Origin of the sequence: Alkalihalobacillus bogoriensis ATCC BAA-922, assembly GCF_000621445.1 — a bacterium.
Taxonomy (GTDB): domain Bacteria; phylum Bacillota; class Bacilli; order Bacillales; family Bacillaceae_F; genus Bacillus_AO; species Bacillus_AO bogoriense.
Genome location: NZ_KK211277.1, coordinates 466,044 through 523,714 on the forward strand (window position 1 = coordinate 466,044; position 57,671 = coordinate 523,714).

The 57,671-nt window shown below is 35.9% G+C and carries 60 protein-coding genes, 1 tRNA gene, 1 pseudogene and 1 riboswitch (2 of these 63 cut by a window edge); of the genes and pseudogenes, 16 read left to right on the forward strand and 46 right to left on the reverse strand.

Annotated elements, in window-relative coordinates; translation table 11 throughout:
* Position 1, reverse strand: a 1-nt sliver of a protein-coding gene (locus T323_RS0118060; protein WP_026674539.1) for a CoA transferase subunit A. The gene continues 692 nt to the left of window position 1, outside the view; only 1 of the gene's 693 nt is visible here; the start codon is cut by the window's left edge — 1 of its three bases falls inside, at position 1; its stop codon lies off the left edge, out of view.
* A gap of 17 nt (positions 2-18) precedes the next feature.
* Entirely contained in the window at positions 19-1,209 is a 1,191-nt protein-coding gene (locus tag T323_RS0118065) for an acetyl-CoA C-acetyltransferase (protein WP_026674540.1), read from the reverse strand.
* Positions 1,210-1,348: 139 nt separating this feature from the next.
* Here T323_RS0118065 and T323_RS29810 point away from each other — a divergent pair.
* Positions 1,349-2,226, forward strand: a pseudogene (locus T323_RS29810) (LysR family transcriptional regulator).
* A gap of 71 nt (positions 2,227-2,297) precedes the next feature.
* A complete protein-coding gene (locus T323_RS28110) occupies positions 2,298-2,744 on the forward strand; it encodes a YhfM domain-containing protein (RefSeq protein ID WP_051556596.1) in 447 nt (148 codons plus the stop codon).
* A gap of 4 nt (positions 2,745-2,748) precedes the next feature.
* Here T323_RS28110 and T323_RS0118080 read toward each other — a convergent pair whose 3' ends face one another.
* The 8 genes from T323_RS0118080 to T323_RS0118115 form a co-directional block, all read right to left on the reverse strand.
* On the reverse strand, positions 2,749-3,147 hold the full coding sequence (locus T323_RS0118080) for a hypothetical protein (protein WP_026674541.1): 399 nt from the start codon (positions 3,145-3,147) through the stop codon (positions 2,749-2,751).
* Positions 3,148-3,251: 104 nt separating this feature from the next.
* Positions 3,252-3,701: a DUF5392 family protein gene (locus T323_RS0118085; RefSeq protein WP_026674542.1), complete on the reverse strand. Its 450-nt coding sequence runs from the start codon at positions 3,699-3,701 to the stop codon at positions 3,252-3,254.
* 18 nt (positions 3,702-3,719) lie between these two features.
* The gene (locus T323_RS0118090; RefSeq protein ID WP_035179248.1) at positions 3,720-4,427 is read right to left on the reverse strand and encodes a GTP pyrophosphokinase; all 708 of its coding nucleotides are present in this window, start codon (positions 4,425-4,427) and stop codon (positions 3,720-3,722) included.
* Between the two features lie 410 nt (positions 4,428-4,837).
* Positions 4,838-5,668, reverse strand: a complete 831-nt coding sequence (locus T323_RS0118095) for an SPL family radical SAM protein (protein WP_035179151.1) — start codon at positions 5,666-5,668, stop codon at positions 4,838-4,840.
* Between the two features lie 26 nt (positions 5,669-5,694).
* A complete protein-coding gene (locus tag T323_RS0118100) occupies positions 5,695-7,050 on the reverse strand; it encodes a sensor histidine kinase (protein ID WP_035179154.1) in 1,356 nt (451 codons plus the stop codon).
* Positions 7,050-7,718: a response regulator transcription factor gene (locus T323_RS0118105; RefSeq protein WP_026674546.1), complete on the reverse strand. Its 669-nt coding sequence runs from the start codon at positions 7,716-7,718 to the stop codon at positions 7,050-7,052. Before T323_RS0118105 ends, T323_RS0118100 begins: the two co-directional genes overlap by 1 nt.
* Positions 7,719-7,759: 41 nt before the next feature.
* On the reverse strand, positions 7,760-8,920 hold the full coding sequence (locus tag T323_RS0118110) for a cation:proton antiporter (protein WP_026674547.1): 1,161 nt from the start codon (positions 8,918-8,920) through the stop codon (positions 7,760-7,762).
* Positions 8,920-9,420 carry a cation:proton antiporter regulatory subunit gene (locus T323_RS0118115; protein WP_026674548.1) on the reverse strand — a complete coding sequence of 167 codons (501 nt, stop codon included), beginning with the start codon at positions 9,418-9,420 and terminating at the stop codon, positions 8,920-8,922. The genes T323_RS0118110 and T323_RS0118115 overlap by 1 nt, the downstream gene beginning before the upstream one ends.
* A 223-nt stretch (positions 9,421-9,643) precedes the next feature.
* Between T323_RS0118115 and T323_RS0118120 the strand changes: the two genes are divergently transcribed.
* Positions 9,644-9,916: a DUF4190 domain-containing protein gene (locus tag T323_RS0118120; protein WP_026674549.1), complete on the forward strand. Its 273-nt coding sequence runs from the start codon at positions 9,644-9,646 to the stop codon at positions 9,914-9,916.
* 56 nt (positions 9,917-9,972) lie between these two features.
* On the opposite strand, the gene kynA is transcribed toward T323_RS0118120, so the two are convergent.
* From kynA to kynU, 3 genes are read right to left on the reverse strand one after another with little or no spacing between them, the layout of a single operon-like run.
* Positions 9,973-10,806, reverse strand: a complete 834-nt coding sequence (gene kynA, locus T323_RS0118125) for a tryptophan 2,3-dioxygenase (protein ID WP_026674550.1) — start codon at positions 10,804-10,806, stop codon at positions 9,973-9,975.
* Positions 10,807-10,810: 4 nt separating this feature from the next.
* Positions 10,811-11,461, reverse strand: a complete 651-nt coding sequence (gene kynB / locus T323_RS0118130) for an arylformamidase (protein ID WP_026674551.1) — start codon at positions 11,459-11,461, stop codon at positions 10,811-10,813.
* A gap of 11 nt (positions 11,462-11,472) precedes the next feature.
* Entirely contained in the window at positions 11,473-12,747 is a 1,275-nt protein-coding gene (gene kynU, locus T323_RS0118135; protein ID WP_026674552.1) for a kynureninase, read from the reverse strand.
* A 202-nt stretch (positions 12,748-12,949) separates the two neighbouring features.
* Here kynU and T323_RS0118140 point away from each other — a divergent pair, with 202 nt between their 5' ends.
* Positions 12,950-13,522: a TetR/AcrR family transcriptional regulator gene (locus tag T323_RS0118140; RefSeq protein WP_051556597.1), complete on the forward strand. Its 573-nt coding sequence runs from the start codon at positions 12,950-12,952 to the stop codon at positions 13,520-13,522.
* A 131-nt stretch (positions 13,523-13,653) separates the two neighbouring features.
* A complete protein-coding gene (locus tag T323_RS0118145; RefSeq protein WP_026674554.1) occupies positions 13,654-13,848 on the forward strand; it encodes a hypothetical protein in 195 nt (64 codons plus the stop codon).
* 260 nt (positions 13,849-14,108) lie between these two features.
* Here the strand turns inward: T323_RS0118145 and T323_RS0118150 are convergent, their stop codons facing one another.
* Positions 14,109-15,050 (reverse strand): glycoside hydrolase family protein, encoded by a 942-nt coding sequence (locus T323_RS0118150; protein ID WP_051556598.1) that lies wholly within the window; start codon positions 15,048-15,050, stop codon positions 14,109-14,111.
* Positions 15,051-15,360: 310 nt separating this feature from the next.
* Between T323_RS0118150 and T323_RS0118155 the strand changes: the two genes are divergently transcribed.
* Entirely contained in the window at positions 15,361-16,590 is a 1,230-nt protein-coding gene (locus T323_RS0118155) for a helix-turn-helix domain-containing protein (protein WP_026674556.1), read from the forward strand.
* A gap of 95 nt (positions 16,591-16,685) precedes the next feature.
* Positions 16,686-16,853: riboswitch (M-box (ykoK) riboswitch) on the forward strand.
* Positions 16,854-17,082: 229 nt separating this feature from the next.
* A complete protein-coding gene (locus T323_RS27075) occupies positions 17,083-17,706 on the forward strand; it encodes a magnesium transporter (RefSeq protein ID WP_051556599.1) in 624 nt (207 codons plus the stop codon).
* 149 nt (positions 17,707-17,855) lie between these two features.
* Here T323_RS27075 and T323_RS27080 read toward each other — a convergent pair whose 3' ends face one another.
* The 13 genes from T323_RS27080 to T323_RS0118225 form a co-directional block, all read right to left on the reverse strand.
* Complete coding sequence (locus T323_RS27080) at positions 17,856-18,476, reverse strand: YitT family protein (protein WP_084309320.1); 621 nt, start codon at positions 18,474-18,476, stop codon at positions 17,856-17,858.
* A gap of 210 nt (positions 18,477-18,686) precedes the next feature.
* Positions 18,687-19,091 carry a DUF5412 family protein gene (locus T323_RS27085; RefSeq protein WP_035179159.1) on the reverse strand — a complete coding sequence of 135 codons (405 nt, stop codon included), beginning with the start codon at positions 19,089-19,091 and terminating at the stop codon, positions 18,687-18,689.
* 404 nt (positions 19,092-19,495) lie between these two features.
* Positions 19,496-20,965, reverse strand: a complete 1,470-nt coding sequence (gene gtfA, locus T323_RS0118175; protein ID WP_026674558.1) for a sucrose phosphorylase — start codon at positions 20,963-20,965, stop codon at positions 19,496-19,498.
* Positions 20,962-21,915, reverse strand: coding sequence for a carbohydrate kinase family protein (locus T323_RS0118180; RefSeq protein WP_026674559.1), 954 nt, complete (start codon positions 21,913-21,915; stop codon positions 20,962-20,964). The genes gtfA and T323_RS0118180 overlap by 4 nt, the downstream gene beginning before the upstream one ends.
* A 109-nt stretch (positions 21,916-22,024) precedes the next feature.
* Entirely contained in the window at positions 22,025-24,211 is a 2,187-nt protein-coding gene (locus tag T323_RS0118185; protein ID WP_026674560.1) for an alpha-galactosidase, read from the reverse strand.
* Between the two features lie 22 nt (positions 24,212-24,233).
* Positions 24,234-25,052, reverse strand: coding sequence for a carbohydrate ABC transporter permease (locus tag T323_RS0118190; protein WP_026674561.1), 819 nt, complete (start codon positions 25,050-25,052; stop codon positions 24,234-24,236).
* The gene (locus tag T323_RS0118195) at positions 25,052-25,918 is read right to left on the reverse strand and encodes a carbohydrate ABC transporter permease (RefSeq protein ID WP_026674562.1); all 867 of its coding nucleotides are present in this window, start codon (positions 25,916-25,918) and stop codon (positions 25,052-25,054) included. Before T323_RS0118195 ends, T323_RS0118190 begins: the two co-directional genes overlap by 1 nt.
* Positions 25,919-25,964: 46 nt before the next feature.
* Complete coding sequence (locus T323_RS0118200; protein WP_026674563.1) at positions 25,965-27,005, reverse strand: LacI family DNA-binding transcriptional regulator; 1,041 nt, start codon at positions 27,003-27,005, stop codon at positions 25,965-25,967.
* A 184-nt stretch (positions 27,006-27,189) separates the two neighbouring features.
* Positions 27,190-28,422: an ABC transporter substrate-binding protein gene (locus tag T323_RS0118205; RefSeq protein WP_026674564.1), complete on the reverse strand. Its 1,233-nt coding sequence runs from the start codon at positions 28,420-28,422 to the stop codon at positions 27,190-27,192.
* 293 nt (positions 28,423-28,715) lie between these two features.
* A complete protein-coding gene (locus tag T323_RS0118210) occupies positions 28,716-29,735 on the reverse strand; it encodes a LacI family DNA-binding transcriptional regulator (RefSeq protein WP_026674565.1) in 1,020 nt (339 codons plus the stop codon).
* Between the two features lie 493 nt (positions 29,736-30,228).
* Positions 30,229-31,185, reverse strand: coding sequence for a tRNA dihydrouridine synthase (locus T323_RS0118215; RefSeq protein ID WP_026674566.1), 957 nt, complete (start codon positions 31,183-31,185; stop codon positions 30,229-30,231).
* Positions 31,186-31,815: 630 nt separating this feature from the next.
* Positions 31,816-32,343 carry an Ltp family lipoprotein gene (locus tag T323_RS0118220; RefSeq protein WP_026674567.1) on the reverse strand — a complete coding sequence of 176 codons (528 nt, stop codon included), beginning with the start codon at positions 32,341-32,343 and terminating at the stop codon, positions 31,816-31,818.
* A gap of 384 nt (positions 32,344-32,727) precedes the next feature.
* A tRNA-Val gene (locus T323_RS0118225) sits at positions 32,728-32,803 on the reverse strand.
* Positions 32,804-32,951: 148 nt separating this feature from the next.
* Between T323_RS0118225 and T323_RS28930 the strand changes: the two genes are divergently transcribed.
* Positions 32,952-33,128, forward strand: a complete 177-nt coding sequence (locus T323_RS28930) for a hypothetical protein (RefSeq protein ID WP_156942475.1) — start codon at positions 32,952-32,954, stop codon at positions 33,126-33,128.
* A gap of 152 nt (positions 33,129-33,280) precedes the next feature.
* On the forward strand, positions 33,281-33,376 hold the full coding sequence (locus T323_RS28505; protein ID WP_084309322.1) for a YjcZ family sporulation protein: 96 nt from the start codon (positions 33,281-33,283) through the stop codon (positions 33,374-33,376).
* Positions 33,377-33,413: 37 nt separating this feature from the next.
* Here T323_RS28505 and T323_RS0118240 read toward each other — a convergent pair whose 3' ends face one another.
* Entirely contained in the window at positions 33,414-33,671 is a 258-nt protein-coding gene (locus T323_RS0118240; RefSeq protein WP_026674568.1) for a DUF2535 family protein, read from the reverse strand.
* A gap of 385 nt (positions 33,672-34,056) precedes the next feature.
* Between T323_RS0118240 and T323_RS0118245 the strand changes: the two genes are divergently transcribed.
* Entirely contained in the window at positions 34,057-34,710 is a 654-nt protein-coding gene (locus T323_RS0118245) for a glycoside hydrolase domain-containing protein (protein WP_026674569.1), read from the forward strand.
* 49 nt (positions 34,711-34,759) lie between these two features.
* Here T323_RS0118245 and T323_RS0118250 read toward each other — a convergent pair whose 3' ends face one another.
* From T323_RS0118250 to T323_RS0118275, 6 genes are all read right to left on the reverse strand, one after another.
* A complete protein-coding gene (locus tag T323_RS0118250; protein WP_051556601.1) occupies positions 34,760-37,609 on the reverse strand; it encodes an ATP-binding protein in 2,850 nt (949 codons plus the stop codon).
* On the reverse strand, positions 37,602-37,967 hold the full coding sequence (locus T323_RS0118255; RefSeq protein WP_026674571.1) for a response regulator: 366 nt from the start codon (positions 37,965-37,967) through the stop codon (positions 37,602-37,604). Before T323_RS0118255 ends, T323_RS0118250 begins: the two co-directional genes overlap by 8 nt.
* Positions 37,968-37,980: 13 nt before the next feature.
* Positions 37,981-39,390 (reverse strand): glycosyltransferase family 2 protein, encoded by a 1,410-nt coding sequence (locus T323_RS0118260; protein ID WP_026674572.1) that lies wholly within the window; start codon positions 39,388-39,390, stop codon positions 37,981-37,983.
* A 1-nt stretch (position 39,391) separates the two neighbouring features.
* Complete coding sequence (locus tag T323_RS0118265; protein ID WP_026674573.1) at positions 39,392-40,432, reverse strand: HEAT repeat domain-containing protein; 1,041 nt, start codon at positions 40,430-40,432, stop codon at positions 39,392-39,394.
* Complete coding sequence (locus tag T323_RS0118270) at positions 40,429-42,051, reverse strand: GGDEF domain-containing response regulator (protein WP_026674574.1); 1,623 nt, start codon at positions 42,049-42,051, stop codon at positions 40,429-40,431. The genes T323_RS0118265 and T323_RS0118270 overlap by 4 nt, the downstream gene beginning before the upstream one ends.
* Positions 42,052-42,195: 144 nt before the next feature.
* On the reverse strand, positions 42,196-43,854 hold the full coding sequence (locus T323_RS0118275) for a BCCT family transporter (protein ID WP_026674575.1): 1,659 nt from the start codon (positions 43,852-43,854) through the stop codon (positions 42,196-42,198).
* 228 nt (positions 43,855-44,082) lie between these two features.
* Between T323_RS0118275 and msrA the strand changes: the two genes are divergently transcribed.
* Positions 44,083-45,048 carry a peptide-methionine (S)-S-oxide reductase MsrA gene (gene msrA / locus T323_RS0118280; RefSeq protein ID WP_026674576.1) on the forward strand — a complete coding sequence of 322 codons (966 nt, stop codon included), beginning with the start codon at positions 44,083-44,085 and terminating at the stop codon, positions 45,046-45,048.
* Between the two features lie 60 nt (positions 45,049-45,108).
* Here the strand turns inward: msrA and T323_RS0118285 are convergent, their stop codons facing one another.
* Positions 45,109-45,627, reverse strand: coding sequence for a hypothetical protein (locus tag T323_RS0118285; RefSeq protein ID WP_026674577.1), 519 nt, complete (start codon positions 45,625-45,627; stop codon positions 45,109-45,111).
* 16 nt (positions 45,628-45,643) lie between these two features.
* On the reverse strand, positions 45,644-46,033 hold the full coding sequence (locus T323_RS0118290; RefSeq protein ID WP_026674578.1) for a GntR family transcriptional regulator: 390 nt from the start codon (positions 46,031-46,033) through the stop codon (positions 45,644-45,646).
* 184 nt (positions 46,034-46,217) lie between these two features.
* Here T323_RS0118290 and fumC point away from each other — a divergent pair, with 184 nt between their 5' ends.
* Positions 46,218-47,594, forward strand: coding sequence for a class II fumarate hydratase (gene fumC / locus T323_RS0118295; protein ID WP_026674579.1), 1,377 nt, complete (start codon positions 46,218-46,220; stop codon positions 47,592-47,594).
* A 618-nt stretch (positions 47,595-48,212) separates the two neighbouring features.
* Here the strand turns inward: fumC and T323_RS28510 are convergent.
* From T323_RS28510 to T323_RS0118310, 3 genes are all read right to left on the reverse strand, one after another.
* Positions 48,213-48,350 carry a hypothetical protein gene (locus tag T323_RS28510; protein ID WP_218971041.1) on the reverse strand — a complete coding sequence of 46 codons (138 nt, stop codon included), beginning with the start codon at positions 48,348-48,350 and terminating at the stop codon, positions 48,213-48,215.
* Positions 48,351-48,656: 306 nt separating this feature from the next.
* On the reverse strand, positions 48,657-48,851 hold the full coding sequence (locus tag T323_RS0118305) for a hypothetical protein (protein WP_026674580.1): 195 nt from the start codon (positions 48,849-48,851) through the stop codon (positions 48,657-48,659).
* Between the two features lie 43 nt (positions 48,852-48,894).
* Positions 48,895-49,446 carry a phosphatidylglycerophosphatase A family protein gene (locus T323_RS0118310; protein ID WP_026674581.1) on the reverse strand — a complete coding sequence of 184 codons (552 nt, stop codon included), beginning with the start codon at positions 49,444-49,446 and terminating at the stop codon, positions 48,895-48,897.
* 118 nt (positions 49,447-49,564) lie between these two features.
* Here T323_RS0118310 and T323_RS0118315 point away from each other — a divergent pair, with 118 nt between their 5' ends.
* From T323_RS0118315 to mscL, 3 genes are all read left to right on the forward strand, one after another.
* Positions 49,565-50,305, forward strand: coding sequence for an esterase family protein (locus T323_RS0118315; protein ID WP_026674582.1), 741 nt, complete (start codon positions 49,565-49,567; stop codon positions 50,303-50,305).
* Positions 50,306-50,344: 39 nt separating this feature from the next.
* Positions 50,345-50,770, forward strand: a complete 426-nt coding sequence (locus T323_RS0118320) for a GNAT family N-acetyltransferase (RefSeq protein WP_026674583.1) — start codon at positions 50,345-50,347, stop codon at positions 50,768-50,770.
* Positions 50,771-50,878: 108 nt separating this feature from the next.
* Positions 50,879-51,382, forward strand: coding sequence for a large conductance mechanosensitive channel protein MscL (gene mscL / locus T323_RS27095; protein WP_051556610.1), 504 nt, complete (start codon positions 50,879-50,881; stop codon positions 51,380-51,382).
* Here the strand turns inward: mscL and hlpB are convergent, their stop codons facing one another.
* From hlpB to T323_RS0118350, 5 genes are all read right to left on the reverse strand, one after another.
* Complete coding sequence (gene hlpB, locus T323_RS0118330) at positions 51,383-51,673, reverse strand: HNH nuclease-like protein HlpB (protein WP_026674584.1); 291 nt, start codon at positions 51,671-51,673, stop codon at positions 51,383-51,385.
* Between the two features lie 17 nt (positions 51,674-51,690).
* Positions 51,691-52,587, reverse strand: coding sequence for an MBL fold metallo-hydrolase (locus T323_RS0118335; protein ID WP_026674585.1), 897 nt, complete (start codon positions 52,585-52,587; stop codon positions 51,691-51,693).
* 79 nt (positions 52,588-52,666) lie between these two features.
* Entirely contained in the window at positions 52,667-54,802 is a 2,136-nt protein-coding gene (locus T323_RS0118340) for a methyl-accepting chemotaxis protein (RefSeq protein ID WP_026674586.1), read from the reverse strand.
* A 173-nt stretch (positions 54,803-54,975) separates the two neighbouring features.
* The gene (locus T323_RS0118345; protein WP_026674587.1) at positions 54,976-55,197 is read right to left on the reverse strand and encodes a hypothetical protein; all 222 of its coding nucleotides are present in this window, start codon (positions 55,195-55,197) and stop codon (positions 54,976-54,978) included.
* A 260-nt stretch (positions 55,198-55,457) separates the two neighbouring features.
* Positions 55,458-55,898: a coiled-coil domain-containing protein gene (locus tag T323_RS0118350; RefSeq protein WP_026674588.1), complete on the reverse strand. Its 441-nt coding sequence runs from the start codon at positions 55,896-55,898 to the stop codon at positions 55,458-55,460.
* A 251-nt stretch (positions 55,899-56,149) separates the two neighbouring features.
* Here T323_RS0118350 and T323_RS0118355 point away from each other — a divergent pair, with 251 nt between their 5' ends.
* Positions 56,150-56,593, forward strand: coding sequence for a hypothetical protein (locus tag T323_RS0118355; protein WP_026674589.1), 444 nt, complete (start codon positions 56,150-56,152; stop codon positions 56,591-56,593).
* Positions 56,594-56,662: 69 nt separating this feature from the next.
* On the opposite strand, the gene T323_RS0118360 is transcribed toward T323_RS0118355, so the two are convergent.
* Positions 56,663-57,448 carry an amino acid ABC transporter ATP-binding protein gene (locus T323_RS0118360; RefSeq protein WP_026674590.1) on the reverse strand — a complete coding sequence of 262 codons (786 nt, stop codon included), beginning with the start codon at positions 57,446-57,448 and terminating at the stop codon, positions 56,663-56,665.
* Between the two features lie 17 nt (positions 57,449-57,465).
* On the reverse strand, positions 57,466-57,671 hold the 3' portion of the coding sequence (locus tag T323_RS0118365; RefSeq protein ID WP_035179170.1) for an amino acid ABC transporter permease. 997 nt of this gene lie beyond the right edge of the window; only the last 206 of its 1,203 coding nucleotides appear in the window; its start codon lies beyond the right edge, outside the window; it ends in the stop codon at positions 57,466-57,468.

Below are 57,671 nucleotides of genomic sequence, written 5' to 3' on the forward strand. Positions count from 1 at the left end.
TCGCTGCTCCCTCCCCTTCTATTCTTCTCTTTCAATAATTGTTGCTACACCTTGGCCACCACCGATACATAGCGTCGCTAATCCTAATCGTTGTTGTCGTCGTTTTAATTCATGGATTAATGTGACGAGAACTCTTGCCCCACTTGCCCCAATCGGATGGCCTAATGCGATGGCTCCACCATTTACATTTAAAATCTCTTTGGAAATTTGAAGCTCTTTTCCAACGGCTATAGCTTGAGCAGCAAAAGCTTCATTTGCTTCAATTAAATCCAATTCATCGAGTTTGACCCCTGCTTTCTCCAAAGCTTTATTTGTAGCCGGAACAGGACCTAATCCCATCACACTAGGGTTAACCCCTGCACTTGCATTTGCTTTTATTGTTGCAAGAGGCGTGACCCCAAGTTGTTCTGCTTTTTTTCGACTCATCACTAACACAGCAGCTGCCCCGTCATTAATGCCTGATGCATTTCCAGCTGTTACAGCACCCTCTTTTTTAAATGCGGATCGAAGCTTTGCTAATTTCTCTTTTGTTGTTCCTGCTTTAATATATTCATCACTCTCAAAACGGATAGGGTCTCCTTTTTTCTGAGGGATGTCTACCGAAACCATTTCTTCTTCAAACCTTCCTTCAGCCACTGCATTTGCTGCTTTTTTTTGACTCCAAGCGGCAAATTCATCTTGTTCTTCTCTTGTAAGACGATATTGCTCGCAAATGTTTTCCGCTGTGATTCCCATATGATAGTCGTTTGTTGCACACCACAACCCATCATGAACCATGCTGTCTATTATCGTTTGATGCCCCATCCGAAAACCGTCTCTAGCTCCCATTGATACATAAGGTGCTTGACTCATATTTTCCATTCCACCCGCTACAACAACATCAGCATCTCCTGTAACGATCGCTTGTGCTGCTAAATGAACCGCTTTTAACCCCGACCCACACACTTTATTAATCGTCAGTGCCGGTACAGTTTCTGGGAGGTTTGCTAATAAGGCGGCTTGCCTTGCTGGATTTTGTCCAAGCCCAGCTTGTAGAACATTTCCCATTATGACTTCATCAACCTCTTCTTTCAAAACTCCCGCTCTATTGAGTACTTCTTTTATGACAATAGCCCCAAGTTGAACCGCTGAAACTGACTTTAACATTCCACCGAAATTACCTATCGGTGTTCGAACAGCACTAACAATGACAACATCTGTTTCATTCATGTTTCCATTCCTCCTTTTAGTGGAGTATTTCGAATATTCAATCCCCTTCACCTTAAAAGTTTACAGCTTTCTTATTTATGAGTAAAATGAATTAAAATTATATTATTTATTACTAAAACAAATAAATAGGTGATAAGGCATGGAAATGAAGGATTTGCGTTATTTTGTAGAAGTCGCCAACTACGGGAGTTTTACGAAGGCCGCTCAACAAACATTTTTATCTCAACCAGCGTTAAGTAAATCTGTTCAAAAGTTAGAAAGGGAACTCAATGTTGAGTTATTTGAACGTTCAACACGGAAATTAAAACTAACTGATGCCGGAAACATTGTGTACAAACAAAGTCTGCATATTTTAAATGCCACAAACGAACTGACAACATTATTAGATGACTTAATGAACTTACCAACAGGAAAAATAAAAATCGGGATTCCTCCGTTAATCGGAACACTTTTTTTCCAACGATCGCTACAAAATTTGGGACGTTATATCCGAACGTTTCTTTAGAATTGGTTGAACTAGGAGCGAAGAGAATTGAAAGATTAGTAGAAGAGGGACAGGTCGATGTTGGCATTGTCGTCTTACCGATAGATAAGAAAAAATTTGATATTGTCCCGTTTATTAAAGAGGAATTTATGTTATTTGTTCATCCAAATCACACATTGGCTAACGAATCCACTGTCCAACTACAGCAATTAGCCGATGAGAGATTCATCTTATTTAATCGAGAATTCACCTTACACTCGTTTCTCATTGAGCAATGTCAACTAGCTGGGTTTACACCAACGATTGCATATGAAAGCTCTCAGTGGGATTTAATAACTGAACTCGTCATCGCCCAACTCGGAATTACACTTCTTCCAAAACTAATTTACGAAAAAATGGATAAAGAAGCGATTTCGATGATTCCGCTACACTCTCCACCGATGTGGGAATTAGCGATTATTACAAAAAAAGACACGTACAGATCGTATGCTGTTAGGAAATTGCAACAGTTTTTAACGGAGAATTTCTCATAAAAACGAGCTTTGTAACTTGCGAGGACTTTCATCGTCTAATGAACTATACATTGAATTGGAGGGAATTGTCTGTGAAAAAAGTACTTGTCATTTTTTCTTTTCTAGCTTTTTTAACAATTGGTCTTTTGGGGTTTCAAGCACAAGACAAAGCGAACACCGAAGAGCGAGGTGCTTATAATGAATGGCAAGAGAAAGGGGAAGTGTTGTTTGGAGAGCATGATATTACGAAGGCTATACTAAAGGAAACCGGTCATTCTTCTATTGAAATAGAAGACGTGAATGAGTTGAAAACACTCAAACAAATGATAACAAGTGCCTATAAAGAAAAAGGGATAGTCAATATGACAAAACCATCCTATTCTTTAGCTGTAACCGATGAATATAATAAACAGCATCGCTATCATTTATGGATAGGTAAAAAAGGAGAAAAAAGCGCATTTATGAAACAAGAAGAGACGCACTACATTTATACAACATCAGAAGAAATGACGGATATCCTCATACAGTTAATAGAGTAACTACTCAACCGTCTACTTTAATTTCACACTGTGCAGCTGCTTTCTTTCCTTCAAATCTAACATAGTGAATACGTGATGATGTCGTAATCACAACTTCGCCTTCTTCATATTGACTACATTCTTTTATAAAGAGAGCATCTTTTTCAGTTGAAAAAAATTTGACAACACTCATTTTCAAATCACCTTTTGCTAGTTTTACTTTATACTTCAGTTTTACTTGTTTATTTTTAGGCAGAAAAAAGCCGAAACTTTGAATCCCAGATAAATATTTATACGTTACGGAAAGAGTTGTCGGCGTTTTTTTATATCGATAGTTTTTAACCGAAAAAACGAGAATTCGTTTTTTATATAAAATAAAGAATAGCACTGCGAAAATAGTATATCCGAATATAGAAGGTAACATCATATAGCTCCCTAAATATTTTATTACTATTTTTTATATTATCACAGTCTCTATTTTTTTGAAATTGAACTAAAAAGGATACGCCATATCATAGCGTATCCTCTTTAATTTGACCATTCTTCTCGTCTTTTTTGTCTTTCTTCATGTGCTAAAAATTCAATAAAAATATTCATTGCATTAAAGGGCTCTTTTTGTAGCTTCTCTGCATACATTTTTCTGACAGATTCTGAGGCAATGTCACTTTTTATAATACGTTCTCTTATTAATGAAAACCCGGTTTTAAAAACACTTCGATTATAATGCATCGACTCTTTAAAAAATGCCGCCCCTAGTGCACCAATGAAAGAAACTAGTATTATGATTGTCATTTCTGGATTGACCATTTGTCCGAATAGTAAAGAATATAAGCTGGCAAATGCGAAAGAAAGCAGTGGAATGGAAAGTAACGAAAACAACGTGCTTTTTTTCAAATATGGTGCAATTGTCTTTTGAATTTTTTCTAATTCTCTTTTTGTATACAGTGGCAATGCTTTATTTACTTTAAATGGATTCAATCGTATCATCCTTTCTTGTTACTTTTTCAAAAAAGAATGGAGTAATTCATAAGGTAACGCAAATTTTTCATTGTTAATCGCAAGTTCATTCATATTGAACTCTTCTTTATTTTCTTCTTTTACCGCATTCATTTCTTTATGAATTCTTTCCATTTTTTCATCAAGCTCAGCAGCTGATAAAGCAGCTTTCTTTAGCTCCTCTACTAAATGTGTCGGAACGGTTTTGTTGTATTTATAGTAAATTTTATGTTCTAAGCTCGCCCAAAAATCCATGGCGATTGTGCGAATTTGAAGTTCAACATAGACATGTTCCACACGGTCAGACATAAATATCGGAATTTGCAACACTACATGTAAGCTTTGATAACCGTTTGGTTTGGGCTTCTTTATATAATCTTTCACTTCAATAACGGTAATATCTTGTTGATTTTGAAGCATCTGACTTAATTCATATATATCAGAAATAAAAGAGCATGTAATCCGAATTCCGGCAATATCTTTAACATTTTCTTTAATCGATGAAAGCGAAAGGTCATATCCTTTTTTATAGACTTTTTTTAAAATACTCTCAGGTGACTTTACCCTAGATTTCACATGTTCAATCGGATTGTATTCATGTATATATTGAAATTCTTGTTTTAATATATCAATCTTCGTATTCATTTCTTCAAGTGCAAATTTATACAACATCATAAAGCGTGTTAATTCTGTTTTTACTTGTTTCATTTTATCAACATTTACAATGTTTGAGTCAACCAAATGAATAAACTCCTTTTGTTGTGGCTGTAGGCCATCTAAAGCTAGATTCATCTCCATCTTCGCTATCCCCTTTGGTTTTATTTCTATACGTTAAGTATAATCTCGGAATATGAACTGAATATGAACCAACAACAAGGAGTTTTAAATTTTTACGGACATACGTTCCGCTATTTAGACAAATACTAGGGTTTTTCATTTCCGTTCGGACATCTATTTCGTTATTTTGCGTTGGAAGGTCGTGGAAGGCTGTTTTATAGCTCATTAACGGAACAGATGACCGAAAACCTTGTAATATTCACGTAAATTGCTAGATTAACGGAACAGATGTCCGTAACGAGTTCTATTATTTTTCTAGCAAACACATCTTATCTCCGATTTTAACCGGGTAAGAACCCCTCTTGACTAAACAGGATTTGTTCTCGGTTAAACGAATCTTGAAAAAGCTGAAAAGCATGTTGATGTGTTTGTTTTCCATACCACAGTTTTCTTTCTCCTTCATCATACAATTCTTTTATATTTAGCTTTTCCGTTCTTTTGCCATGACTTCCATCTCCGGAAAAATAATCGTCAATTACGATTCGGTCCACTAGCTTTGATAGCATTTTCGGAAATTGATTCGTGAACGGTAAAACCGGTGATACGGCGACCTGTACAGGAATATTGCTTTCTCGTAACTTCCAAATCGCTTTTAATCGTGCTTGGATGGGAGGGGCATACGGGCTAAACCTTTTTCGAATCGAATCACAGTCTGTTTCTACTGTCATACTCACCCTCACCTTATCTCCTAACTTAGTAATCACATCTATATCACGTGTGACTAAAGAGCTTCTCGTTTGAATGAATAAAAAGTCTGGTGGAGCTTCCACCAAGGCTTCTAATATATGACGGGTTCTTTTTTCTTTATAGTCAATCGGTTGATAAGGGTCTGTACTAGAAGACATGAAAATCGTTACTTCCTTGCCTTTCTTTTTTACATTTGCAATTTCCCGTTTTAATTTTTCTTGAGACGATTGTTTAATATCCACCCATGTACCCCACTCTTGCCTTCTAAATAAACCAACAGGACTTTTTCTCACATAGCAATACGAACAAGCAAAGGAGCAACCTGTATAAGGGTTTAAAGAATGACTATATCCACTTAAAAAACCACCCGTTGCTGTTAATATCCGAGACGGTGTAGTATAGTTAACCTCCAATTCTCTTTTCATAATGGCTCCTTCCCTCATATCCAGTATTAGTCCTTTTCCTCATGTGATATATAAACCGTAAATGTCGATCCTTTACCAACTTCACTTTCCACTTCTATATAACTTTGATGAAGGTCAATAATTTTTTTGACAATGGATAAGCCAAGACCATTCCCGGGCATTTGATTTGTTCGTGCTCGATCCACTTTGTAAAATCGTTCAAATAAACGTGGAAATGCTTCACTAGGTATGCCTTTTCCATCATCTTGAATGCTAACAACGACATAGTCGTCTTCTTGCTTCACTTCAATTGAAATCGTGCCGCCCTCAGGTGAATATTTAATGGCATTGTTCAAAAGATTAAGCCAAACTTGTTCAAATAAATCTTCATCAGCCTTAATCCAAGTTGACTGTAAATCTAAAGAAATCGTTAGCTGTTTTTGTTCCCATTGAGGTTCAGTTGCTAGAACGATTCTTCTTATTTGTTCATCCACTCTGTACCGTTCAGGGTGAAAAGGATGCTGGTCTGACTCAAGTGAAGATAACCGCAATAAATTATCACTTAAACGAGAAAGTCTGTCTGTCTCCTGATATATAATATCGAAATATTCTCGCTGATTTTCTTGTGGAATGACCCCATCTCGTAATGCTTTTGTAAAACCACGAATACTCGTCAGTGGTGATTGAATTTCATGGGAGACACTGCTCACAAAGTCTTCCCGCATTTTATCAATTTTTTCAACTTCTGTCGCCATATGGTTAAAGCTCGTAATGAGTTCACCTATTTCATCTTTGTCTTTACTTTTTAATCGAATGGAAAAATTCCCTTTTGCCATCTCTCTTGCTGCATTGGTTAATTTCTTTATTGGATTTATTAAATGCCGAGATGCTAATAAAATCATGAAACTTCCGAATGCCAACACAATAAGGAGCGCTCTTATCATAATTTCTTTAATTGCATCCATTTGTTCCTCATAATCAATATGAATAAATAAAGCATATCGTTCGTTTTCGATTTCAACCGGCATCCCTACCATTCGCGTTTCTTGGCGACTACCAAATGGCAAGATGACAGGAGTCTCCTGTCCTAGAAACACTTGCTCGACTGCCTCTTCTGACAAGTAAAATTCAGGTGCGTCTTCAATAACCGAAACACCCGCTTCATCCACAATAATCATATCAAAAAAATAAGTTTGTATTGTTTCTGCAAATTCCTGAATCGTTTCTGGCTCTGCAAGCTCCACAAGGGTGGCAATGCCCTTTGTAATACTGGACACTTCTTCTTCAAAAATCACTTCACTATGAAAAAACAAAGAAGAGATGACATAGGAAAGAAGAATACTAAAAAGGACAACACCAATAAATATACTAATAAAACGGATATACAAGCTACGCTTAAACACTATACGACCTCCAAGCGATATCCAAGCCCTCTAACCGTCGATATGGCTATATCAGTAATCGGATTCAGTTGTTCACGAAGCCGTTTAATATGGACATCCACTGTTCTTTCATCACCTTCATAATCATATCCCCATATTTTCTCGATCAATTGGGAGCGTGTAAAAATAACTCCTGGTGAACTTGCTAGCATAAACAATAATTCACACTCTTTTTTCTTTAACGATATCGTTAATGCATTTGAAGTGACAATAAGTTGGTCAATATCAATCGTAGCAGAGCCGATTGTTACTGTTTTTTCAGATGAAACATTATACCGTTTTAACAATGCTTTTACTCGCAAAATTAGTTCGACCGGGTCAAATGGCTTCACGACATAATCATCCGTACCTGCTTGAAACCCTCTTACTTTATCTTGAGATTCCCCTTTTGCTGTTACCATTAAAATGGGAATATCTAAAAAAGAACGAATATCTTCTGTTAACTCAATTCCGTCGACATGTGGCATCATGACATCAACTATAGCGAGTTGAACGTTGACCCGAGAAAGAATATCTAGCGCTTCTTTCCCGTCGGCTGCTTCAATCACAGTAAATTGACTATCCTCTAGATATAACCTCATTAATTTTCGAATATGCGCATCATCATCAACAACTAAAATCGTGTTCATGCGGTTCCCTCCTCTCGTAACTGTTGTTCATCCTCAACTCTTTAGTATATCTCTTTCATCCGTAGTTTTTTCCGACCATATATTTTCTTGGAAATCGAAGGGGCAAGTTGAAATAAAGCGACACCAATTAAAGCAGATAATAGAATAAATATACTACTAAACGATTGAATCGTCCCGATTGCTAACGCTGCAATAATGATGGAAAACTCCCCGCGTTGCGTTAAGGAAAGTCCTGCTCGAAGCGACACTCGCTTTGATAGCCCATACCATTGTCCCCCTAAATACCCGACGATGATTTTAGCAATAATCGACCAAACAAGTAATAAGAACAATAGACCGACCATAGGAACTCCCTCTTGTAACGTTATCGTCGTTCCAAAATATAAGAAAAATAACGGCATAAGTAAATCTCTTGAACGGACAACAAGCTCTTCTAACTCATGTGTACGTTTCACTTCCGCTAACATAATTCCTGCTAAAAACGCTCCTAATACTTCAGATAAATCTAGATAAAGAGCGAATCCACCATAAGCAAGAGCTAGTCCAATGACAAATAATAAGAAAATATCTTCATTCATATATCGGTCAAAAAACGGGCCAAGCTTACTAAAAAGAAAATGTCCTAACAAAACAGCACCGGCAACTAGTAACATGACTTTAACAATCAACAATGACATCGATGAGTATGTTAGTGTTGCCCCGGCAGTAACACCAACTAACACTGCAACTAAAATGGGTGCAACAAGGTCTTCAAATATTAATAATCCTAACATGAATTCTGATTCTGGGTTGGCTAATCGCTTTGAGCTTTCAAGCATTTTAGCCGTTATTGATGAGCTTGTTGCATATAATACACCACCGATAATTAAGGATGCAACAAGGTCAAGACCAGCAAGTAAACATATCCCAATCGTGACACCAAAACATAATACAACATCAAGTACCCCTGCTTTTACTACTTTTTTTGCAACAGTAAGCAACTGCTTAATCGGAAATTCCATACCTAGCATAAAAAACAACAAGACAATTCCAATTTCCCCTGCAAAATGAAGCAAATGTGTATCTGTCAATATTCCACTAATCACTATTCCGGTAATAATAAAAATAATAACATTTGGTATTTTAATTTTCACACCAAGAAAACCAACGAAGAACAATAGTAGTAGAATTAAGCCGGCACTTAATAGTTCAGGAAATTCCATTAGTTATTCTTCCCTTCACAAAGTTGCTCAAATTGTGCCACTGCTTCTTTTTTTCCAACGACCATAATCGTATCATTCGCTTCAAGCAAATAATCAAATTCATCATCGACTAGAAAATCTTCATCTCGAAAAATACCAATTACCTTTGCTCCTACCGGCATTTTTTCTTTTAGTAATGAAATATGCCAACCAATAATAGGGGATTGTTTTGTTAACTCGACCCATTCTACAATAATTTGTTTCCTCGCCATTTTTATTTTTTCAATTGTTTCATGTTCCAATGGACTAAACGTAGCTCCAAGTAATTGCGTTGCTACTTGCTTCGTGTCATCAGATGTTAATCGATACGTAAAGCTAGCTTCATCATCATCAGCATCTTCAAAAAAATAAAGCTCCCTTTTGCCCGTATGATGGAAAACAACAGCCATCAGTTGATTTTCTGCATTTATAAACGAGATTTTTTTTCCGACTCCTGGTAGTTCACTCATATTCATTTTCATTCGTTCGTCCCCCTTATGTTCTGTGCTTTTTGATTATAGAAAGGGATTATGAACTGAATATGAATTAACTTTTTTAAAGCGATAATCGATCCACTCCACTTGTAAAAATGTTATATTTATCAAAAAAGGATAAATGAACAAGGGATACTTCCACTTTTTAAAAACAGATTATCGAATTTAATATTTCTTTTTTAAATCAATTTATAGCAGAAGGGAAAATGTTATGGTTAGTCAAACGAAAACAAATAGTCAAGCTGTTATTTCTTTAACTATGGGTGTTCTTTCAATACTTTTACCATTTTTGGGTCTAGTTCTTGGTATTTTCGGAGTAGTGGCATCAAGAAAAGCTGTAAAACAAATGGAAAAGACAAGTGAAGATGGGAAAAGCTTAGCAACGTCAGGTTTAATTTGTAGCACGATCGGAATTGTAATTCAACTTTTCGGAGTGCTTGGACTTATTACTTTTTACTCTGCAACGCAATCTGTGATTGGCTAAAAATGATAGTAATAAAAAAGCATCCCGATGGTAATATCCGGATGCTTCTCCTATTTTTATAACTCCGTTCGTAAATTCCATAGTTCCGGAAAAAATTGTTGTTCTAACACTTGTTTTAAATAATTCACACCTGATGACCCACCCGTGCCAATTTTAAATCCGATTATTCTTTCTACTGTTTTCATATGACGGAATCGCCATTGCTGTAAACTATCTTCTATATCAACAAGCTTTTCTGCTAGTTGATATAAATCCCAATATTTATCTGTTTGCTGATACACTGTTTTCCATGCTTCTTTTACCGCTTCATTTTCTTCATAAGGCTGTGTAACATCCCGATTCAACACCTCATGAGGGATCGAAAATCCGGCACGGTGTAGTGCTGCAACCGACACATCATAAATGCTTGGCTCATGGTATGCCTTTGTTAGTTTTTGTAATAGTTCTTTGTCTTTTTCATAAATTTTTAAAATATAATCTGTTTTGTTTCCAAGTGCAAATTCAATTAAACGATACTGAAACGATTGAAATCCTGATGAGCTCCCTAGTTTATCTCGAAATTCAAGATATTCTGCAGGAGTTAATGTCGATAATACATCCCATGCTTTAATGATTTGCGATTGAATTTGTGAGACACGCGCCAGTTTTTTAAAGCTAACGTCATAGTTACCATCCATAATCTCTTGTTTTGCTGCTTCTAATTCGTGTAAAGTCAGTTTCATCCATAGCTCACTCACTTGATGAATGATGATAAATAACATTTCATCATGGTGATCTGATAGTCGATTTTGACTAGAGAGCAGCGTATCTAACTGTAAATAATCCCCGTACGTCATTTTTTCAGAAAAATTGGTTTCAATCTGTTTCTCATTATCTGTAGGTCGTTTCATTGTTTCACTCCATTCCTTTTGCAGTTGAAAGAGGTGTAATGACAGCCCGGACTGGACTCCCATCTGCCTGTTCAATCGGTAGTGGCAAGGCAATTAGTTCATATATGCCAGGTGAGACATCATCTAATACGACATTTTCCAAAATATACATTCCATTTTGATGGATACGATGATGCCGTGGTAATTCTTTGCTATCAATATGATCAACTGATGGTAAATCAACACCGATTAACGTTATCCCTTGGTTATGTAAATAATCGATGGCCCCTAGTGACAAGACGGGAATCTTTGTTGGAAAGACTGTTCTATCTTTCCAAGCTGCTGTTCGGAATAACACTTTATCTACTCCCGTATAATCTTGTTGTTGTAAAGCTTCGACTCCAATTTCATCCATATGACTTACATCGATTAATAAACAAGGACCGATACATCGATTTACATCAAGTTCGGTCACAGCGTCACCATCATCTAAAAAGTGAAAGGGAGCATCAATATGTGTCCCACTATGCAAACTCATTGTCATTTTTCCAATATTAACCGAACCCGTATCCTTTTTCCGATAAATGGTTTCATAGGAAAAAGGCGTATCCCCTGGCCAGTGAGCCGTTTTCTTGTGTAAAGGCTGTGAAATATCAATCCATTTTTTATTTTTCATGTTTCACCTCATTACGCAATAATCCCACGAGTATTCGCAAACTTTTCATACTCTTTCGTTTCCATAATTTCTTTTAACGTTTCAACGGTTTTCCAAATATCAAAAAAAGTATTATACAAAGCAACTGGACCAAGTCGGATAAAATTCGGTGCCCGGAAATCCGGAACAATTCCCGCCTGCTTTAATGCTTTGCAAATGCTAGCCGCATGCTCATGCTCAAGTAAAATATGAGCGCCACGTTTTTCTTCCTCTTTCGGACTCGCTAATTGAAATCCATATTCTTTTAATTCAAGGTCAAGTAAATCAAGGAAATATTGTGTTAATTGTAATGATTTTTTCCTGATGTTTTCCATTCCTACTTCATTAAACATCTCCAGGGAACCAAGTAACGGAGCCATACTTAAAATATGCGGTGTTCCAATTTCATACGCACTCGCATCAACTGCAGCATCTAAATCGTGACTCATATCAAATTGAACTTCTTTTTTTGAACTAAACCATCCAGCTAACCCTGGTTCTTGCCCAAAATGCTCTTCATGAACAAAGAGCGCACCAACCGCACCTGGTCCTCCATTTAAATGCTTATAATTGCACCAAACAGCAAAGTCTACATTCCACTCATGTAATTCGTGCGGGATAGAGCCAATCGAATGACATAAATCAAAACCGATAACGATGCCTCGCTTATGTGCTTGTGCTGTTAAGCGTTTCATATTCAATATTTGACCACTTCGATAAAGGATACTTGGTAAGAAAATAAGAGCTACATCATCTGTCATGGCAGCGATAATATCTTCTTCTTGCAATAGTCCTTTTTGACTTTCAACTTTATGTAACGCCGTCTGTGGGTCAAAGCCATTTAATGTAATTTGACTTTTTAACGCATAAATATCAGAAGGAAATGTCGCGTCATCTGCTAAGATTTTATACCGTTCTTTTGTTGGCTTGTAAAAGCTAGACACGAGCTGATGAATGTTGACCGTTGTTGAACCGGTAACAATAACCTCTTTAGCTTTCGCGCCAACAAGTGATGACAGTTGTTCGCCTAAATATTCTGACATATAAAACCATGGATGTTTCCCCTCTACCCAACCATCAATGCCATATTGTTTCCATGAATCTAAGACGATGAGTAATGTTTCTTCTGCACGCTTTGACAATAACCCAAGCGAATTGCCATCTAAATATATACCTTCTCCAATATAAAATTCATCTCGATACTTAAACAATGGATCTTCTTTATCCTTTTTATGTGCAAACTCGGCCGTATTCTTTTTTTCACTCATTCCAAGCGCCCCTTTTGCTGTATGATAAAACCATTATATTTTCTTCATTGACATATTGTCAATGACATTATGTCAATGAATTGTTAAGTTTGTCGATACTCTGTTCTTATCATCTTTCCTTTTCCCACAATGTATGCTATTTTATTGGGTAAGCTAGATAGAGTAGGTGAGGAAACTGAAAACGAAGCGGCAATTACAAGCAATGGAGACAAAACAGAAATTAGTGAAAGCAGCAAAGGAAGTTTTCTTTGAACAAGGCTTCCAAAAATCAACAATCCAACAAATAATTAAACACGCCGAAACAGGTTATGGTACGGCTTACGTATATTTTAAAAATAAAGATGACTTTTTAGTTGAAATTATGCAGGAAACGATGGACGAATTTTACAAAGTGGCAACAATGCCCTTTACACCATCTTCAAAAACAGAAGCTCAGCATTTAATTGGAAATCAAGTTAAGCTTTTCTTAACTTTAGCGTTAGATAATAAAGACTTAATGAAACTAATTAAAGAAGCGATAGGTTTTTCACCTGTAGTTGAACAACATTGGCTTTCCATTCGAAATCGATTTATTGAGAACATTACAAATGATATTCATTATGTCCAAGAAAAAGCGCTGGCCAATACAGAATTACAACCTTCCATCGTTGCACGATCTTGGTTTTATACAAACGAAATGTTTATGTGGGAACTCGTTTCAGGAAACACTGAAGACATCGATGACATTGTAAGTCATATGACCATTCTTTATACTCGTGGATTGTATCATTTTTAAATCAATTTCGAACTAACTTGGAAACGAAATCCTCGTTTTAAATTCAGACAACTCTCAATACTAAAAGTGTTTGATGGTATCGTTCAAACACTTTTTTCACTTCTGTAAAAAAAATAAAAGGAGATGTTTGTATGTTTGGAATGAGACGAAATAAGAAAAATGGTAACACACCATTAATGGTAACACTCGTTGGAGTGGGAGTTGGTGCAGCAGCTTACGGCTTAATGCGTGGCAGAAACAACGGAAACAATGGCGACAACAATAACCAAATGATGGACAACATGATGCAACCGATTCAAAAAGCAATGGACCAATTCCGTAACTAACTGCCTCCCCCGAACAGCTAATGGTTTTGCTGTTCGGGGAACTACATAAAAGCACATACTAATTTTATTCGAGTGCGTGACAATGTAAGACGAATGTGGAGTATTATTGGCTTTTCCTTATAGGCGGGCAGGAAGGTTTTTGTTACCTAATTCTATTGGACACTTCTTTTCTTTTTCACATGTGTTTTGTCCTATAGAGCAAACTCCCCGCCAAAAAACAGCAGAACCCTCTCTACCGGTTTTTCTACTTTCAAAATATATCATTTCTTCAAATTCATCATCAGGGATTCATCCCGGTTACATTTAATAATCCCATTTTTTAGCTCTAATTTTGCAACTTGGATGCTCGACCGTTTGCTTTCAGATGAATCTCCGGTTGTTTGTTTATGAACACCAGGGTGAGTAAAGTAAAATATATAAGCTTCTTCATTATGGACGAGGACATCAGCATGACGACCATAATCATAATCATCTTCCCGCTGACCGAATTCATCGAGAATCTTTGAATTTTTTTCCCAATTCTCACAGTCACTTGAGCGAAAGACAACCTGCCCTTTCCAACTGTCAACGATAAGCCAATATGAACTTTTCCAATAAAATACGTTCGCTCCTTCATGAGGAAAACCTGTTATAACTGGACCGATGACTTCCCATTCGTATAAGTCATCACTTTTTGCAACATATGTATGTGAATCATGGGCTTCATCTTTATACCATAATCGATAACTTCCATCTGGATGTTGGTGGACGGCCGCATCTATAACAAAGTTCGAGCTTAGGTGTAACGGAGATTGATACGTCCAATCCCATAAATTCTTACTTGTATAGTGTCTTATCTCCCGTTCAACTCCTGGCCAATCTGTTGGTATTCCTTGAATGTAACTGACATACATATGATACATTCCATCTACGAAAACAATCTCAGGAGCCCAAAATGTATTGTGGCCTTGCTCTACCTCTAACCCTTCTATTATCCCACGATACTTCCAATTAACCCCATTAGAAGATGAGGCTATACCTAGTGATGTACCATGAACCCATGAAACCCCGATACCCGGCGCTGTCGCTCTTCGATTTGTATAAATCACCCACCATTGTTTTTCTTGCTCATTCCATATAATCGTAGGATCCGCAGCCCCGTCATAAATCGGATCACGAAACAATGGAACATGTGCATAGCTTTCTTTCTTTTTTTCGTTCATTTTCATTCCTCCTTTCAGTTTTATTCTCTTTTCATACAAACTGATTCCTCTTTCTCTTACACAATTTGTTTATTTTCAAAAGAATTTCACTATTTTTTATAGATACACCGTACTATCTGACTTTGGAATCCGTTGCTAGTCTTTTTTACAAATCAGTTCTTTAGACACAGTAGTTAACTGATCTGAAAAAACTTTTGGAATAATTAGGTTATTCTTACTCATTTTTCATTATATTGAACATGGTAAAATATGATAATAATTATTATTATATTAAAATTTATATCACACTTTTTAACGAGGTGTTGTTCCATTGGATTCTAATCATATACAATTTTTACTTAATCTTCTTCAAAACTCATATAAAGTACCTGTTATGTTTATCGGGACAGAAAAGAACATCATGTTTGAATACAATTCTGTATTAAATCCGATTTACTTGACAAAACATGAACTCATTTCCACCTTGCTAAATGAGAATGACAAGCCATGTTATCCTCATTTTAAAACAACTATGTTTGAGACATTTTTCCTAATTCATGTTGAAAAGAATCATAAAAAACTCGGAACTTTGCTTATCGGTCCTTTTTTAACCGATGATGTGGCAGAAGAAATGATTTCTGGTCTTTTATTTGATTATCAAATCCCATCGTACTTACATTCCGATTTACTTTATTACTTTCAAAGCTTAACAAAACTAAAGCAAGAGGACTTACTCCATCTAGCTCAACATGCTTACTTTTTGTTCTTCTTTCAAAAATTAGACCTCCCTTCTCTTCAGCAAGAATCCAAGCTGGTGAATATTGATAAAGTAAAGATTGAAAAAGAATTACAAATACGCCGGCTTGATGGGCGGTTTCATATGGATTATCACCAAGAGCAATATATATGGCAATACATTCGGGAAGGAAAAAAAGATAAGCTGGAAGAACACTTAAACCAAATAAATGTAGACAGAATTGGGCTCTTATCGAAAACAAGCCATCTACGGCATGTAAAAAACTACTGCATCATCGGGATCGCACTTGCTTCAAGAGCTGCCATTGAAGGTGGACTTTATCCTGAAATTGTTTTAACGATGAGTGATATTTATATTCAACGCATTGAAGATACACAAGAAGTTCAAAATGTAGAGATGATTTTCCTTCTAACAAGAGAATATATGTTTGAGCTAACAGACCGTATTCATGCTAGTAAATTAAAAAATCATTCAAAAACAATCGCAATATGTAAAAACTATATTTTTAATCATATTTTTGAGAAGCTAACGATTGATGTTATCGCTAAAAAAGTTCACCTTAATCCTATTTACTTATCTCGATTATTTAAAAAAGAAACCGGCCTTTCTCTCGGGAAATACATACAACAGGAAAAATTAAACGAAGCCAAAAAATTACTGTTGCAAAGTGAATATACAATTTCTGAAATTTGTAATCTTTTACAGTTCGGTGACCAGAGTTATTTTGCTAGCGCTTTTAAAAAACATACCGGATTAACCCCTAGTCAATATCGAAAGGAGAATGTGTTAATCTATCAAAATTAATGGCACTGTATCTTATATCATCTCTTAAAATTCTTAATAAAAAAACTATTGACACTTCTATAACTTTAATTTAGTATCAATATTGTAAAAAATTGAAAATTCCTCGTTAGGTGAGGCTCCTGTGCTGGAGATATGCTGCTGCCCAAAAATGTCCAAAGACGCCAATGGGTCAACAGAAACCATCGACATAAGGTGGTTTTTAACGTAGCTGGATATTTATCCTATGCCGCACAGTGCTAAAGCTCTACGAATGGAGGGAAATGTTTAGATTTGTATTGTTTTTTTGTACAGATCTGTGTTTTTGCTGTGCAAATCACCACCTTCATTCATTTGAAGGTGGTTTTTCATTTCCTTTTACAATAATTCTTCCTAGGGGGTGGTATGAATTGGATAGTAGTCCGGAACCTGATTTATTTCTTTTTTCTTGTTTTAGTAAGCTTAACAAAATCAATTGGACATGGAGCCAATTCATGTCCCAAGGAGGAAACAATGATGGCAAAAGTAGAATTAGATTTAAAAGTGCAACAAGAATTACAAGAGTATAAAGAAAAAGAAACTATCAAAAGTGATGTATTAGTGAACGGATCAGTCTTTCAAATTTGGAAAGTCCGTCTACCTTTTTTAATTATTACACTAATCGGTGGGATGCTTGCGGGAGCTGTCGTCGGTGCATTTGAAGAGGCTTTAGAAGCCATTGTGATCTTGGCTGTATTTATCCCGGTTATCATGGATATGGGTGGAAATGCAGGGACACAATCTTCCTCGATTTTTACAAGAGCTTTTGTATTAGGACAAATATCATTTGATAAATGGAAAAAGCATCTTGGAAAAGAAGTGCTTGTCGGTATAAGTATGGGTGCCGTACTTGGTGTTGCCGCGTGTTTAATTGCTTACTTATGGCAAGGGATTTTTGCACTTGGTCTTGTTGTTGGCTTATCACTATTTTTCACAGTTACAATAGCAACTACAATTGGTTTCTTAATTCCTTATATTCTTGTCAAATTAGGTTTCGACCAAGCTGCAGGTTCAGACCCTTTTATTACAACCATTAAAGATGTTACGGGGCTATTAATTTATTTTGGTTTAGCTTCGGTACTATTGGCTCATTTAATGTAAAAATACACGATTGAACATTAGTAGAACTTATAAAATAACTTGTCTTCTCAAGCAATGATTATTGATTGGAGTTCACAGGCTAATCAATCATTTTAATTGATAATTGAAAAGTGAGGCGTTTGGATAGTCAAACAACGCCTCTCCTTTTCCTAAGCATCATGAGTACTGACAGTCTGAACCTTTACTATTTGAAGGCCATCAATGACTTTTGTTGATAACCATTGACAAACAATGGCGTACAAAACAATATCAATTTTTATAACAGTAGCTGTTAATATAAAGATAAATAAATTCACCCAAAACATCGTTTTTCCTGGTGGGTAGTCTTTCTTCTTTGCGATGAACAAGGCTAAAATAACCATACCACCACTAGAAGCACCATTTCTTATTAGAATCCCGACTCCCATTCCGAACAACAACGCACCTACTAGTAACGAATAAAATAAGTTCATGTTTCCAAGTGACAAAAAAGTAGGTATCACACTCACAGTCACAGATGTGACCGTAACTGCATACATCGTGCGAACGGTCCACCAACGACCAAATATTTTAACTGAAAATAGGAGCATTAAACCATTAACAAGCCATAAGGCAACCCCAAGAGGCAACAAAAGCCCATAATTTAATAGTAAGGCTAAACCTGCAGCCCCTCCAGATGGAATGTCATGAGGGAATAAAAAAATGCCCATTGCTAAGCCTTGTATCATGCCACCTACTGTTAAAGAAAAATATCGATAACATTCCTGTTTTGAAAAACCAACTAACTTCATGAAATCTCCCGTCCAAATCCTCAACATAATAGCTCATACCATAGACTCTTCCTACAATAATACGATATTTTGAGAATGTATTGTTCAAATTTTTACTTTCTATCGCTTCTTGTAAATGGACGTTTAAAGCAAGCTTACTTGATATACTAGCATAAAAACTTTCTAAGAGCTTCGGAATCTCTTATTTAGAGTAGTGAGAAAAGAATACTCCTAATTCTTACCGTCTTTTCTCCAATGATATGTATCTTTAAAAATATTTAAATGAGTTCCATTAATGATAATGGTTTCATCATCTAGCCATTCTACATCATACTCTGACTCTGGATAATGCCAATAAATGATCTTATCATTTAATTCTGGAAACTTTTCATTATTCGAATCAATTCCAACCGCTAACGAATACTTTACAGTGGAATGTGCATTTACTAGATACACATTAGCAGTAAAAGTACCGTCGGGAGAATCTATACTTTCCTGTAACTCAAATGTACCATTTATATTTGATAAATCTGTTGAAAAAAACATCTTATTCACACCATAAAAGAATATGAAAAGTATCAACAAAAAACCAGATAATATTACGAACAAGCGAGTACGAAATTTCTTGTTAGCCATCCTCAGACCATCCTATCTTTAACTAATATCTATCCCAAATACTTTATGACCTCTCTTATCGAATAAGATAATAATAGCCTAGCGAATATCAATAATCAACGTGATTTTACATTTATTACAATTTACAATAAATTCACGTTCACTAACTGTGTTACTTGTTCTATTTCATTTCTTTATAAAACTCACTAATAGGTAATAATTAAATTTATAATCTAATTTTCTATCGAATGGAATTATAGAGGGATTTTATCACTATGTATCATCGATAAGGCGTTTGCAAAACAAAAAGTACCTATCTCCAATAGTATTGTAGAGGTAGGTACTTTTTTCAAGTTAAACGACTATAATAACCATACCATTATCAATCGTTACTGCAATTTTACAAAAAAAGCACGAACAAATAGTTACACATGATATTGAACTGTTTTACCTTCTATATCAACATAGTCAATAACAGTTTCCATTGTAATAAGGTTAATATTTAATCTGCAATATTTCTCATCTTTTTCCCAAGATAAGTTCACTTCATCATTGGAAATGTCTTGCACCTGGAAACCTCCATTAAAAGCTTCATATTCATTTCTGAATCGAATGAGTTTTATGAGTCTTTGAACTACATCTTTTTCTAAGCATTGTTCAATTTCCTTAACCGTAAAATTGTGACGATTTATTTCCCTGCCGTCCCCTATAGATTTCATTTTGTCCTCGTCATTTTCACCAGCAAGAAACCCGACATAATAAACCTGAGGAATTCCCGGTGCAAAGAATTGAATAGCTCTTGCCGCTAAATAAGCATCATCATCACAGTTAAGGACAGAATAATAGGAACACCTAATCTGGTGAACGTCAAATCCGTCTTCATCCTTATGTTCATCGGATACTATAAGACTCAAGTTAGCTCCTCTGTCTAGGCAAATGTCCACTAATTCTCGAGCTTCTTTTGTATCTATTAAATCATCCAAGTCCGGTTTAACAGGAATTCCATCATGACAATCTAACATGGTGAACTGCTTTTCTGGTCGATTCTTCAAGTACTCAACTAAAGCACGACTAGATTTGTTTACCAACGTGTCAAGGATCCGGTATGGCAGGATGAAATCATAAATCCAACAACCATACTCCGCTAGTTTATATTGAATGGAGTAGTGGGAATGCACTTCAGGCAGTAATTCAATTTCTAAGGAATCTGCAAGCTCTTTTATCCAATCTAAAAATTTATAAATATCTGGTTCAACGAAAAAACAACTCGTTCCAAGTTTTTTTATAATATATCCAACTGCATCTAACCTGACAATCTTTACATTATTTTTCTTGAAATTCAAGAAAAATTCCGTAAACAATTGTCTTACTTTATCCGAATGAATATCGAAGTCAATTTGCTCAGAAGGATCAGTCTTTCCAAATGTCGTCCACACTTTTTCTTCCAAACCAATTTCTCCAATATAAAAGGTTGAGTACGGTACTGGACGACGTAAGAACATTTTATCTATATCCTCTTGTACAGGAACTCCATCTTTCCATATTTTATCCAATGTTAAGAATAAATCCGCATACTCAGAATATCTCCCCTTCCTTAAGAAATCTTGGAAATAAGACGACTGTTGAGATATATGATTGACCATTAAATCTAACAGAACATCATGATTCTCACCAATGCTTTTAATATCATCCCAACTCCCAAATTTTGGCTCAATTTCTAAATAGGTTAATGGAGCAAATCCTCTATCACCTGACGAAGGAAAAGGAGGTAGAATATGCACACCACCTTTGAAAATATTAATAAAATGCGTAGTCAAAACTCTATTTAATGTACCTAAATCGCCTCCCAGGGAATCGGGATAGGTGATAAGTTGCACTTGATTTTTTAATCTCATTCATGATTCCTCCCTATCTCTTCAAGTTTTGGAAGTTCAACTACCGCGCCAGTAAATTGTAGTTTATAGGCACTAACAGCAAAGCCATACTCTAACGCTTCTCTCAAGGAAAACCCTTTTACTAACGCTGTATAGAACCCTGACCAGAATGCATCTCCAGCTCCAGTGGTATCTACCACTTCTTTTGCAAAACTAGGAAATTTTAATGTCTCCTTCCCATTGGAAACGATAGCTCCTTCTTTTCCAAGAGTCATAATAACGAGTTTTGGCCCTAGTTTCAGAAACTTCTCCACTTGATTCTCATTTGTATCTTTACCGAAAAGTCTTTCAGCGTCATCTTCAGAAGGCTTAACGATATCCACATGTTTAATAATCGACTTCACATAGGAAATTCCGTCTTCTCCCATTTCCCAGATCATAGGATGATAATTAGGATCAAACCCAATTAAAATACGTTGTTTTTGGGCTAGATTTATTATTTTTTCTATAGTAGAACGCATCGGCATTCGAGAAATAGGCCAGCAGGAGAAATGAATAATTTTCGACTCTATAACAGCTTTCTCTAGCTCAGCCGTGTACATTAAGCGATAGTCAGCCCCTCTATAAAAAATGGGTATTGGACTGTTTTGGCTTTTTGTCACTAATACCATACTTGTGGCATAATCTACCTTCTGAACATGACAGATATCGACTCCGGCTGATTGAAGATGGTCCATTAAATAGGAACCTAACCCATCCTTTCCAACAGCGGACGCTACAAGAGGATTGAGTCCTAAACGTTTAACGTTTATAGCAATATTCGATGGGGACCCCCCAAAATATTTATGGAAGGTGCTACATTCAAAATTATCGTCATAATCAGCAGAAATCATATCTACTAAAATCTCACCAACCGTTAAGAGATCATTTCGTTTCATTGGAAACTCTATTTTTTCATCAAACTTCATCATACCCCACAGACTCCTCTTTATTTTCACTTCATAGAATTTACCCTACAAGTTGAGACTTTAATATCCCAATTATGGTGGTGCCATTTCAACAGTCACTCCATATAAGGTGTCACTCAGCCTTAAATCTCCACATGATGCTCGTGAAATCTCCGTCCATAGCAGGAATATTAATTCCTACTTGCATCAATTCATCACCGTAATATGTCTTATCTAATTCCACTACATGGTACTTTTTCTCAGGATCCAACCCTTTTAGTCGTAGTTTTCTATATGGTTCATTTGGCTCTGCCAATACCTTTACGTACATGAATACTGCGTCTTCTTTATTAGGAGATACATTCATCCAGGCTGTTTCATTTCCAGCGAAAGGATTAAGTAGCCGATAGAAATGACCAAATTGGATCACTGGTCGAATTTCTTTATAATAAGATACTTGTTCGGATATTTTTTCCTGTTCCTCCTGATTCAGCTCTGTCACATCAAGTTCATAACCAAAATTGCCTGACATGGCTACATGCCCTCTCACCTCCAATGAAGTGTTCCGGTGTACTTGATGATTAGGAACAGCTGACACATGTGCCCCCATAGAAATCGTAGGATAAACATAGCTTGTTCCATATTGAATTTTTAATCGGGATATCGCATCTGTATTATCACTCGTCCACGTTTGAGGCATGTAGTGTAGAATACCCGGATCAAACCTTCCTCCACCACCAGAGCAACTTTCAAACAAAATATGCGGGAACTTCGTTGTGATTTCCTCCATGACTCGATATAACCCAATCATGTAACGGTGAGCTGTTTCCCTTTGACGTTCAGGTGGTAAACTGGCTGAGCCAACCTCTGTCATATGTCTATTCATATCCCACTTCACATACGTTATTGGTGCGCTCTTTAATATACTGGAGATTCTTTTTATAATTTCATCACACACATCTTTTCTTGAGAAGTCTAGAATTAATTGTTGTCTACTTTCAGATCTTCTTCGATTCGGAACGTGAATACACCAATCTGGATGCTCCTTATAGAGGTTACTATTGACAGAAATCATTTCTGGCTCAAACCAAAGCCCAAACTCCATGTTCATGTCACAAATGTTTTGAGCTAATGCATTTAAACCGTTTGGAATTTTATTTTGATTAACAATCCAATCTCCAAGTGAAGTCGTATCGTCATCCCTTTTCCCAAACCAGCCATCATCAAGAACAAATAACTCCATCCCTAAATCTTTCCCACATTTAGCTATTTGTTCAATCTTTTGTTCGTTAAAATTAAAATACGTTGCTTCCCAGTTATTAATTAAAATAGGGCGTACCTTATCACGAAACTCCCCACGACATAATCGTGTACGATAAAGTTCATGGAATGTGTGGGACATCTCTGTTAATCCACTTCCAGAATACACCATCACAACCTCTGGTGTTTGGAATACCTCCTTAGGCTCCAATAGCCAAGAGAAATCAAATGGGTTAATCCCTATTGTTGCACGAGAATAGCCAAATTGGTCCACCTCAACGGCACTTAAAAAATTCCCACTATATACAAAGTTAAAGGCAAATACATCCCCATAATTTTCATTCGTTTCCTTACTTACTAGTGCCATAAATGGATTGTGCTGGTGACTACTTGCTCCTCGACGACTTCCTACAGACTGGATACCATCTCTTAAAGCTGTTCTAGAAACATATCGTTCCCTCCCCCAAGCGCCTGGTAAACTAATGAGGTCAAAATCAGATTCTCTAAAATCTACGTTTGCACTAGAAGCTTTTAACAGTCTAAGATTATCAGTACCATTATTTTCAAACCGGACAGACCTTGTTATGGCATTAAAATTTTCAAATACGGTATAAATTAGAATAACAGTTAAGTTGGTTAAACGGTCTTTTAGAACAACTTCAAGGGTTTCCGCCTCTTCTATGTCTTCTACATATGTAGCTGGGAGTCCGTCAAGTTTCGGTTTCCCCTTCGTAATTTGGTGGGATACATAGCGAAGATCCGTTACTGTAGAACCATTTTCTAACTCTACTTGAAAAGCAGGATTACGATAGTCCGTATGCCCAAAGGATGGATATTCTTGCGGTAAAGTATCCAAAGAAAAGGAACGGTCTCTTGCAACAGTGTTTCCAGAAAAAGCTCGATCGACAAAACGTAATTCATTGGAATGATTGTATTCTTTGATTTTTTTCCCCCAATACAGGTGAGCTAAGTATCCTTCTTTCACTACTTGAAAGAGATAACTCGTGTTCCTTGCTGTTAAATGAAATGTTTTTGTTGTATCAAAATAATGTATAGACATGGTTAACCTCCGAGTAATTTATTTATTTGATTGCACCCTTCATGACTCCACTGATAATCCATTTTTGTAAGAATAAATACACGAGAATCATAGGAAGTAAAGCTAGAATATAGGATGCAAACGCTAAATTATAATTCACACTAAACTGTGATTGAAATACATATTGTACAAGTGGTAACGTTTGATGCGAACGTTCAGACAATAGAACTAATGGGAGCAAGAAGTCATTCCATGCCCATAATGTAGTCAGGATACCTACAGTCGCATTCATCGGAGTTAAGAGCGGAAAAATAATTCTCCAAAACACTCCCCATCGACTGCATCCATCTACAATAGCTGCCTCCTCTAGTTCTTTTGGAATCGCTTTGATATAACCCACATATAAGAACACATTGAAGGATAGTCCATATACTACATAAAGAATGATTAACCCCGTTGGATTTGTTAACCCTAACGAACTCATTTGCTTAACAATTGGTAACATAATAATTGGAAATGGAATGAACATTGCACTAACTAGATAGTAAAATAAAAACCTATAGGCTCTCCTATGCATGTTTCTGGCAATAGCATAAGCAACCATAGCATTTGTTAGAACCGTTAAGATAACTGTAAACAAGGTAATGTAAAAACTATTTCCAAAAGCTTGATAAAAGTTTGTCATCTCTATCGCCCTTGTGAAATTATCAAAACTAAAGTTTTGCGGTAACGCCAAAATGGATTTTGCTGTCTCCTGTGGCGTTTTAAATGCATTGACAATCGTAATATACAATGGAAATAAAATGGTTATACTTCCTATAATAAGGAGAATAGTAACGACCCAATTTGTTTTTTGTCTCATTACATTTCAACCTCCCTCTTCTGCAACGTTCGAATTTGAAAAATAGATACGGCTAATATTACGATAAAGTAAAGAACGGCATTTGCTGATTGGTAAGCGAATTCTCCTCCTTGAAATCCTCCACGATAAATTAAAATGGAGATAGATTCAGTTGCTCGCCCTGGCCCCCCACCTGTTAACCCAATAATGTGGTCAAATACCATTAAAAAATTTTTCATTGCTAATACCATATTGATAGTAAAGAACGGCGCAATAAGCGGAAAAGTAATCTTCCAGAACTCTTGCCACTTATTCGCTCCATCTAAATTAGACGCTTCATATAAACCTTGGTCTATAGTCGCTAACCCTGCTAAATAAAGAATTGTATTAAATGCTGTCGCTTGCCAAACTGCGACTACAACTACTCCAACCCAAGCTAGATCCGTCCTTCCTAAAATACTGATAGATAAAGCTTCAATACCAGCTTCACTTGCAATTGTTGGAATGAACACGGAAAAAATATAATTAAAAATAAAAGCTACAATTAATATACTTAAAATATTCGGCATAAAATAAAGGCCACGTAACGTTTTATGAAATTTTATTTTTGCATTTAGTCCTAGTGCAATTATTAAACTAAAAATGTTTACTAAGATGGTAGAAACAATCGCAAACTTAAAAGTAAATGTATAAGCATCTCTTACTCTTGTATCCTGAAAAACATGGAAATAGTTTTGCAAACCAATAAAGTCCCAACTTCCATATCCTCTTGCGTTAGTAAAACTGTAGAAGATACCTTGTAAAGCTGGAAATGTATGAAAAAAGAAAAATAGTAGGACCGCTGGCAGCACCATGAAGAGGTAGGCATTCGATTTAAGTGTTTTCATCTTCAACTCTCCTTCAAAGGGTTATTTCTTTCTATTGTAAATAACATTACTGCATTTTCTCCAAAACATAGCCACATGACTCTCGTATAATTAGTGAGGTAGGAAAAACAATTTTTACGGGGACCTCCCTTCCATGGATTCGTTCTAGTAACATATTCACTGCTGTTCTCCCCATTTGTTCTGTGTAAATCTTTACTGTCGTTAACGGTGGATTAAGGAAACCCGCAATATCAATATCATCAATACTTGCAACAGCCATATCATCTGGTACTCTAATCCCACATTCGTTGAGAGCCCTCAAAGCACCTATCGCCATCGGATCACTTGCGGCAAAAATAGCAGTAGGCAGATTTCCTTTTTTTATGGCCGCCATTATTTGCGAATAGCCAGAAACCGTTGTCCAATCACCAAGAAAAACATAGTCTGGATAGTATAATTTTTTTTCTTTCATCCATTTTTCGTATATTTCTCTTCGTGTTTCTTGAACGTATTTTTTTTTATTATTGTTGAATCTTTGAACATACTCATATCCACCAAGAAATCCTATTTTCTCATGTCCAAGAGAAGACAAGTGATGTAATACTTCACTTGCTGCCATATGTAAATCAGAAATGATAGAGTCATAATACTTTGGATTGGGGGAATCATTGATATACACAATATGATTCGATTTTGGATAAACCGCCTCTATTTCCTTCGGATCAATCTTGCCTATAACAATGATGCCATCTAATTCATGAAGAGTTGAGGATGGAGTGGAATTGCGTAATCGGATTAATTCAGATATGGCTATTCCTGACTCTTCACATTGTTTTTCCACCCCTTCTCGAATGGCTAGAAAGAAGGGGTCACTATTCTCATCTTCTTTTGAACCGTACATAATAACCCCTATCTGATAATTGTTCGTTGTGTCTTTCCTTTTTGTTGTTTTTTTCTTAGGGGTGGAATATTTTAATTCTTCTGCAATCTGTATAATACGCTCTCGTGTTTCATTCATAACAGTTATTGTTTCATCGTTGTTTAGCACTCTTGAAACGGTAGAAATGGAGACGTTTGCTTTTTTAGCTACATCTGTAATCGTACTCATTCAACATCCCTCTTTTTCACTAAAACTTTTTTGGTTTTTTACCTGTTTTCCTTCTACATTTTTAATTTATCACTTATTTAATCAATTTTCAATACATTTTACTTATTTTTACTTGTTTTTTACTCAATGTTTTTACTTATTAGAACAAAAAAAAGACTGCGTTTTTACGCAGCCTAACTCTTGTTTATTGACGGGCTTTTATTTTATCCCATTCGGTATCCATTGTCTCAAGGAACTTATCTACATTCCCGTCTATCAATAATTCTTGCACTAAATTATCTACACCCATTCCACCCGGATAGTAATGATCAGCAAAACTCGTAATTCTACCTTCCTCAAAATACGCAAGTAAATCTATCACAGTTGAATCTTCCTGGAATACACCATCAATAGCCGAGAACAGCTTTTGTTCCTCAATATAGAATTCCATATTATCCTCTCTTACTAAAAATTCTAAGAACTTTTGTGCTTCCTCTGGATGTTTCGCATTAGAAGATATAGTTAATACGATATCGACCCCAGAAATTAGACGGTTTGCTTCAACATTATTTGTTGCAGGTAACGCAAATGCTCCGACTTCTATATCCGGATTAGCTTCTCTAATAGGTCCAATAGCCCAAACGCCTTGCATATACATTACCGATTCACCATTTGCAAAAGCAGTATTACCTTGATGATAGTTAGAACCAAATACATCGTTGTCAGTAAATTCTAATAATGTTAGCATCTTTTCAGCAACCTCGCGATACCGCTCCGTAAAGGTTGTTTCCCCCATATTTCTCTTCTCAAAAAAATCATCACCATGAAGGTTAGAAGCTAACGCGTTTAGTGGAGGTAAAACTGTCCAGGATTCTCCGTACGTGGAGTAGAATGGGGTTTCACCAGCTGATTCAATTTTTTCCGCTAGAGCAATAAATTCATCCCATGTCTCAGGTACTTCTAATCCTAATTCTTCAAACATTGATTTATTATATAAAACTGTATTTGCGTTTGCTGAATGAGGGATTCCAAAAACTTGCTCATAATCACCAACAATCATTTGTAGCATATCAATATAGGAAGGAATGACGCGATTTACGTTAGCATCTTCTGAAAAATCCCTTAAAGCTCCTGCACGAGCTAATTCACCGTAAGTAACATTGCCATTGATCGACATGATTTCTGGAACATCATTTTGGGTTAACCTTGATAACAAAACTGTATCTGATTCGGGCACATTATTTTGCGTAATTTTAATACCGGGATTTTCATGCTCAAATTTTTCAATTAGGGTATTAAAAGTGCCTACAGCCTCTTGCTTGAATTGAAAGAATTCTAGATTTACTTCTCCCTCGTTTGCCCCATTTTTATTACCACATGCTGTTAGTAAAGAAATAGCTAATACACTTGTTAAAATACCAATAAATAGTTTTTTCATTTTTCATCCCCCTGAATTTTTAAGAATAAAAACAAAAATAAAAGAACTCACCAATAAAACTTTTCTATTTTACCATATTTTTTACCTCTTTTTCCTATAGATTTTATTTTATATTTGTAATTTATCACCTATTGAATGCGTTTTCAATAGTTTTTTTGTTATTTAACATATTTTTTTAGTAAAAATTAGTGTTTTTCCGTATGTTTTTTCTTTGTTTTACTTAAAGGACCTGGGGTTCTATTTGTTCAAAAAAAAAAAAAAATCACCTATTCATTAGATGATTTTTATCAAGACTATATAGATTTACTAGAATTTCTAATGATTAATTTGGTTGGTACAACGACTTTTAATGGAATTTCCCTTCCTTCAATTCTTTCAGCTAGAAGGTTAACCGCTGTTCTGCCAAGTTGCTCACTATATATTTTTACAGTAGACAAGGGAGGCGTCATAAACTGTGCAAGTTCAATATCATTCACACTGACAATCGATACTTCTTCTGGAACATGGATGCCCGACTCAAACAACGCACGGATAGCTCCTATTGCCATAGAATCACTAGCTATAAAAAATGCAGTCGGTAAATTCCCTTTATTAATGGCTTTTTTCATGAGTTCATATGCCGAATATGTAGTCCAATCTCCGATATATACATGTTCGGGATCATATCCATTAATACTAGTCATGAATTCCTGATATGCTTTTATTCTTGCCTCACTGGCGTACTCTTCCTTGGATTGAAACCTCTGTACAAATTCTGCTCCGGCTATAAATCCTATTTTTTTATGTCCTATCTCTGTTAGATATTTCAAAATGCTCTTTGTTGCTTCTTCTAAATCAACAACAACGGAATCAAATGTATTTGGATCAGGAGAATCATTTATGTACACAATATTTTGGCTCTTATCATAAATGCTTTTTATTTCATTTGGATCGATTCGACCAATAACAATAATACCATCCAATTCATTTAAATCCGTTTCCACTTTATTTTTTAACCGAACTAGCTTTGTAATAACTATTTGTTTTTCTGCACACTGGTTCTCGATTCCTTCTCGTATGGATAAATAATAAGGATCATTCATTTCATCGTCCTTGGAGCCCCATAAGACAACTCCAATACAGGTGGCCTTTTCTTCCTGCACTGCTTTTGTTTTCTTACGCTTAGTTGGTGAGTAATTAAGTTTCTTGGCAATTTCTATAATTCTCTGTCTTGTTTCATCCATAACTGTTATCGTTTCATCACCATTTAATACCCTGGATACTGTTGATATGGAAACATTTGCTTCCTTTGCAACATCTTTTATTGTCGCCATCATTTCACCCATTCCATTACATATATTTAAAACAGCAAGGTTTATTATCTTCGAACTCGATTACGACCCTATCAATAAAGTTGATGTAAGTCTCTTTTATAACTATTTTACTAAATTTTTGTTAGATTAAAAAGGATTGTTACAAAAGTGTGGCATAATTAAGAAACTTTGTAGTGAAAATCGTGTCATTTTTGATGATAAAAAAATAAACGTCATCCCGTATAACCCCCAACACAGTAATACTTTTTTAGAACTGAATTACTCTAATTGAATGCTGTCGTGAGGGAGATTGATTCCTCACGATTCGAAAAAAAAGAGGCCTAGTCCCTAGTATGTCATTATACAAACACACATCGGGATTCAGGCACTAGTCTTTCCTTTTTAAGTTTAACTAACTGTTATGCTTTAACGTTTTACACACCTATTTCATGCCCAATTTCTTTGCAATTAAAATGAGCAATAACTTAAATATTGCCTCATTCCATCAGTGACCTTAAAGTTCAAAGTTATCAAGCAAAGCTCGGACTTCATCTGTTGATTTAGTGTTCATTAGAGAATTTCTTAATGTACTTGCCCCCGGAAATCCTTTTACATATATTTTGAAAAAGCGATGAAGCGCATGAAACGGACGTAGCTCTAATCCTGCATATTGATCATGGAGATCGATATGCAATCGTAAAAGAGTAAGTAATTCCATACTGCTATGTTCTCTTGGATCTTTTTCAAAGGCAAATGGGTTATGGAAAATACCACGACCAATCATTACCCCATCTACACCGTATTCATTGGCAAGTCTTAGACCTGTTTGGCGGTCTGGAATATCACCGTTAATCGTTAAAAGAGTATCTGGTGCTACACGGTCACGTAATTTTTTTATTTCCGGGATCAGTTCCCAATGCGCATCTACCTTGCTCATTTCCTCTCTTGTTCGCAGATGAATGGAAAGATTCACAATATCTTGTTTTAATAGGTGTGTCAGCCATTCATGCCACTCGTCTAATTCCTTAAAACCAAGCCTTGTTTTCACACTTACAGGCAATCCTCCTGCTTTTGCTGCTTTAATTAACTCGGCTGCAACTTCAGGGCGGCAGATTAATCCACTTCCCTTTCCATGCCGCGCAACATTAGGAACAGGACAGCCCATATTAATATCCAAACCTTTAAAGCCAAGTTGCGCCATACCAATACTCATTTGCCTGAAGTGGTCAGGATTGTCTCCCCAAATATGGGCGACAATGGGTTGTTCATCTTCTGTAAAAGCTAAACGCCCACGTAAACTTTTGTTTCCCTCTGGATGACAATAACTATCACTGTTTGCAAACTCCGTAAAAAACACATCCGGTCTAGCTGCCGCACTTACAACATGACGAAAAACAACATCTGTTACTTCTTCCATTGGTGCCAATATAAAAAAAGGTCGTGGTAGCTCACGCCAAAAATTTTCCTTCATCTTTATCTTCAAATCCTCTCACTTTGGGGGTCAGGTCAATTGCCATTCCTATTATTATAAGCTACATCATTCCCCATACCTCAGTATTTCAACACAAGGTCGGACGACTCCTAATATATCCCCATTTTACGCTGCTTAAGATATAATTTTATAACAACACCATAAAAAATGCGACTCCTGATTAAATTCAGAAACCACCTGGTATATTAATACCTCCCGGTTACGAATTGGCTATAGATGCGTATGTGTTATCAAAAAACATTTTATTGTTTTTAATCTTCATATTAATATCTGGACTAGGGTTTATGTTAATTAGGGCTGAAAAAGATTAAAAAAGCAGCCATTTCTATTAGGTTGCTTTCTGTTTTTTCGTTTTATCATTAATTTCATCAAGTAATTTAACAATCTCCAGAACACCTAGTAATAACAAGCCCGAAATAAGAACTAATAATAATTGCAATTGCATAATACCAACAGATCCGGGTTTGGTACATATGTATAGCCTAGAACTGGATTACTTAGTGTAATACCAACAATTAAAAAGAAACTAAACACCCAATGATCTTTTAACTTTCTATACAAAAAATACAAAAAAAGACCACTCAATGTGAGTAGTCTTCATGTTTTTAATTAATTGGGTAAGTTATCAATAGCATATTGCGCTTGTTCATTTGTAAATTGTTCGCCGTATTCTGATGAAAGTTGTTCCAATAGTTCTTGGTCAGACATTGGCATCATCTCTAAATAGCTTATAGCCGATTTAAGGGCTTGTTCGTTATAATCTACTTCTATATTTTCTATGGCGTATTGAGCAGCTTCCTCCGGATATTTATCTCCATACTCAGAAGTCAATTGTTCAAAAAGTCCTTTTTCCGAAAACGGCATAAAGCTGATATAATTTTCAGCGGCCCTTAAAGCGTTTTGATATTCACGAGGAACGTCATCTGCCTCTTGTTCAGCCGGCTCTGCTGGTTCTTCTGGTTCAGTCTCTTCTTCTTCTACAACATCTGTTTCCTCATCGGCATCAGTTTCAGTTTCAGCTTCAACTACTTCTGTTTCCTCTGGTTCAACAGCAGCCTGTCCCTCTTCTTCTAAGCCACATGCAGTCATAAAGGCAATCAATAAAACCATTAAAAGTATAGATAGTATTTTTTTCATAGTAATATCCTCCTATTTTTTTCAGTGCATGGACTACTATACTATTTTTTTTAAGTAGATGAAATACATTCGATGAAATTCGATGTTATTCAACATAAAAAGACACCCATCTACAAAAGATGGATGCCTTTTTTATAAACATATTTATTTTCCACTATCATTGTAGCACGTTTGAAATGCATATGCCCTCGAGTCAGCTGACGAAGCTGCAGCCAACGAATTTGATTCTCTCCTCGATGAAAAGGAACAATCTTAACCAACCATTTTTACTTTGTAAGATTTTTAAGGTTTAATATGTGTAAGTTGGTTGGTTGTTCCCAACCACAAATAAAAAATGCGACTCCTGATTAAATTCAGAAACCGCATTGTTTCAATAAATATGTATGGTGACCCGTGACGGGATCGAACCGCCGACCTCTACCCTGTCAAGGTAGCGCTCTCCCAGCTGAGCTAACGGATCATTTAACGACAAGTTTTATTATAATAAAAAAAACAACCATGGTCAAGCTTATTTTTCTCATATCTTTTCATTCGTTTTCATGTTTACATTATTCATTTCATGTTTATAACTAAAAATGAAACTAGCTATGAAATCGGAGGTTACGACTTTGAAAAAAATTCCGGTAGGCAGTATTTTACTTTTTAGTGCATCGCTAATGTGGCTTATTTTAGCCATTTTTGGGATAGGAAACTGGTCCACTCGTGTTTATATATTTTTGTTTATTTTATTCGTTGCGGTAGGTTTAATTAATTGGCGAATGACGGACAATGCCAATAAAGATTAAAAGTCAACAGCAAAACTTTCATCTAACCGACATGCCTTTTAACAGAACAATCGTATACTAAAATTTTCCGCCTTAAACCCCGCACCGCGTCCATACCATTTTACCGCTCATTGAATAAGCTATATTATCCTCTGACGAAAGGAGGTTTTTTGATGAGCGGATACCATGGCGGATATGCAGGAGGATTTGCTTTAATCGTTGTCCTCTTCATCCTTCTCATTATTGTCGGTGCATCTTGGTACTACTAAAGTCAAGGAAGTGAGCGCAACTATGCGCTCACTTTTTTTAGATGGCCGAAACTGTAGTTTCAGCACTTTCATTCTTTTTTAGTAATTGAGCATATTCCTTTAGTCCATACTTTTGGATAACAAAAGAAAGAAACGAATATTTTTGTTTTGGGGTAGACAATTTTTCAATGTCATTTATCATCATTTCTAAATAATACGTTAAGATTAGAAAATCTTCATAAAAAACTGGAACATCAACAATTCGATAGCATTTTCCACTATTATGATATAACTCGATATTTTTTGTATTGTTCATCATATCACCTTCTTTATTGTTCTATATAAAGAATACTATATAATTCTATAAAGAACAACAAAAAAGTTTCTTTTTTTATTAAATTTTCATTTTTTCGACGGATTTCTTCATTACCCCTAGGTGTTAGGGTTATTTTTATTTCTCTTGTCTGGCCATATATAACATCATTAATGTGGAACCAAGGGCAATCATTAATAATGCCAATGATAATCCTACTACAGCTATTAAACTAATGACTGTCACTTTTCATCACCCACTTTCCTTTATTCAATATATATGTGACCAATTTACAAACATTCGATTTATCTTCATAGGCGAATGATCACCAATTGCCTACAATTGCATAAGATGAATCGAGCTGATAAAGGGATATTGGAGTGATCGTATGGTTAGAACTGTTTGGGGAGTCGATTCTGCAAGTGCTGTTAGTCCTTCTTTATTTGAATGTGTCGTGAACCAATTTGGTAAACCGGAATATTGGGGAAGGTACTTAACGACTGTAGAAAATGTAAGTGATGGTTTAACTCAAGAAGAAATTCAATTTTTACAAGATAATAGAATTAAAATTATGCCTATCTATAATGTTTTTCGAGAAGCTGTCGGTTATCGCCAAGGTGAGATCACAGCTACAAATGCAATTTTTCATGCGAGACGACTCGGAATCCCAACCGGGACTTTTATTTTTGCCAATATCGAACATTTTTTTATGATTGATGAAGCATGGCTACGTGGGTGGATTGATGCCTTTTATCCAAGCGGATTTAAGCCTGACTTTTATAATGATCCAGTTAGAGGCCAATTTAATGAGGCTTTTTGTCAAGCTGTTATTAATCATAAGCGCGTCAAAGAACAAGCAGTCCTTTGGAGCGCTGAACCTGAGAATGGAGTGACCACAAAACAAAATCGTCCTAGAACATTTGCTCCTGCCACACCTGATTGCGATGCACTCGTATGGGGTTGGCAATATGGTCGAGATGCTGAAGAATGCCCGATTGATACGAACTTAATTGACCGGAAGTTATATGAAAGCCTTTGGTAATCATATCAAAGAGCGCTAAAAGGAATTCCTTTGTTAGCGCTCTTTGTTATTATTCGGTTTCTTTTGGCAATAAAATCTTGCCATCTTTCTTTCTAGTCACTAATGTTTGTAAAATGACCGTCGATAATTGATTTGGTGGATACGGTTTTGTTAAATAATGCTTCGCTCCCGCTCCTAATCCGCGTTCTTTTTCATCTAACGCAGAGGAGACGATAATTGGAATATCTTTCGTTACTGGATTTTCCTTTAATTTCTCAATAACTGACCAGCCATCAATGCTATTTTGTAACATTATATCAATGACAACGGCATCTGGTTTTGCTTGCTCAATTGTCTTCAACGCTTGTTCACCATCTTTTTCATGAATAACATGAAACCCCGTCTCATTCAACTGTTCTTTTAAGAGCATCGCAAGACTGTTATCATCTTCTAATATAACAAGTTTTGGGAGGTCACTCATTGAATCAAGTTCATTTGCAATCGGTCGGTCCTCTTTCGCTAAAGGGAATTGCATTGTAAACGTACTTCCTTTTCCTTGTTCAGAACTTACCGATATTGTCCCATGGTGGGCTTGAACAATTTCTTTACAAATCGCTAACCCAAGTCCAGTTCCCCCAATTTTTCTTCTATCTGAGTTGTCAATTCGATAAAACTTCTGGAATAAGTTCGGAATTTCACTACGTGGAATTCCAAGACCTTCATCATGAATAGCAATTCGAAGTTGACTGTTTACCACATCAACACTAATGTCAATATTGCCGCCGTTCGGAGAAAACTTAATCGCATTACTAATTAAATTTGTAAACAATTGAATAAGTTTTTCTTCGTCCGCTATGATATAAGGTTCTTTGACTTCATTTTTTATCGAAATCTTTCTATCAGGATGTTGCACTTGAAACAGATCAACTACTTGTTGTAATACGTGAACGACTTGTAATGATTCTTTTTGATAGGTTTGGTTACCAGATTCCATTCGTTGTAAATCTAAAAAGTCATTAATTAAATTCGTCAACCTTTTCGCTTCTTTATGAATCGTTTCTAAATACTTCGCTTGTCTTTCTTGTTTTAAATTCTTTGTAATCATTAACTCTGTAAATCCTAAAATACTAGCAAGCGGCGTCCGTAATTCATGACTAACTGTGCTAACAAGCTCAGATTTCATTTGGTCGATTTCATGCTCAACTGTAATATCACGCTGTACAAAAAGAGTTCCAATTTTTTCATCATTCCGGAATATCGCTTGTCCATAAATGTCAAAAACATGATGTTTCGGGTGAGAAATTTCATAGCGATACGTCATCACTGCATCTGTCTGGTGTCTAAGGGTATCCGTTAGAAAATGAATAAACTCTTCCGGCACATTACCTAATTTGCCAATCCACTCCTCAAACGGAAGTTGAAGCAAATGTGAAACGGAATCTATCCCCATCACTTGAGAAAGGACTCGATTGATTTGAATAATACTTCCACTGTTATCAACTAATAGAATCCCTTCATTTACATTATCAATAATATCTTGATTTAATAGTCGATTTTGCTCTGCTTCTTCATACAAGAATATTTTATCTAGTGATAAAGAAATTTGATTCATAATCATTGTGTGCTCATCAAGTTCGTGTGGTAAAAACGATTGACCTACACGGGTTGCTGTATAAATAGCAATGAGTTCTCCATCTGCTCTCATAATCGGTGCAAATAAATCATAGCTAAACGATCGTTCATCGTGATAGCCTTGTTCAGCAAGATGACTTTCTCTTTTTGTTACAAACAACTTTTTTGTTTGTCCTAATTTAATAGTCACTCCATTATCCATCCAATGAATAAAGTTTTCCGCTTGACTTGATGAAACTCCGATTACTTCATAATCACGATTTTCATTTAATAAAACAAGCATCGCTTTATCACAATGGAAAATTTCAGAAACAGTTGTGACAATTTCTTGTAATAATTCATGTTTGTTTAACGTCGTTGATAAAGTTGAAATTACTTGATTATTTAATTCTAGCTTTTTCTTCTGGCTTTCTGATATATATAATAAATCTTGAAGCTGTTCTTGCTGACCTGTTAATTCATCTTGTTGTGCCATTAATTCTTCATTTTGTGCAGTTAACTCTTCTTCTTTCACTTGTAAAGAACGAACCATTTCTTCAAATGATTTGGATAATGTACCGATTTCATCTTGTCTATCGGTTTCCACAAAATTCACATGCTCCCCAGCTTTAACCTGGAGCGTTGCTTTTGAAAGCGCTTGGAGTGGATAGCCAATTTCTTTCACCACTTTGCGAATTGCAAATCCGATACATGCTAACACGAATAAAAGATACAGAAGAAAAATAATACTAACTTGATTTAACTTATTAATAAATTCTTCATTTTTCATAATTAATTTTTCATCCATTTCATTAGCAAAGTCATGAGCTGTTGAAAGGATTTGATTAATCGCTGCAGTAGACCCTTGTTCTGATAAGTCACGTAAACCATCATAATCACCAGCTTCAACGAGAACGATTCGTTGTGGCATTAATTCATTTAAATAATAAAAAGTGAAATCGGTTATTTCCTTAATAAAATAAGCTTCTTCAGAAGTTAATTCTGACATTTCTAAGCTTGTAATCACTTGCTCTAGTTTTTTTGCTTCAATATACAATTGTTCAAGTTCTGTTTCACTTTGAAATGCTGTATATCCTCTACCTCGGAATAACATTTCTGTAAAATGCTCTTCAATTTCTGTAATCTTTGATTGTTTGTCTAACAGATCATCTCGTTCTATGATAAATGTTTGCTGTTCACTGTAAAAAGCAACTCCTAAACCGAGCGAACCAAGGATGATGAATGCCACAAGAATGATCATGATAAAAGCAAACTGTCGTAATAAGCTTTGTTTCATATAGTTAAGCATGGGTAATTTCTCCAACCATTTCAGCTAACTTAGTCGGACTAAATGGTTTTGCTAAAAAAAAGTCAGCACCTGCTTTTCTAGCTTGTTCCTCATCAGCTTGTTGACTTTTGGCTGTGAGCATCATGATTAATGTATCGTTTTTTTCTTCCATTGTCCTTACTTTTTCAATAACTTCAATGCCTGTCAAACCTGGCATCATATAATCAACTAAAATCAAATCATATTGATTTTTCTCAATAAGTTCAATAGCTTCAAGGCCGTCGGTAGCTTCATCAATTACATAGCCTTCATCTTCTAATGTATCTACGATTAACATTCGAAGTACATCTTCATCTTCTGCTACTAGTAGTTTTGTCATCATGTCCCCCTGATTATTTCGAAATTCCTTTTCTCGTCATTTCACCCCATTGCTTCTTTTTCGAAAACACTTGAAGTAAACCTTCACATCGCCATAACACGGTTAGTGGTCGATACCAGAACGCTTCTGTTAATGAATAAAGGAATAATCGAATAATATCTGTTGCCTTTTTGTATTTGCGTAAGCTCCATTCTTCGAGCAGAACAGCAGTCATCGATAAAATCGATCCGTATAGAAATGTCATCATAAAAAGTAATATAGCCAATTCAACATAAATAAACGATGTAAAAATTCCAAATACGACTAAAAGATATCCAAAAAACTCAACGACAGCTCCTAAAAGCTCAACAAATAAAAAGAACGGCATCGAAACAAGACCCACATTGCCATATTTGCGATTAAACAACATGTTTCTATGAAGCCAAAGCGATTCAAATAATCCTCTTTGCCAACGACTCCGTTGTCTCCTTAAAATTTTGATTGACTCGGGTGCTTCTGTCCAACAGACAGGATCAGGAATATACTCGATTCGGTGGTTATAATTTCCTTCTTTTATTAACCGATGGAGCCGGACAACAAGCTCCATATCTTCCCCAACCGTATTCGGTGCATATCCTCCCGCTTTAATCACCCATTCTTTGTGAAAAACACCGAAAGCACCAGAAACAATTAAGAGTAGATTATGTTTACTTAATCCTACTCTTCCTAATAAAAAGGCACGTAAATATTCAATGACTTGCATAACGACGATTGGTCGTTTAGATAATCGAACTTCCATCAGTTCTCCACGCTCAATGATACAATCATTGGCTATTCTAATGCTTCCACCTGTTGCAATTACTTGTTCGTTTGAGTCAATTATTGGTTTCATTACTTTTAAAAAAGCGTCACGTTCTAAAACCGAATCACCATCTAAAGAGCAAATGTAAGGAAATCTAGCAATATTTATGCCTGCATTTAAAGCATCTGCTTTCCCTCCATTACTTTTATCGACCAAGTACACATAATCATAAAGGGTAGATTGATATATAGCATGAACTTCCTTTGAAGCAATGCTTTGTTTAACAATTTGATTCACTTTCTTCATTTGAAACCGTTCAATCATTTCTTGTAATGTATTGTCTTTTGAGCCATCATTAACAACAATAATTTCATATTCAGGGTAATGAATACTAAGGAGAGAGCGAACACTACTATATATCCCAACTTCTTCATTAAAAGCAGGCACAATAATGGAGATTGGCTTTGTATCAATGGACTCAGCCATTTCCTCGTAGATATCTTTTTCATTTAATTCATACTGACTACGCAACTGAAATGCAGATATGAAAAACATAACAATATAAAACAACATGACAACAAACATGTAGCCAATAATAAGGAAAGCTAGTATTTGCAATGCCATTGTGATTATTTCGAACATACTAGTTCCCTCCTTCTAGCCATTGTTTTGCCATATCACGCGCAAATTTATCTTCATGTGTTTCTTCAACATAGCTTAAAAGAAAATGGCCATCCGAAAAAGAGGACACAGCCTCCCCAGCTGCATTTCGCACCCACCAATTAGAATCTGCTAACATAGAGACAACGATTGGTTTGAACCTTTCTTTTTTTGTAAGCTTTACAATACGAGCAAACATCATTCTTTCTTCAAAATAAGAAGACACCGCAAATGGAAGAACCCACTCTGCATTTACGATATATCCAATCTGAACGATTGCTTTTAAAGCAGCCATACGAACTTCCAATAACTCTGAATTTAATTGTGTTTCAAGAAAAGCAATATCTTCTTTTTGTTTTCTTTCCCCTATAATGTCAAGGAGAGCCGTTTGAAAAGGTAACGACATTGTTTTAAAATGAGACATTAGATCCGCTATCCACTCGGCCGGGAAACGGCGGAGCAAGTCCCTATAAACGAACCGTGGCCACTGTTGTGAATCATGCAGTAAAAAATAAAAGAATGGTTTTGATTCGAAAGACGCTAACGTTCGTAACATTTGATATGTTTCTGTATCAGAAATTGCTTCCTGTCTGATAGCCCCTAATAACTTGTCCTCAAACATCGTCATTTTAAAATCTTCTATTTTGTGTAATGTATTCATTCGTATACTCCACCGTTTATGTTGCAACTGTTTAGCATAGTAAGAACCTAACTTCTCTTCTGCTAATTGGCGAATCTTCTCCTGTGCTTTCTCTTTGCGTAGCAATGATTGATATTCAGAAAGCAATTCACCTAATACTTCATAGCTTATCACCGAATGTTGGAGCAATCTTGCGGAGAATTCACCACCTTCTGTTAAATAAGTATACAAAGGTGTTCTCAGTTTCGTTTTAATCAATTTCTTTCGGCTTTCTTTTATTGCTTCTTTTTTCTTTTGGACAAGCAAATACAGTAACATGATAAAAAGAATGGAGACTAAAACTATATTTGTCCAAAAAACTAATGCTATATTTACAGATATCATTCGGTAATCATCCTAGTCGTAAGCCTTTTTACACGGGCAACAAGCTCAGGTAAACTAAACGGTTTTGTTAAATAGTCATCTGCTCCAAGCTCTAGTGCTTTAACGATATCTTTTTCACTTTTTCTGCCTGTTAACATTAATACCATGGCATTTTTCCCATTCGGATGCTTACGCAATTTTTGTAACACTTCTAGTCCATCCATTCTTGGCATAATCCCATCTAAAATCACTAAGTTTTTCCCTGGATGTGTGTGCCATTTTGATTCAAAAAAAGCTTCGCCTTCTCGGAACGAAGAAATTTCAATCGCATAATGACCAATCTTTAATTTCTCCAGCTGTTCGGATACAATTTGATGCACAATCGTATCATCATCAATAATTCCGATTCGGAGAACTTTTTTCTGGCTCTTGTACGTTTCTTTACTATTATAAATCACGACCGCTTTTCGTCCTGCTGCCTTTGCTTCATAGAGCGCTTGGTCAGCATGTTTCATATAAGTATCGACGTCGGTATTCTCATGGTTCACTTCTACAATACCTGATGAAAATGTGCTGAAGAACGTTTCCATTTCATTTGTTTGAAATTCTATTTTCGAAAATCCTTGTAATAATCTTTCAATAAAAATTTTGGCATCTTCTTTTGTCGTTCTTGGTAAAATTAAAACAAACTCTTCACCACCGTAGCGGATGAAAAAATCTGAATGGCGTTTCGCCTCTTTTACATAATTCGAAAACTCTCTTAATACAATGTCACCGATATCATGACCGTACAAATCATTCACTTGTTTAAAATGGTCTAGGTCAATCAACACAATCGAAAATGGATCTTTTGACCGTTTATATTCGTAAAGTTGACGTTCCACTTCAATCGAAAAAAACTTTCGGTTAAAAGCTCCGGTTAATTCATCAATTAAAACGGCCTCACTAATCATTTCTTTATATTTCAAACGATTTTCTAGACGAGCAACGATCTCTTCAATAAATATTGGTTTTGCTACAAAATCAACTGCACCCATTTGAAAGCTTTTTATAATCGTTTCCTTCGAATTATCAGTACTCATCATAATAACAGGGATAAATAAGCTATGTGATTTCTCTAACATCTTTTTTAATACATCAAAACCATTTTTGTCAGGTAAATTGACATCAAGAAGGACACTATCCGGTTTTTGATTATAAAAAACTTGAATCGCTTTTTTAGCGGTTAATGCTGCGAGTACCATGTATCCTTGCTGCTCTAAATTAGTTTTTAAAAAGGTCACCATGTCAATATCATCATCAACAATCAATACTAGCTTATTCTGTTCATCTTTCTTTTGATTTTGTATTGGCTCAGTCGGTAAAACTGTTTCCTGCTCTTTTTTTCCCAGCACCTGCTCTAAATGCCCAGTGTACTTTTTCCACTCATCCGGATACCACTCGTCTTTTTCCAAAGAATTAATTTCTTCTAATACATAATCTGCCATCTTAGCAAATTCATGTAATTCAATTGATGCTGCTGTCCCTTTTAACGAGTGGAAAAAACGATAAAATTCGTTACCGTTAATTTTTTCCTCTTGTTCCCATTCACGAAGCGTTTGTTTACACCGAGAAATTAATAATTTCTGATATTTTTTCATTCTACTTACCTCCCCAATCTCAAACCTGATACCATACCCTAGTTCTTTTTTTATCTAATTATGAAGAGAGGATTACAACTTTGGGGATATCTATAAAAGCTTGTTACAACCTTTATAAATATCCCCTTCTACTCCAATATTCACTTAGAGATTTTTTTTGTTATCATCTTCCAGTATTGATTCTTCCTCATTGATTTCTTCTAAAATTTCTTCTTTTACTTCTTCCTTTATATCTTCGTATACCTCTTCACGTATTTCTTCTTTTAATTTATCTAATTGCTTTTCTTGTTTCTTTTTCCGCTCAGTTTGCAAGTCGCTATTTAACATCATGAAAATAGAAATGGTCATAAAAACCATAATGACAGCAAACGGGAGTGCGGCAATAATTGATGCGGTCTGCAAGCCTTGTAATCCTCCGCTAAGCAAAAGAACACTTGCTGTTGCTGCAATTAAAAAGCCCCACACAACTTTAACATACATATATGGATTAAGACTTCCCCTTGATGTCATAGCTCCTAACACATACGATGCTGAATCTGCAGATGTAATAAAGAAAATCAAAATTAAAATGACCGCTATGCCACTCATAAGACCACCTAAAGGAAGCTCAGCTAATGTTGCAAATAAAGCAAGCTCGACATTAGATGAAACAACTTCTGCAATTTGATGACCACCTGTAATGTCTAAATGAAGGGCTGTCCCACCAAATGCAGTAAACCATATTAGTCCTAATACAGACGGGACAAGCAAAACTCCAAATACAAATTCTCGAATCGTTCGCCCTCGTGAAATACGCGCAATGAACAATCCCATAAATGGAGCCCAAGAAATATGCCAAGCCCAAAAGAAAATTGTATATGCTCCAAGCCAAACACTTCCAGAGAATGGATTCATCGTCAAACTCATTGGTATGACGTTTGAAATATAGCCTCCTAATGTCGTAACAAAGCTCTCAGCAATAAACAAAGTTGGGCCAAAAATAAGCATAAATACTAGTAATATACCCGCAATTGTTAAATTTGTAACACTTAAAATTCGAATTCCTCGATTTAATCCAGAGGCTGCAGAAAAAATAAACAAAATTGTCACAATAAAGATAACAGCCATTTGTGTAATGACTGTATTTGGAATCGGAGATAAAAAGGAGAGTCCTCCAGTAATTTGAATCGCACTTAAGCCAAATGTTGTTGCAACACCTGTTGCTGTAGCTAATACAGCTAATACATCAATTCCTCGACCATACCAACTATCTACTTTATTGCCAATTAACGGGTAAAATGCAGAGCTAATTAAAGCTGGTTGCTCTTTTCTAAATTGCACATACGCTAGAGCTAATGCCACTAAGGAAAAAATCGCCCATGGATGCAAAGCCCAATGGAACACCGAGTATCGCAATCCCATTCTTGCTGCCTCCGTTGTTTCCGCTGCGATGCCGGGCGGAGGATCCATATAATATAGCACAGGCTCGGCAACTCCCCAGAAAACAAACCCAACACCAATGCCTGCGGAAAATAACATCCCAACCCAAGTGTAATACGAGTATTCTGGTTTATCGTTTTGTTTCCCTAATCGTAATTTCCCGAATGGACTTATCGCTAAAAATAATACAAATGCGATAAAAAAAGCAGTGACAAGCATATAAAACCAACCGAAATTCTCAATGGTTACTCCTAACAAATAATCAGCTGTATTCGCTAAAGATTGTGGAGAGACAACACCCCATAAAACAAATAAAAAAACAAGGATGGCCGAAATGATAAAAACACTACCTGGTTTCTTTGTGTTATATGAATAATTTCCCATTTAGTTTTTCGTGTAGGTAAAATCCCCTACACTACCCTCCAATCTCTAAATTTTTCCATTCGTTTGTAAGTGTATTGTTTATTTACCTACTTATCGTTTCCGTTAAACCTATAATTATGAAAAAACAACATGTTCTTCTTCTTTCATGAGCGTATGAAACAAGAGTATAAGGAAATCATGGTATACTAAATTAGAAAGAAATTATAGATACGAAAGGACGGGCGTAAATTGACAAACCAAAGAAAATTCGAAAAAGCAACTTTTGCTGGGGGTTGTTTTTGGTGTATGGTCTCTCCTTTTGATAAACAACCCGGAATTGAAAGTGTCATTTCCGGCTATACAGGTGGCCACACGGAAAACCCTACATATGAGGAAGTATGTACAAATGAAACAGGTCATTATGAGGCAGTCGAAATTACTTTTGATCCCGTCGTGTTTCCATACGAGAATTTATTAGAACTGTTTTGGCAACAAATTGATCCAACCGATCCAGGTGGTCAATTCCATGATCGAGGACAATCCTACCAAACCGTCATTTTTTACCATAATGACAATCAAAAAAAATTAGCTGAGCAATCAAAAGAAACACTCCAACAAAGTGGTAAGTTTTCAAAACCGATAGTCACACAAATTCTTCCTGCTCGTGCTTTTTATCCAGCGGAAGACTATCATCAAGACTACTATAAGAAAAACCCTTTACGATATAAACATTATCGAAAAGGGTCTGGTCGAGAAGATTATATAAAAACGACTTGGGGGAATGGTTTTTCCAAAGATGAATTAAAAGAAAAGCTAACACCCATTCAATATGAAGTGACCCAAAATAACGGAACTGAACGACCGTTTATGAATGAATTTTGGAATGATGAACGTGAAGGAATTTATGTTGATATCGTTTCAGGGGAACCATTGTTTAGTTCATTAGACAAATATGATGCCGGTTGTGGGTGGCCAAGCTTTACAAAACCTATTCATGGTGAAACGATTGAAGAAAAAGCGGATTTCACACATAATATGGTACGAACTGAAGTTCGTAGCAAGCAAGCCGACTCACACCTAGGACATGTATTTCCAGATGGACCTGGACCGGATGGATTACGCTATTGTATTAATTCCGCCGCATTACGATTTATTCCGAAAGAAGAGTTAGAAAAAGAAGGGTATGGGCGCTATCTACCTTTATTTAGCCGTTAATCTTCAACCACTCACTACTACACAGAGCTTCAAAACACTCAGCCCTAAGCCACTTGTGGCTTAGGGCTGAGTATAAAACCGCTCTATCCACCGTTCTCTTATTCTATCTTCATTTACAACGGGATCAATAATTTCATCCCGCCATGTTTGCTCATCATTTGAATACTCAACTAAAGGACGATTCACTAGCTGCTCTGCTTCACTTCGTTTTAACTCTAAAGTGCCACTATTTTCTCGGTCAATCACTTTAATCTTAATTGTGTCAATCGAATCAAGTAGAATTAAATAGCTTAAAGCATTATTTAAAATGATTTTTTCGGAAATTTCATCATCTTTCTTCAACAAAAACCGCTCACTTTCCATTAATGCCGTATGGTAGTGAATCGATATCGTATCTTTTCCAATATCAAATGATTTGTAAATTTGATTCCCTGGTAACGTTTGACTAATCGCAATCACATCATCTTTTAAAACCCCTGTTTTCACATAGTGAATTGGCGCAAATGTCGCTTCCATTTTTTGAGTACAACCGACGATAATGAAAAGGAAACAAACGAACATAAACCATTTTGTTTTCATAAAAACACCCCCACCACTATTTGTTTTTGTCCATTAAATCCAAATATAGTTCGTCCACCCACTGCTTTAGCTGGTCTCCAGATATCCCTAAGTATTTACATTCAATAATCAAATTTTCGATTTCTTTTTTTATTTTATTCTTCTGCTTCTCTGTTACTTCTTGGGACTCAAACTCTGCAATAAATGTCCCTTTTCCCCTAACCGTTACAATCACCCCTTGTCGCTCTAACTCTTTATAGGCTTTTGCTACTGTATTAGGGTTAATGACGATTTGAGCAGAAAGCTCACGTACAGAAGGTAATTTATCATCAGGCTTTAAAAGTCCTCTTGCACACATTTCTTTTATTTGCTGTATGACTTGTTCATATAAGGCAACATTGCTTTTCGGGTCAATTCGTATAAACATGAATACACCACTCTTCCTCTTCTAGTGTATTACTATATATATTACACTTAATACAATATTTTATTTTATTATGTGTGTCAACCAATTTTCACTTATTTCCTATTCCTGTTTTGGAAACGACTAAAAAGGAAATAAAAGAATACAATGAAATAATGAAACTTGTGCTACATATGGAGGGATCATGATGTCTTATCGAATCGAACGAGATACGTTAGGTGAAATGAAAGTACCAGTTGAAAAATTATGGGGTGCTCAAACTCAGCGAAGCTTGGAAAATTTCAAAATTGGCAAAGAAAAAATGCCAGAAGAGATGATTCAAGCTTTTGCGATATTAAAAAAGGCTTGTGCGCTTGCTAATGAACGCTTACATAATATGAGTAATGTTAAAGCCGATATCATTAGAGAAGTATGTGATGATATTTTAACTGGTGGGTATGAAGAGCATTTTCCACTCGTTGTTTGGCAAACAGGAAGTGGAACACAATCGAATATGAACATGAATGAAGTCATCTCATATGAAGCGAATAAACGTTTAGAACAAAAAGGAGACGATACGAGAATTCACCCCAATGATGATGTGAATCAATCCCAAAGTTCAAACGATACATTTCCAACAGCGATGCATATTGCCGCTTTAGTAAAAACAGAAGAAGAACTTCTTCCTGCTCTAAAACGTCTGATTGCCACCTTTACTGAAAAAGAACAAAAATATGCTTCACTCATCAAAATTGGTCGAACACATCTTCAAGATGCCACTCCGCTAACACTAGGACAAGAAATTAGTGGTTGGAGAAAGATGCTAGAAAAATCGCTAGCAATGATTTCTACAAGCTTATCTTCATTACAAGAATTGGCGATCGGGGGAACAGCTGTAGGTACGGGTATTAATGCACATCCTGACTTTGGAAAACTAGTGGCTGAAGAAATTAGTCAAATGACAAAGAAATCGTTTACCTCTGCCGACAATAAGTTTCATGCACTTACTAGTCACGATGAACTCGTGTTTGTTCATGGTGCATTAAAAGCATTGGCAGCAGATTTTATGAAAATAGCAAATGACATCCGATGGTTAGCAAGTGGACCTCGCTCTGGCATTGGTGAACTGAACATTCCTGCAAATGAACCGGGAAGTTCCATCATGCCTGGCAAAGTAAACCCTACCCAAAGTGAAGCCGTCACAATGGTTTGTGCACAAGTGATGGGAAATGATGCAACGATTGGATTTGCGGCTAGCCAAGGTAATTTTGAATTAAATGTCTTTAAACCAGTCATTATTTATAACTATCTTCAATCCGTTCAATTGTTATCTGATGCCTTACATTCCTTCACTGAAAAATGTGCGGTCGGAATTGAAGCAAATGAGCAAATTATAAAAAAACATCTTGAACATTCCTTAATGTTAGTCACTGCCCTCAACCCTCACATTGGATATGAAAAAGCGGCTAAAATAGCAAAAACAGCTCATGAAAAAGGTTTAACGTTAAAAGAAGCAGCAATAGAGACGAAACTGTTGACTGCTGAGCAGTTTGATGATTTTGTAAAACCTGAAAAAATGGTCTAAGAAAAACGCGGGAGCGTCTTTTCTTTCAAGCGAAGTGTATGATGAACAACCAACAATCCCATGTTTCATTTTCGCGGTCACAGCAGCCGTTATTTGTGAACATGATACGAGTTTCCTTTTTTTAGCGGCCACAGGAGCGCTTATTCACGCAAAAGCAACTCTATTCCTAGCGATATATTATGATTAACTGCTCCTGTGTCCGCCAACGTTCCAAAACGCTAGTAATGTTCACAGATAACGGTTTTCATGGCCGCTTACTTATCATAAACAACAAAATTGCTATCGCGATAAATCCGACCCAAGTGTTGAATAATTCACTTAGGTCTTTTCTTGCTTGTCTCATAGTACTCCAAGTCCCTCATTCATTCTAAGAATTTATTAAAACAATGCTATACACAAGTCGACTATTTTATAGTTTCCTAAACAATAAGAAAAACGCGGGAGCGTCTTTTCGTTTCAAGCGAAGTGCGGAGCCCTGCCCGCTTTTGATAGTGAACCCCAAGTGTTTTTCTTGGGGTGAAACGCGCAGGTGCGCAGCCTTCGCTCTTCTTGAATAAGCCTTCAAAACTTTTATACTCTTATCTTGTAAGAAAAACTGAGTGAGGAACCCCACCTCACTCAGTCCTTTTTTGTTTCCTGCAATTCTGATAGCCTGTACTCTACTCCATGTACCCCTTTATAATTCTCAGGATACATTTCTTCTCCACAAGTTTCACAGGAAAACATTGGTGGTGTCATCGGATCGCTACCATCCATTAAATCAAAATCTCTTACCACATCAAAAGGTATCTTTCCCTTTTCATGACACACTAAACAAACATAGCTGATAAAAGCCTTCTATTAGACACTTCTCTCCGTTTTTGTACTCGTTTTGTCTAATAGAAGCCTTAACACACAATCCAAACGCCCTCCATTAAGCAAAACGAGCCTCTTTTCCTTTCAAGAATAAACTTTCAAAGCTTCACTTCTAGACCAAAATTTTTATGCTTTCATATATGTTAAAAAAAGCTAAAAACACCCCAATCGAAAAATTCCTTTCGATTGGGGTGTTTCCTTTTACATTCATTGGGTCATTTCCGACATTTCGTCCCATGTGTAGCGTACAATATATTTGTCACTTTTTAGTTTTTTAATTTCTACACATGGTCCAATTTCATAGCCGTTCTGCCAATTATCTTCTAACTTTGCTTTTAAACAACCGGCTTGAAATTTAGAATGAAACGTCTGTTTCCAATAAATCCACCTCGGTTTTTGCATTTGCCTCTTGCCTTTCCAATATTATCTTGTATAGTGTACCCGTTTACCCAATAAGATCTTCATCTTCTCTTTTCTTTATCTCATTTCGATCGCGTTTTTCTTCGCGGTCACGAAGTCGATGGGCTAATCTTGCTGCAGCACTTGCTGCTATACTGCAAACTAAGTCATCTAAAAACGTATGTGTTTGTTTTTTATTTTTATCTAAATCTTCAATAATTCCATATTTCGCTTTGTCTAAATAACCAAAAGTTGTCACAGCAATACTACCAAAGCCAAACACGGAACCAAGAGCAATCGTTTCATCAACACCAAACAATCCTTCATCTGATGTAATTAATGATTGAAGGGGTTCTGAAAGTTTTCCTTGCTCTGCTAACTTATCTAACTCAACTCCTACTAATATCGCATGTTGAATTTCTCGTTTCCACAACACTGCATTTGCACTTTCAATACAATCCTCCATTTCTAATGTTGGATTATACTTCACTTGAAGTTCATACACAATTTGAGCAATCGCTTCAATCGTTACCCCTCTTTCTTGCAATAGCTTTCTTGCCGCATCTTCAACAATTTCGCATGGTACAGGTAGTCTCATTGTTTCCCCTCCTTGGCTGTATTTTATCACATTTTATGTAAACTACGCTAAAATGAAGCTACCTTTGTGGTACACTAAGAATGGTCATTTACTTTTGAATTGAGGAGGTCATTTTTTTATGAAGAAGCTATATGGGAAAACGATGGAAAAACAGATAACAAGTCGTTTTCTAAAAACAGACATTCCCATTCTCTTATATTTACCACCAAATTATTCTGACTTATATTCATATGACGTATTGATTGCTCAAGATGGGAAAGATTATTTTCAACTTGGACGTATCGCAAGACAAACGGAAGAACTCATTGAACAAAACAAAATAAAAGATATTATTATAGTTGGGGTTCCTTACCCCTCCGTTGAGAAAAGAAGAGAGTGGTATCATCCAAATGGGACATTACACAAACAATACTTACGCTTTTTAGCAGAAGAGCTTGTGCCTTTTCTTGACAAGGAGTTTCAAACTCAGCCTGTCAACACAGGAAGAGTGTTAGTCGGTGATTCATTAGGGGCTACAGTTTCACTTATCGCTGCTCTCGAATACCCTCACACTTTTACAAACGCCATTTTACAGTCTCCATTTGTCAATGAAGATGTTTTACATACCGTTACTCACAAAGTTCAAACTCAACTTCAGCTTTATCATGTTATCGGGTTACAAGAAACAGAAGTACAAACAACGAATGGTCGGACCGTTGACTTTTTACAACCAAATCGAAAATTAAATCAATTACTTTCAAACCGAATCTCTCATTATTACTATGAAGAATTTAATGGTGACCATACATGGAAGTATTGGCAGCCAGACTTAAAAAAAGCGCTAGTTCATATGTTTGCGCCTTCAGTAAAAACAAAGTAAAATGAAATTTACAGTTTATCGCGGAAAGGAAGAAGTTATGTGAAAGTCATTGTCGTAAAAAATGAAAAACAACTTCAAGACGCTTACCATATAAGAACCGTTGTATTTGTCGAAGAACAACAAGTTCCTATCGAAGAAGAAATTGACCAATATGAGAAAGAGGCCACTCATTTTGTCATGTATGACGACAATCAGCCTGTAGGTGCTGGCCGTCTTCGTCACGTTGATGGTATGGCGAAAATCGAACGTATTTGTATTCTTCCAAACTATCGTAAAACAGGCGCTGGCAAAATTCTTATGGAAAAAATAGAAGAAGTAGCAAAAGAACTGCATGTAACAGAAGCTAAGCTCAATGCGCAAATTCAAGCAGAAGGGTTTTATAAAAAGCTTGGTTACCTCACTGTTTCTGGACAATTTCTAGATGCAGGTATCCCTCATGTCACAATGAAAAAAACATTAACTTAACAGTCCCATACATAAATCAACCATCGACATGGTTGGTTTTTTTGTTCTGTCCATCTACTTTTTATCATAGCTTGTCAGTAAGGACGGGTATGAGGTGAGACCATGAAAATCATAGAGGAGTTTAAAGAATTTGCAATGAGAGGCAATGTTATCGATATGAGTATTGGAGTCATCATCGGCACAACCTTTGGTAGGATTGTTCAATCATTCGTTGATGACGTACTCATGCCACCTATTGGTTTAATTATAGGAAAAGTAGACTTTTCAAACCTGTTTATAAACTTTACGAATGAACCGATTTCAACTGTAACAGAAGCAAAAGAATTTGGAATCCCTACGTTAAATTATGGGATATTTTTAAATCATCTTTTCCATTTTATCATTGTGGCCTTCGTATTATTTATGTTTGTCCGTCAAATGAATCGAATTCGTCGCCCAAATGAAAACCTACTTGATAGTATAAAAACGAAAAATTGTTCATTTTGCTTTTCAACGATTCCTTATAAAGCTACACGATGTCCAAATTGTACGTCTGTCCTCAATGACCAGAAAGACATCCCGATAGTCAAAAAACAAAACGAGACGATCATTCGCTTTAAAAGTAAAAGATAGCTACCTTGTTTTTGATTTTTTTACTTTTGTTAACACAGTTGATGGTTGTTTTTTTATCCAACGTAAATACGATTGAATTTTCTCGTCCGCCTGCAACGCTTCGATTGTATGTAAACGAATCGCGAGTTCTCGGTTTGAGTATAGAGCATGAATTTGTTTATGACATGGTATACAGAGCATTGCTTTTTCTAACAATGCTCCCCCTTCCTCCCTTGGGATTAAATGGTGAACGGTTTGTTCAATATCTGTCCGCAAACAAAGCTCGCATGCGCCTCTTTTTTTCAAAACCATTCACCTCCTTATTTCTTTCATCTTCTACTGACTTTAAGTGTATTATTTTGAAATACATATTCAACCTTTTGTTCACTAACAAGAGCTTGGACATAAGCTGTAACACCAGTTCGAAACAGTGCCCAAGATGTAAAGTTCTGTATATTGATGTCTCTCTTAGAACAAAAAGAGCTAATCAATGTTTCAAATGGGATCGGTTCTTTTTGTTTAATAATCCATTGAAACAAATCTTCTTTTACATTTTGATGATATTCTATGTTGTTTTTCACTGTTTCTGTAAAGGTTGGTTCATATATACCATGCCCCGGCACAGCCCCTTTTACTTTTAACGTTAACAAATAGCGAAGAGAGCGAACGGTTTCTTCATATTGAACAATAAACGGGATATTATGCTTTTGTAATGAAGCTTCATCAAAATAAGCATCCGTTGCGTAAAGAATAGAATCAATTTCAAGTGCCATCATATTATAGCTATGACCGGGAACCGAATGTAGTTCAACATGAAAAGCTCCTAGTTTTTGTTTTCCAGGTTTCACCTTTGTGTCGATCTGAATTGGCTTTCCCTCTAAAAATTTATTTCTCATTTCCTGTGGTGGTTCATTCCCTTGGAATAGATAAAGTGGCTCTAGTTTTGGATATGTCATGATCGCCTCTTCAAAGTGAGGTGCATAAGTATGGATTTCATAATGTTTTTGCAAAAAATGAGCTCCACCATAATGGTCGGCATGGGCATGTGTTATAAACAAGTCTGTTAATGGCCACTCATTTTCTTTTATTACTTTCATCACTTTTTTGGCTGCAGCATCATCTAAACCGGAATCGATGAGAAGACCACCCGTTTCATTTTTTACATATCCGATATTCACACTGCCTTGAAAATAAAAACAACTGTCACTTAACTGATTACATTTCATCGTTACACCTTCTTCCTTATCCTCTTCTATGGTTTAGCTTTTCAAACAAAAAAATCCTCTAATCAGAGGATTTTTTCCGCTACTTAATTGTGAATTTTGAAAGAGCATCTTGAAGTTTCGTCGATAACTGCTTTAACTCATCCGATGTTGTAACAAGTCGGTCACTGATTGATAACTGTTGATGAGTCGATGCAGAGACTTCTTCTGTAATTGCTGCTGATTGCTGCGCAGTTGAGCTAACTTGCATAATTGAATCAGCTAAATTGCATTGAGAACTTGTCAATTGTTTTGTTGACTCTGACACTTCTTCTATTTTACGAATAACATCTTTCATATGAATACCTACTGCACTTAGTAGTTCATCTGTTTCTTGGGCAGTATCTACTTGTTCTTTAAAGATTGGCTCAGCTTCTAATAATACCTCAACGGTTTGCTCCACATCACGAACGATTGCACTCGTAATGTTTCCAACGGTTTCAATTGATGTTTGCGACTCATTCGATAAATTCCTTATTTCTTGAGCAACAACCGCAAATCCTTTCCCTACTTGACCTGCTCTTGCCGCTTCTATCGCTGCATTAAGCGAAAGTAAGTTCGTTTGTTTAGAAATCGACTGTAAAATTTCCATCACTTCATTAATTTTCGTCGTACTTTCTTTTAATCCATTCACTTTCCTTACTATCATCGTTGTTAATTCTTCTCCACGTTTCGTTTTTGCAACGAGATGATTCATTTTTTGAATACCGTCATCACTTGACTGTTGAACCGTCATGACATAATCATTCATTTGACTATTTTTTTCAATGACATTTTGAATTTCAGTTCCCATTTTCGTCGTTAAGCCATTTCCAATTTCCGCTTGTCCTGTTAACCCTTGTGCCCCTTGTGCAATTTCATCTGTCGCAATCGCCACTTCTTTTGCTGCAGCTGCTGTTGTTGTAGATACTTCCGATAACTCTGCGGCCGCATCAAGAACATGGTTTGCTGTTTCCGTAGTGTTTTGAACTAACAGTGATATACTGTCAACCATTTCATTAAAGTTTTTCCCCAACAAACCAATTTCATCTTTGCGCATGTCCATTTGAGCACGGACACGCAAATCACCTTCACTCGCTTGTTTCATTAATGAACCAATTTCTTTTAATGGTACCCCGACAAAAGTTACAATCCTTCTTCCAATAAAACTAGCAATTAAAGCACAAATAACGACGACAATTAAAATTAAGTAAGCAATTTTATTCATATCCTTTGTAAGCTCAGAAATTTTAACTTGTCCTGCTAAGTACCAATTCGAATCGCTAGAGTGATGAACAAACACTAGATTATCTCCATTATGGTGTACATACGATGTTTCATCTGTTTTCTTATCAAACTCATAGCGGTTTTCACTTCCAATTTCATTTTCCTCAAATGAGAATTGAATAACATTGTTTGCATCCACTAGCTTCACTTTTTCACTTTCACCAAACGTTATCTCTTGAAGTGTTTCCGCTAGCAGCGCTTCCTTTACTTCTACTACAATGATATATCCTTGTTTCCCTATTGGAAGAAATCGGCCTACTGATAATGTTGGACTAGTTTCCGTCCCCGTTATTCCGTTTTCTTTACCTCCAATCCATAATTGCTTCCTTTCTTCTTTAATTTCTTTATACCAATCTTCTTCAAACAATAATTCTTTATCCCGGTAATCAACATTTGTTGCAACGGTATGATGTGTACCACTTAAAATATAAAAATTATAATTACTATTTGTAATATTCATCGCTTTTAATCGGTCTTCAATATCACGTAGTGCACGGTACATTGTAAAATCATCATTCACATCTGCTTTTTCATATTGTTCTAGCAATGTCCTCATATCCACATTCGCAGCAAAATCTGTAATTTGTCGGTCTGTATTTGTTAAGATAAAGTCTAAGTTTTTTCCTGCTTGCTGAATCGTTTGTTCTGATGCATGTTTCACTTGTTCTTCTAATATTGATTTTGCAATCATATAAGAGAAAATCCCTACGACAATGACACTAATAAGAACCGTTAAGACCATACTCAAAAAAAGCTTGTTTCCAATAGAGTCTTTTCTTTTTACCTCTTGTGACAACGCTTTCTTTCCATTCATTTTAAACTGAAATAAAGTCGTAAGCTTTGAAATAGCAGGATTAGGATAACGCTTACTTTTTTTGTTTTTATTCTTTCCTATGTTCCATTTTCTTTTCATTACTTGCCTCCTGACAGTTTGACCTTTTTTATAAAAGAGTAATTATCCCTAAGTCTATAATACCATAATTTTACGGAAAACAACTTGTAACTTAAAATTTTTTCACCAAAAATAAAAGGGAAGCTCTAAACTATTGTTTATAGTTTAGAACTTCCCAAGTTTTACTTACTGTTTTATACAGATTGGTCAAAAAATAACCCTTTATTCGTATGTTTTCTTTCAATTTGTTTTTTTATTGCAAGTAAGGAAGATTGTTCTTCCCCATCTTTTGTAACATTTAAAAACGTGATTTTGGGTACAGGGTCTTTTCGTTTAATGGCTGCTTCTTTTTCAATCGGAATTCTATTCTCGTATTGAACCGTTGCTGGGTCTTTAACTGGTGGTACATATCCCATTATCATCACCCCTCTTATTTTATTATATACCCTGTTCTTCCAATATTATGTCGAAATTTGAAAAAGTTTTTAAATTTTTTTGAACTCACCATTCTAAGATATGTTTAGTTTTTGTCTGTTTTTAGGAAAAGACATGTTTCCTTTATTTTAAAAGACAAAGAGATTAAATATTTCTAATACCCATGTCCGATTAGAGTGAATGAATATTCCTTATGTCTAATATAAAAAGCGTCGAGAGGAAAAGACCTCTCAACGCTTTTTTACTTTTTTAGAAACCAAGACTCGTTTTTTTTATTATCCATTCCCCTTTTAACTTCGTTGTTTCTCTCATTCTCTTCTTTTAATAAACGAATTAATGCTTCTCTTTCTTTAACTTCTTTTTGTAAATGGTGTAGTTCTTCCGTTTGTTTCGTATATTTTTCATTCCACTCATCTAGTTTTGTAAGTAAGTCTGTTTTTTCTTTAATGAGCTCTTGCTTTTCCTTGTCAACCATTTGTAATTCTTCATCCTTGTTTTTCATTTGCTTTTTAACTTCCTCAAGCTCAGCTTTTACTTCTTCTAATTTACGATAATTATAATGCTCCTCATAATCTTTAATCTTTTTTTTGTACAAACTTAACTCAGAGTGTGCATTAATCAACTTTTGCTTTAGTAAAATCGGATCGTTTCCTTGCTTCCTAATGGTCATCTCTCTTTTCATTTTCCTTCCCCCTTTTTTATGTTTGTCATTTATGTTAGACCCTTTTTCATAAGGAAAGAGTGAATTGTAGATTATAAATTTTCCTACTTTTTCATTCTTTTAAACTGTATGTCTTACAAACTATTTTATGAGTATTTTTCAGCACTTGATAATTTTAAAATAGGGAAGAACCTACTTTTTTCTAGATATATATCACAAGCTGGGAATCCTTTACATAGTCTATATCGAAAAAAGGAAAGGAGAATGAACATATGAATTATTATCAAGGAACAGAAATTGATCATACTCGCCAACAACCTTCTGTACAATTTCTTCCCCCTCAGACAGTCGAACAATATCTAAACCAATGGGTAACAACATCTATTCAAGGTTATGGTCGAGTCGTTGCTTATATTGCAGATTACAATAGAAGAACTGGAATGGTTTCTTTACTCATTTATCCTGCTCCACGATACCAACAACAGTTTATACAAGTTCACCATAGCGATTTAGTTGGCATTAGCCCATATTTTGGTCCAATACCTCCAAGACCAGAACAACCAAGACCACCTTATCAACCACCAACATTCCCTGGTTATCCTGGCTTTCCTGGTTATCCCGGTTTTCCTGGTTATCCCGGCTTTCCGGGCCATGGGGGATTCTGGCCATGGTTATGGCATACTGCCGGTTTTTTTGGTGGACAGCAACCTCGATAAAATAGAATCGGATTATAGCAAACAAGGACATCTTCAAAATGACTTATTTTGTCGATGTCCTTGTTTTGTTTATATTATTTTTGATAAAAACACTTTTGTTCTTTCATGTTTCGGATTATCAAATAACTGTTCTGGCGTACCAGATTCAACGATTTCCCCTTGATCAAATAAAATAATTCGATCCGCTACTTCTCTCGCAAAGTTCATTTCATGAGTAACGACTAACATCGTCATTCCTGTATGACAAAGTTCCTTCATAACATCTAGAACTTCTTTTACCATTTCTGGGTCGAGCGCCGACGTTGGCTCATCAAACAACATAATTTGAGGTTGCATCGCAAGTGCTCTTGCAATCGCTACCCTTTGCTGTTGTCCACCTGATAGTTGGCCAGGAAATTTATGAGCTTGTTCAGGGATCCCTACTCTTTCTAATAGCTCCATCCCAATTTTTTCAGCTTTTTCTTTTGGCCATTTTCTTACCCAAATTGGCGCTAATGTAATATTTTTCAAAATAGTTAAGTGTGGAAATAAATTAAATGATTGAAACACCATTCCTGTTTCCATTCGAATAGCTTCAATATTGGCTATATCATTAGAAAGTTGAATGCCATCAACTACTATTTCCCCTTCTTGGATTTCTTCTAATCCATTAATTGTTCTAATAAATGTCGATTTACCTGAACCAGAAGGCCCCAATATACAGACGATTTCTCCTTTTTTTATTTCAACATCAACATCCTTTAATACATGAAGCTGATTACCATACCACTTATTAACTTTTTTACATATAATAATTGCTTCACGCTCCTCTAATGGAACAGTAGAATCAAATTCAGATACGATAACATCTTCCATTTCCATACCCCCTATCATTATCGGTAACTTTTGTTCATATTATTTTCAATTTCTTTACTTGCACGAGACATAACAAAGCAAAAAATCCAGAACACAAAAGCTACGAATAAATATACTTCCTTTTGTGTTCCTAAAAACTGCGGATTCGCAATGACTGCTCGGGCAATCCCTAACAAATCTACCATTCCGATAACAGCGACCAATGTCGTATCTTTAAAGATAG

What these genes read in the sequence shown, in the direction of transcription:
- T323_RS0118080 (WP_026674541.1), bottom strand. Translation starts at nt 3,147, where the DNA reads ATGTTACCTTCTATATTCGGATATACTATTTTCGCAGTGCTATTCTTT.
- T323_RS0118275 (WP_026674575.1), bottom strand. Translation starts at nt 43,854, where the DNA reads ATGGGAAATTATTCATATAACACAAAGAAACCAGGTAGTGTTTTTATC.
- T323_RS0118120 (WP_026674549.1), top strand. Translation starts at nt 9,644, where the DNA reads ATGGTTAGTCAAACGAAAACAAATAGTCAAGCTGTTATTTCTTTAACT.
- T323_RS0118315 (WP_026674582.1), top strand. Translation starts at nt 49,565, where the DNA reads ATGAAGAAGCTATATGGGAAAACGATGGAAAAACAGATAACAAGTCGT.
- T323_RS0118350 (WP_026674588.1), bottom strand. Translation starts at nt 55,898, where the DNA reads ATGAAAAGAGAGATGACCATTAGGAAGCAAGGAAACGATCCGATTTTA.
- kynU (WP_026674552.1), bottom strand. Translation starts at nt 12,747, where the DNA reads ATGAGTGAAAAAAAGAATACGGCCGAGTTTGCACATAAAAAGGATAAA.
- T323_RS0118220 (WP_026674567.1), bottom strand. Translation starts at nt 32,343, where the DNA reads ATGAAAAAAATACTATCTATACTTTTAATGGTTTTATTGATTGCCTTT.
- T323_RS0118265 (WP_026674573.1), bottom strand. Translation starts at nt 40,432, where the DNA reads ATGATATCTGTAAATATAGCATTAGTTTTTTGGACAAATATAGTTTTA.
- T323_RS0118140 (WP_051556597.1), top strand. Translation starts at nt 12,950, where the DNA reads ATGGAGACAAAACAGAAATTAGTGAAAGCAGCAAAGGAAGTTTTCTTT.
- T323_RS0118185 (WP_026674560.1), bottom strand. Translation starts at nt 24,211, where the DNA reads ATGTCTATACATTATTTTGATACAACAAAAACATTTCATTTAACAGCA.
- T323_RS0118095 (WP_035179151.1), bottom strand. Translation starts at nt 5,668, where the DNA reads ATGAAAAGAGAATTGGAGGTTAACTATACTACACCGTCTCGGATATTA.
- T323_RS0118065 (WP_026674540.1), bottom strand. Translation starts at nt 1,209, where the DNA reads ATGAATGAAACAGATGTTGTCATTGTTAGTGCTGTTCGAACACCGATA.
- T323_RS27085 (WP_035179159.1), bottom strand. Translation starts at nt 19,091, where the DNA reads ATGGCTAACAAGAAATTTCGTACTCGCTTGTTCGTAATATTATCTGGT.
- T323_RS0118150 (WP_051556598.1), bottom strand. Translation starts at nt 15,050, where the DNA reads ATGAACGAAAAAAAGAAAGAAAGCTATGCACATGTTCCATTGTTTCGT.
- T323_RS0118255 (WP_026674571.1), bottom strand. Translation starts at nt 37,967, where the DNA reads ATGACAAAACTACTAGTAGCAGAAGATGAAGATGTACTTCGAATGTTA.
- hlpB (WP_026674584.1), bottom strand. Translation starts at nt 51,673, where the DNA reads ATGGTTTTGAAAAAAAGAGGCGCATGCGAGCTTTGTTTGCGGACAGAT.
- T323_RS0118250 (WP_051556601.1), bottom strand. Translation starts at nt 37,609, where the DNA reads ATGCTTAACTATATGAAACAAAGCTTATTACGACAGTTTGCTTTTATC.
- T323_RS0118340 (WP_026674586.1), bottom strand. Translation starts at nt 54,802, where the DNA reads ATGAAAAGAAAATGGAACATAGGAAAGAATAAAAACAAAAAAAGTAAG.
- T323_RS0118200 (WP_026674563.1), bottom strand. Translation starts at nt 27,005, where the DNA reads ATGAGTACGATTACAGATGTAGCTAAAAAAGCAAACGTCTCCATTTCT.
- T323_RS0118190 (WP_026674561.1), bottom strand. Translation starts at nt 25,052, where the DNA reads ATGAGACAAAAAACAAATTGGGTCGTTACTATTCTCCTTATTATAGGA.
- T323_RS0118285 (WP_026674577.1), bottom strand. Translation starts at nt 45,627, where the DNA reads ATGAAAACAAAATGGTTTATGTTCGTTTGTTTCCTTTTCATTATCGTC.
- fumC (WP_026674579.1), top strand. Translation starts at nt 46,218, where the DNA reads ATGTCTTATCGAATCGAACGAGATACGTTAGGTGAAATGAAAGTACCA.
- gtfA (WP_026674558.1), bottom strand. Translation starts at nt 20,965, where the DNA reads ATGAGATTAAAAAATCAAGTGCAACTTATCACCTATCCCGATTCCCTG.
- kynA (WP_026674550.1), bottom strand. Translation starts at nt 10,806, where the DNA reads ATGAAACGACCTACAGATAATGAGAAACAGATTGAAACCAATTTTTCT.
- T323_RS0118305 (WP_026674580.1), bottom strand. Translation starts at nt 48,851, where the DNA reads ATGCAAAAACCGAGGTGGATTTATTGGAAACAGACGTTTCATTCTAAA.
- T323_RS28505 (WP_084309322.1), top strand. Translation starts at nt 33,281, where the DNA reads ATGAGCGGATACCATGGCGGATATGCAGGAGGATTTGCTTTAATCGTT.
- T323_RS0118360 (WP_026674590.1), bottom strand. Translation starts at nt 57,448, where the DNA reads ATGGAAGATGTTATCGTATCTGAATTTGATTCTACTGTTCCATTAGAG.
- T323_RS0118210 (WP_026674565.1), bottom strand. Translation starts at nt 29,735, where the DNA reads ATGGCGACAATAAAAGATGTTGCAAAGGAAGCAAATGTTTCCATATCA.
- T323_RS0118290 (WP_026674578.1), bottom strand. Translation starts at nt 46,033, where the DNA reads ATGTTTATACGAATTGACCCGAAAAGCAATGTTGCCTTATATGAACAA.
- T323_RS0118245 (WP_026674569.1), top strand. Translation starts at nt 34,057, where the DNA reads ATGGTTAGAACTGTTTGGGGAGTCGATTCTGCAAGTGCTGTTAGTCCT.
- T323_RS0118335 (WP_026674585.1), bottom strand. Translation starts at nt 52,587, where the DNA reads ATGAAATGTAATCAGTTAAGTGACAGTTGTTTTTATTTTCAAGGCAGT.
- T323_RS0118105 (WP_026674546.1), bottom strand. Translation starts at nt 7,718, where the DNA reads ATGAACACGATTTTAGTTGTTGATGATGATGCGCATATTCGAAAATTA.
- T323_RS0118355 (WP_026674589.1), top strand. Translation starts at nt 56,150, where the DNA reads ATGAATTATTATCAAGGAACAGAAATTGATCATACTCGCCAACAACCT.
- T323_RS0118205 (WP_026674564.1), bottom strand. Translation starts at nt 28,422, where the DNA reads ATGAAAAAACTATTTATTGGTATTTTAACAAGTGTATTAGCTATTTCT.
- T323_RS0118115 (WP_026674548.1), bottom strand. Translation starts at nt 9,420, where the DNA reads ATGAAAATGAATATGAGTGAACTACCAGGAGTCGGAAAAAAAATCTCG.
- T323_RS0118310 (WP_026674581.1), bottom strand. Translation starts at nt 49,446, where the DNA reads ATGAGACTACCTGTACCATGCGAAATTGTTGAAGATGCGGCAAGAAAG.
- T323_RS0118110 (WP_026674547.1), bottom strand. Translation starts at nt 8,920, where the DNA reads ATGGAATTTCCTGAACTATTAAGTGCCGGCTTAATTCTACTACTATTG.
- T323_RS0118345 (WP_026674587.1), bottom strand. Translation starts at nt 55,197, where the DNA reads ATGGGATATGTACCACCAGTTAAAGACCCAGCAACGGTTCAATACGAG.
- T323_RS0118090 (WP_035179248.1), bottom strand. Translation starts at nt 4,427, where the DNA reads ATGAAACAAGTAAAAACAGAATTAACACGCTTTATGATGTTGTATAAA.
- T323_RS27080 (WP_084309320.1), bottom strand. Translation starts at nt 18,476, where the DNA reads ATGAAGTTAGTTGGTTTTTCAAAACAGGAATGTTATCGATATTTTTCT.
- T323_RS28510 (WP_218971041.1), bottom strand. Translation starts at nt 48,350, where the DNA reads ATGGATGGTAGCGATCCGATGACACCACCAATGTTTTCCTGTGAAACT.
- kynB (WP_026674551.1), bottom strand. Translation starts at nt 11,461, where the DNA reads ATGAAAAATAAAAAATGGATTGATATTTCACAGCCTTTACACAAGAAA.
- T323_RS0118270 (WP_026674574.1), bottom strand. Translation starts at nt 42,051, where the DNA reads ATGAAAAAATATCAGAAATTATTAATTTCTCGGTGTAAACAAACGCTT.
- T323_RS0118145 (WP_026674554.1), top strand. Translation starts at nt 13,654, where the DNA reads ATGTTTGGAATGAGACGAAATAAGAAAAATGGTAACACACCATTAATG.
- T323_RS0118260 (WP_026674572.1), bottom strand. Translation starts at nt 39,390, where the DNA reads ATGTTCGAAATAATCACAATGGCATTGCAAATACTAGCTTTCCTTATT.
- T323_RS0118180 (WP_026674559.1), bottom strand. Translation starts at nt 21,915, where the DNA reads ATGATGAAGTTTGATGAAAAAATAGAGTTTCCAATGAAACGAAATGAT.
- T323_RS0118195 (WP_026674562.1), bottom strand. Translation starts at nt 25,918, where the DNA reads ATGAAAACACTTAAATCGAATGCCTACCTCTTCATGGTGCTGCCAGCG.
- T323_RS0118215 (WP_026674566.1), bottom strand. Translation starts at nt 31,185, where the DNA reads ATGAAGGAAAATTTTTGGCGTGAGCTACCACGACCTTTTTTTATATTG.
- T323_RS27075 (WP_051556599.1), top strand. Translation starts at nt 17,083, where the DNA reads ATGGCAAAAGTAGAATTAGATTTAAAAGTGCAACAAGAATTACAAGAG.
- T323_RS0118240 (WP_026674568.1), bottom strand. Translation starts at nt 33,671, where the DNA reads ATGAACAATACAAAAAATATCGAGTTATATCATAATAGTGGAAAATGC.